General features: G+C 57.9%; 44 protein-coding genes and 2 tRNA genes. 25 read left to right on the top strand and 21 right to left on the bottom strand.

Features of this window, described 5'->3' with window-relative positions:
- Window positions 1-539 precede the first annotated feature (539 nt).
- A complete protein-coding gene (locus tag KR51_RS14940; protein WP_022608928.1) occupies window positions 540-3158 on the bottom strand; it encodes a M1 family metallopeptidase in 2619 nt (872 codons plus the stop codon).
- 414 nt (window positions 3159-3572) lie between these two features.
- Between KR51_RS14940 and KR51_RS14945 the strand changes: the two genes are divergently transcribed.
- The 3 genes from KR51_RS14945 (at window position 3573) to KR51_RS14955 (ending at window position 7539) form a co-directional block, all read left to right on the top strand.
- Window positions 3573-4634, top strand: coding sequence for an Mrp/NBP35 family ATP-binding protein (locus KR51_RS14945; protein WP_022608929.1), 1062 nt, complete (start codon window positions 3573-3575; stop codon window positions 4632-4634).
- A 153-nt stretch (window positions 4635-4787) separates the two neighbouring features.
- Window positions 4788-6653, top strand: a complete 1866-nt coding sequence (locus KR51_RS14950) for an SLC13 family permease (protein WP_198016810.1) — start codon at window positions 4788-4790, stop codon at window positions 6651-6653.
- Between the two features lie 193 nt (window positions 6654-6846).
- Window positions 6847-7539 carry a Bax inhibitor-1/YccA family protein gene (locus KR51_RS14955; protein ID WP_040656486.1) on the top strand — a complete coding sequence of 231 codons (693 nt, stop codon included), beginning with the start codon at window positions 6847-6849 and terminating at the stop codon, window positions 7537-7539.
- Window positions 7540-7571: 32 nt separating this feature from the next.
- Here the strand turns inward: KR51_RS14955 and KR51_RS14960 are convergent, their stop codons facing one another.
- Complete coding sequence (locus KR51_RS14960) at window positions 7572-8207, bottom strand: DedA family protein (protein WP_022608934.1); 636 nt, start codon at window positions 8205-8207, stop codon at window positions 7572-7574.
- A 106-nt stretch (window positions 8208-8313) separates the two neighbouring features.
- Window positions 8314-10359, bottom strand: a complete 2046-nt coding sequence (ligA, locus tag KR51_RS14965) for an NAD-dependent DNA ligase LigA (protein WP_022608935.1) — start codon at window positions 10357-10359, stop codon at window positions 8314-8316.
- A gap of 622 nt (window positions 10360-10981) precedes the next feature.
- Between ligA and KR51_RS17725 the strand changes: the two genes are divergently transcribed.
- The gene (locus KR51_RS17725; RefSeq protein WP_022608937.1) at window positions 10982-11602 is read left to right on the top strand and encodes a COP23 domain-containing protein; all 621 of its coding nucleotides are present in this window, start codon (window positions 10982-10984) and stop codon (window positions 11600-11602) included.
- A 129-nt stretch (window positions 11603-11731) separates the two neighbouring features.
- On the opposite strand, the gene KR51_RS14975 is transcribed toward KR51_RS17725, so the two are convergent.
- Together KR51_RS14975 and KR51_RS14980 are read right to left on the bottom strand one after the other, a co-directional pair.
- The gene (locus KR51_RS14975; RefSeq protein ID WP_022608938.1) at window positions 11732-12796 is read right to left on the bottom strand and encodes an ABC transporter permease; all 1065 of its coding nucleotides are present in this window, start codon (window positions 12794-12796) and stop codon (window positions 11732-11734) included.
- Between the two features lie 62 nt (window positions 12797-12858).
- Entirely contained in the window at window positions 12859-13392 is a 534-nt protein-coding gene (locus tag KR51_RS14980; protein WP_022608939.1) for an adenine phosphoribosyltransferase, read from the bottom strand.
- Between the two features lie 327 nt (window positions 13393-13719).
- Between KR51_RS14980 and KR51_RS14985 the strand changes: the two genes are divergently transcribed.
- From KR51_RS14985 to glmS, 3 genes are all read left to right on the top strand, one after another.
- Window positions 13720-14364, top strand: coding sequence for a DUF3038 domain-containing protein (locus tag KR51_RS14985; RefSeq protein WP_022608940.1), 645 nt, complete (start codon window positions 13720-13722; stop codon window positions 14362-14364).
- A 31-nt stretch (window positions 14365-14395) separates the two neighbouring features.
- Window positions 14396-15427, top strand: a complete 1032-nt coding sequence (locus KR51_RS14990) for a DUF4335 domain-containing protein (RefSeq protein WP_022608941.1) — start codon at window positions 14396-14398, stop codon at window positions 15425-15427.
- Between the two features lie 269 nt (window positions 15428-15696).
- Entirely contained in the window at window positions 15697-17598 is a 1902-nt protein-coding gene (gene glmS, locus KR51_RS14995; protein WP_022608942.1) for a glutamine--fructose-6-phosphate transaminase (isomerizing), read from the top strand.
- Between the two features lie 70 nt (window positions 17599-17668).
- Here glmS and ispD read toward each other — a convergent pair whose 3' ends face one another.
- A complete protein-coding gene (gene ispD, locus KR51_RS15000) occupies window positions 17669-18355 on the bottom strand; it encodes a 2-C-methyl-D-erythritol 4-phosphate cytidylyltransferase (protein WP_022608943.1) in 687 nt (228 codons plus the stop codon).
- 101 nt (window positions 18356-18456) lie between these two features.
- On the opposite strand from ispD, the gene KR51_RS15005 reads away from it, so the two are divergent.
- Both KR51_RS15005 and KR51_RS15010 read left to right on the top strand, forming a co-directional pair.
- Window positions 18457-19413 (top strand): glycosyltransferase family 9 protein, encoded by a 957-nt coding sequence (locus KR51_RS15005; RefSeq protein ID WP_022608944.1) that lies wholly within the window; start codon window positions 18457-18459, stop codon window positions 19411-19413.
- 3 nt (window positions 19414-19416) lie between these two features.
- Window positions 19417-20010: a D-glycero-alpha-D-manno-heptose-1,7-bisphosphate 7-phosphatase gene (locus tag KR51_RS15010; RefSeq protein ID WP_022608945.1), complete on the top strand. Its 594-nt coding sequence runs from the start codon at window positions 19417-19419 to the stop codon at window positions 20008-20010.
- 160 nt (window positions 20011-20170) lie between these two features.
- Here the strand turns inward: KR51_RS15010 and KR51_RS15015 are convergent, their stop codons facing one another.
- The 3 genes from KR51_RS15015 to KR51_RS15025 all read right to left on the bottom strand — a co-directional run bounded on the left by KR51_RS15015 (window position 20171) and on the right by KR51_RS15025 (window position 23258).
- Window positions 20171-20893, bottom strand: coding sequence for a Stp1/IreP family PP2C-type Ser/Thr phosphatase (locus tag KR51_RS15015; RefSeq protein ID WP_022608946.1), 723 nt, complete (start codon window positions 20891-20893; stop codon window positions 20171-20173).
- A 169-nt stretch (window positions 20894-21062) separates the two neighbouring features.
- Window positions 21063-22814 carry an ABC1 kinase family protein gene (locus KR51_RS21435; RefSeq protein ID WP_022608947.1) on the bottom strand — a complete coding sequence of 584 codons (1752 nt, stop codon included), beginning with the start codon at window positions 22812-22814 and terminating at the stop codon, window positions 21063-21065.
- Between the two features lie 105 nt (window positions 22815-22919).
- Window positions 22920-23258, bottom strand: a complete 339-nt coding sequence (locus KR51_RS15025; protein WP_022608948.1) for a DUF6825 family protein — start codon at window positions 23256-23258, stop codon at window positions 22920-22922.
- A 447-nt stretch (window positions 23259-23705) separates the two neighbouring features.
- On the opposite strand from KR51_RS15025, the gene KR51_RS15030 reads away from it, so the two are divergent.
- Window positions 23706-25112 carry a DUF4912 domain-containing protein gene (locus tag KR51_RS15030; RefSeq protein WP_022608949.1) on the top strand — a complete coding sequence of 469 codons (1407 nt, stop codon included), beginning with the start codon at window positions 23706-23708 and terminating at the stop codon, window positions 25110-25112.
- A gap of 288 nt (window positions 25113-25400) precedes the next feature.
- On the opposite strand, the gene KR51_RS15035 is transcribed toward KR51_RS15030, so the two are convergent.
- Window positions 25401-26615, bottom strand: coding sequence for a pentapeptide repeat-containing protein (locus KR51_RS15035; RefSeq protein ID WP_022608951.1), 1215 nt, complete (start codon window positions 26613-26615; stop codon window positions 25401-25403).
- 129 nt (window positions 26616-26744) lie between these two features.
- Here KR51_RS15035 and KR51_RS15040 point away from each other — a divergent pair, with 129 nt between their 5' ends.
- The 3 genes from KR51_RS15040 to KR51_RS15050 all read left to right on the top strand — a co-directional run bounded on the left by KR51_RS15040 (window position 26745) and on the right by KR51_RS15050 (window position 27765).
- On the top strand, window positions 26745-27089 hold the full coding sequence (locus KR51_RS15040; RefSeq protein ID WP_022608952.1) for a hypothetical protein: 345 nt from the start codon (window positions 26745-26747) through the stop codon (window positions 27087-27089).
- A 308-nt stretch (window positions 27090-27397) separates the two neighbouring features.
- Window positions 27398-27471: transfer RNA gene (locus tag KR51_RS15045), tRNA-Pro, on the top strand.
- Window positions 27472-27582: 111 nt separating this feature from the next.
- Window positions 27583-27765 (top strand): chlorophyll a/b-binding protein, encoded by a 183-nt coding sequence (locus KR51_RS15050; protein WP_022608953.1) that lies wholly within the window; start codon window positions 27583-27585, stop codon window positions 27763-27765.
- A gap of 98 nt (window positions 27766-27863) precedes the next feature.
- Here the strand turns inward: KR51_RS15050 and KR51_RS15055 are convergent, their stop codons facing one another.
- Window positions 27864-28814, bottom strand: coding sequence for a DMT family transporter (locus KR51_RS15055; protein ID WP_022608954.1), 951 nt, complete (start codon window positions 28812-28814; stop codon window positions 27864-27866).
- Window positions 28815-29047: 233 nt separating this feature from the next.
- Here KR51_RS15055 and KR51_RS15060 point away from each other — a divergent pair, with 233 nt between their 5' ends.
- Window positions 29048-30484 (top strand): aminotransferase class I/II-fold pyridoxal phosphate-dependent enzyme, encoded by a 1437-nt coding sequence (locus tag KR51_RS15060; protein WP_022608955.1) that lies wholly within the window; start codon window positions 29048-29050, stop codon window positions 30482-30484.
- Window positions 30485-31047: 563 nt separating this feature from the next.
- On the opposite strand, the gene petG is transcribed toward KR51_RS15060, so the two are convergent.
- Entirely contained in the window at window positions 31048-31149 is a 102-nt protein-coding gene (gene petG / locus KR51_RS18460; protein WP_022608956.1) for a cytochrome b6-f complex subunit V, read from the bottom strand.
- Between the two features lie 264 nt (window positions 31150-31413).
- Between petG and KR51_RS15065 the strand changes: the two genes are divergently transcribed.
- Window positions 31414-31788 carry a c-type cytochrome gene (locus KR51_RS15065; RefSeq protein ID WP_040656489.1) on the top strand — a complete coding sequence of 125 codons (375 nt, stop codon included), beginning with the start codon at window positions 31414-31416 and terminating at the stop codon, window positions 31786-31788.
- Window positions 31789-32321: 533 nt separating this feature from the next.
- Here KR51_RS15065 and rsmH read toward each other — a convergent pair.
- Window positions 32322-33254, bottom strand: coding sequence for a 16S rRNA (cytosine(1402)-N(4))-methyltransferase RsmH (gene rsmH, locus KR51_RS15070; RefSeq protein WP_040656520.1), 933 nt, complete (start codon window positions 33252-33254; stop codon window positions 32322-32324).
- A 643-nt stretch (window positions 33255-33897) separates the two neighbouring features.
- Here rsmH and KR51_RS15075 point away from each other — a divergent pair.
- From KR51_RS15075 to KR51_RS15085, 3 genes are all read left to right on the top strand, one after another.
- Window positions 33898-34344 (top strand): lipocalin/fatty-acid binding family protein, encoded by a 447-nt coding sequence (locus KR51_RS15075; protein WP_040656522.1) that lies wholly within the window; start codon window positions 33898-33900, stop codon window positions 34342-34344.
- Window positions 34345-34449: 105 nt separating this feature from the next.
- A complete protein-coding gene (locus KR51_RS15080) occupies window positions 34450-34650 on the top strand; it encodes a DUF433 domain-containing protein (protein ID WP_269634922.1) in 201 nt (66 codons plus the stop codon).
- Between the two features lie 79 nt (window positions 34651-34729).
- Window positions 34730-36685: an ABC-F family ATP-binding cassette domain-containing protein gene (locus KR51_RS15085; RefSeq protein WP_022608964.1), complete on the top strand. Its 1956-nt coding sequence runs from the start codon at window positions 34730-34732 to the stop codon at window positions 36683-36685.
- 38 nt (window positions 36686-36723) lie between these two features.
- On the opposite strand, the gene KR51_RS15090 is transcribed toward KR51_RS15085, so the two are convergent.
- Together KR51_RS15090 and KR51_RS15095 are read right to left on the bottom strand one after the other, a co-directional pair.
- Complete coding sequence (locus KR51_RS15090; protein ID WP_022608965.1) at window positions 36724-37863, bottom strand: geranylgeranyl reductase family protein; 1140 nt, start codon at window positions 37861-37863, stop codon at window positions 36724-36726.
- A 61-nt stretch (window positions 37864-37924) separates the two neighbouring features.
- Complete coding sequence (locus KR51_RS15095) at window positions 37925-38869, bottom strand: Sll0314/Alr1548 family TPR repeat-containing protein (RefSeq protein WP_022608966.1); 945 nt, start codon at window positions 38867-38869, stop codon at window positions 37925-37927.
- Between the two features lie 44 nt (window positions 38870-38913).
- Here KR51_RS15095 and KR51_RS15100 point away from each other — a divergent pair, with 44 nt between their 5' ends.
- Window positions 38914-39582 (top strand): ABC transporter ATP-binding protein, encoded by a 669-nt coding sequence (locus KR51_RS15100; protein WP_022608967.1) that lies wholly within the window; start codon window positions 38914-38916, stop codon window positions 39580-39582.
- An 84-nt stretch (window positions 39583-39666) separates the two neighbouring features.
- A complete protein-coding gene (gcvH, locus tag KR51_RS15105; RefSeq protein ID WP_022608968.1) occupies window positions 39667-40056 on the top strand; it encodes a glycine cleavage system protein GcvH in 390 nt (129 codons plus the stop codon).
- 160 nt (window positions 40057-40216) lie between these two features.
- On the opposite strand, the gene KR51_RS15110 is transcribed toward gcvH, so the two are convergent.
- Both KR51_RS15110 and purU read right to left on the bottom strand, forming a co-directional pair.
- Entirely contained in the window at window positions 40217-41161 is a 945-nt protein-coding gene (locus KR51_RS15110) for a tetratricopeptide repeat protein (RefSeq protein WP_051358242.1), read from the bottom strand.
- An 828-nt stretch (window positions 41162-41989) separates the two neighbouring features.
- On the bottom strand, window positions 41990-42853 hold the full coding sequence (gene purU, locus KR51_RS15120; protein WP_022608969.1) for a formyltetrahydrofolate deformylase: 864 nt from the start codon (window positions 42851-42853) through the stop codon (window positions 41990-41992).
- Window positions 42854-44242: 1389 nt separating this feature from the next.
- On the opposite strand from purU, the gene KR51_RS15125 reads away from it, so the two are divergent.
- A complete protein-coding gene (locus tag KR51_RS15125; protein ID WP_022608970.1) occupies window positions 44243-45643 on the top strand; it encodes a hypothetical protein in 1401 nt (466 codons plus the stop codon).
- Window positions 45644-46433: 790 nt separating this feature from the next.
- On the opposite strand, the gene KR51_RS17730 is transcribed toward KR51_RS15125, so the two are convergent.
- Window positions 46434-47237: an SPOR domain-containing protein gene (locus tag KR51_RS17730; protein ID WP_022608971.1), complete on the bottom strand. Its 804-nt coding sequence runs from the start codon at window positions 47235-47237 to the stop codon at window positions 46434-46436.
- A gap of 303 nt (window positions 47238-47540) precedes the next feature.
- Here KR51_RS17730 and mnmA point away from each other — a divergent pair, with 303 nt between their 5' ends.
- The gene (mnmA, locus tag KR51_RS15140) at window positions 47541-48623 is read left to right on the top strand and encodes a tRNA 2-thiouridine(34) synthase MnmA (RefSeq protein ID WP_269634923.1); all 1083 of its coding nucleotides are present in this window, start codon (window positions 47541-47543) and stop codon (window positions 48621-48623) included.
- 1308 nt (window positions 48624-49931) lie between these two features.
- Here the strand turns inward: mnmA and KR51_RS15150 are convergent.
- A complete protein-coding gene (locus KR51_RS15150; RefSeq protein ID WP_022608975.1) occupies window positions 49932-51233 on the bottom strand; it encodes a glycosyltransferase family 4 protein in 1302 nt (433 codons plus the stop codon).
- A gap of 281 nt (window positions 51234-51514) precedes the next feature.
- Here KR51_RS15150 and KR51_RS15155 point away from each other — a divergent pair.
- Together KR51_RS15155 and KR51_RS15165 are read left to right on the top strand one after the other, a co-directional pair.
- Window positions 51515-51603, top strand: a tRNA-Ser gene (locus KR51_RS15155).
- Window positions 51604-51931: 328 nt separating this feature from the next.
- Window positions 51932-53299 carry an ABC transporter substrate-binding protein gene (locus KR51_RS15165; RefSeq protein WP_022608976.1) on the top strand — a complete coding sequence of 456 codons (1368 nt, stop codon included), beginning with the start codon at window positions 51932-51934 and terminating at the stop codon, window positions 53297-53299.
- A gap of 571 nt (window positions 53300-53870) precedes the next feature.
- Here the strand turns inward: KR51_RS15165 and KR51_RS15170 are convergent.
- Entirely contained in the window at window positions 53871-54515 is a 645-nt protein-coding gene (locus tag KR51_RS15170; protein WP_040656498.1) for a bifunctional 4-hydroxy-2-oxoglutarate aldolase/2-dehydro-3-deoxy-phosphogluconate aldolase, read from the bottom strand.
- Between the two features lie 169 nt (window positions 54516-54684).
- On the opposite strand from KR51_RS15170, the gene KR51_RS17735 reads away from it, so the two are divergent.
- Window positions 54685-56937 (top strand): WD40 repeat domain-containing serine/threonine-protein kinase, encoded by a 2253-nt coding sequence (locus KR51_RS17735; protein WP_022608979.1) that lies wholly within the window; start codon window positions 54685-54687, stop codon window positions 56935-56937.
- 249 nt (window positions 56938-57186) lie between these two features.
- On the opposite strand, the gene ndk is transcribed toward KR51_RS17735, so the two are convergent.
- Window positions 57187-57639, bottom strand: coding sequence for a nucleoside-diphosphate kinase (gene ndk / locus KR51_RS15180; protein ID WP_022608980.1), 453 nt, complete (start codon window positions 57637-57639; stop codon window positions 57187-57189).
- Window positions 57640-57671 lie beyond the last annotated feature (32 nt).

Below are 57671 nucleotides of genomic sequence, written 5' to 3' on the forward strand. Positions count from 1 at the left end.
AATTCTCTCTGTAGAGGGTGACACGCACCCCAGACTTTTTCGCTCAATGACAGTGCGTTTCTATACACGTAGATTGGAGCCTAGTCAGAGCAAGGGTTTGAGGCTTCTTCAAAATCTTCGTGAATAATCCAGGTTAGAGGAGGATGAACGATTTTTACCTCGTACCCAAAGAGTAAAACTACCCTACTTTTCCATGTTCCAGTGGTGGGTGTAAACGGCATCCACCTTGGTGCAGTTTCGCGAAGAAAACAGCAGCAGTGACAGCCTGAGTCGATTAATAGTAATGATGAAATCCTGCTGTGACAGCAGTTTTTTTGTTTGTCCACAATCCTCTAATAGGGAGAAGGACTGCAATATTGACAATCCATCGACTGTCGTATTCGAGATCGAGTTCGACGTTCGGGTGACTAGAGAGTGGACCCAGCATCAGAAGGACTCCTGTACCCACTCTCGCGCTATGGCGATCGCCTCTATTGCTTTAGCTCGAACCAAATTTCTGCTGCAAGTTCGCGAAAGCCGTCTGCAGTAGCACGAGAAGATCAAACTGCGCGATCGCTCTCGCTGCCCGACTGGGCTTCTAATTTCGCTAAGCGGCTGCGCAGGTCGAGGTTGTCTTGCTTGAGTGCGTCGAGCTCCTCGCGCAGCTCCTTCACCACCTTGTCGGTACCCAATTTGCGGCGGACGCTGACGATCGCCTCTTCCGCGCGGCGGCGCACGCGTCCGTCGGGCGTGCGCTCGGCCAAACCGCTCAGGATCGCGATCGCCTTGGGGGTCTGCATATGAGACAGCGCGCCGACGACGGCCACCTGGGTTAGGAAGAACGACTCGCCCGCGATCGCGTCGAGCTGCTCGAGAATCCGTTCCACGCGATCGGGTTCTTGACCGGCCGCCACGGCGCCGAGCGCGCGAATTGCCGCGAGCCGCAGGGCTTGTGGTATGCCGATCTGCACGTACTCCAGAATCGCGTCTGCGGCCTCGGGCGTGGTTTTAAGCTTGCTCAACCCGCCGATCGCGCCGGCTCTGACCACTTCGTTCCAACCCGCCCGCGATCGCAGCACGTCTTTCAGCAGCTCCAGAACCTCTGGCGCCCGCGCCTTAAGCGTCCCCGTTACCATACCGCCGAGGGCGCGCAAGGCAGTTGCCTCGGTGTAGTAGCTCGGGTCGCCGGCCTTGGCAATGCGCGCGATCGCTTCAAAGCTTTTCTCCGTCTTGAGCTTGCCGAGGGCGTCGAGCACGGCACGGCGGACACGCGCGTCGGCGTCGTCCAACCCGGCGATTAGCTCGGCGGCAGCGCGATCGAGTTCGACTTTCCCGAGTTGCTTGGCAACTTCCACGCGGACGCCCCAGAACGGGTCGGTTTGCAGGGCTTTTCCCAACGCTTTAACGGCATCCAGGTTGCCTTGCTTGCCAAGCGCCTCGGCAGCATAGATTCGAGCGATAACATCGCGATCGTGCTGGAGTTGGGCTTTGAGTTCTCGGGCGGGATACGCCAGCTCGACGGTTTTGAGGTGGGCGTTCCCCGCATCGAAGCTCACATATTGCGGCTGGCGATCGAGCGGGAAGTAAAAGCTGTGCTCGGGCTCGTTCACGCGCAGCGTAACGGTTTTGTAGGTCGGCTCGCTGCCGGTCTCGACGTAACCGAATGCTACGGGAATCCGCAGGTCGAAAATTTCGCGTTTGGTCCCGTCTTTGTCGGTTTTGGCTTGCGACTGGGTAACGGTTAGTTGTGCCAAGTTCGAGGCTGCATCCCAGCTATAAGCAACTTTGAAGTCCGGGTGACCGCCACGGAAAACGTACTGGTCGAACAGCGGGGCCAGGTTGCGACCGGTAGCGTTGTCGATCGCCCGCAGCAAGTCGATGGTTTCGACCGTTTTGTGAGCGTTATCGCGGACAAAGGCGTGTATGGCGCGATCGAACTCCGCATCGCCCAATGCAGCACGAATCATGTGGTAGACGCACGCCCCTTTTTCGTAGAGGTGGCGATCGTAAAGTTCGATTGCCTCGCGGTAGACGTTGGTGACGATCGGGCGGCGGTAGCGCGTACTGTCCTCGTCGAGGTAGCTGCGGGCTTCACCCAGCAAATAGTAAGCCGCATCATCGTTCCCGTATTCGTGCTCCGTCCATTGCACTTCGGCGTAGGACGCCATCCCTTCTTTGATCCAGGCATGGGACCAGTGCTTGATGACGACCAAGTCGCCAAACCACTGGTGTGCCAGCTCGTGGGCAACGAGACTTTCGGAGCGCATGTTGTCGATCTCGGCCCGTTCGTCGAGCAGACAGCGATCGGTGAGCAGCGTGCAGGAGGTGTTTTCCATGCCGCCGAAGATGAAGTCATCGACGCATACTTGCGCGTACTTCGGAAACGCATAGCGATAGCCGTACTTTTCGCTAAAAAAGGCAACCATGCGCGGGGTTTTGCCGAGGGTACGGGCAGCTTGTTCCGCGCGGTCGGGAGCAACGTGGTAAGTGATCGGAATGCCGTCCCACTCGTCCCGGGTTTCCACGAACTCGCCCGCGGCCAAGGTCATCAGGTAGGTTGGGTGAACCTGCGCTTGGAACCAGTGAAAGATCCGTTCGTTGCCCAGATCGGTCGTATCAGTTAGCGTGCCGTTAGAAATCGCTGTGTAGGGTTTGGCAACGCGTACGCGCAGCTCAGAGCTAGCAAGCTGGCCGGGATAATCGAAGCACGGGAACCAGAAGCGAGAATCCTCATCTTCGCCTTGGGTCCAGGCTTGGGTGGGTTTGTCGGGGTAGCGGTCGGTCGGACCGACGAAATAGAGTCCGCGTTGGGGCTGCTCGACGCAATAGTCGACCGACAGCTCGATCGCCTCGGTCCCGGTCGGTTGCGCCAGTCGTACGCGCAGTTGCTTGCCGTCGTAGTGGAAGGGTTGCGCGATCGATCCGATCCGCACGGCGTCGATCTGTAAATCTTCTGCATCGAGGACCAGGGTATCGATGCCCGCGCGCACCGGGACGAGGACCGTCGTGCAGGTGCCGCTGAAGCTGCGGTTGTCGAAGTCGATTGCCAGTTCGAGCAGAATGTGTTTGACTCGGCCGGGGCGATCGGGATTGTAGTGAGGCGTCGCGCCGGGTAGTTCGAAGGCTCTGCGGCTGTCGTCTTCGGTATCGAAGTAAAAGCGGTGCAAGTGGTTCGGCATGGCAACGGTGCGCCTTTATCCGGTAGGGTTGCAGCGATCCTCTCTGGTCTAGCAGACGCGCGCGATCGCCGACAACTCCTATCTAGAACTTCTATCAAGAGTCCCAGGTCAATACTCATCCGCTCGATGCGCGAAGGTACGAGTCGGTTGCGGCAGGGATAGGTCGCGGAGCATGCGCTTGCCCGGCATATTGGTTGATTGCCCGCGCGCAAACGGCCGGTTATCAGTCGACCGGGCGATCGCGGTCGCCGGACTGCTGCAGTGAAGGAGCGATCGCGCGGGCTTCCATTCTCAATAGTTTGGTTGGAAAACGGCATTGGTTGAAGCAGTGGAGCGATCCGGCATGCGCCGGGAGACCGCTACTATCGAGATCGAGGAGATCGCCTTTTCAATCTGCGTGCTTGACCCTAAACAATGCTCGATACTCAAACCGTTTTAAATGTGCTGCGTCCGGTCCAAGATCCGGAACTGCAAAAAAGCCTCGTCGAACTGAACATGATCCGCAACGTGCGCGTTGACGGTAGCAAGGTTAGCTTCACCCTCGTGCTGACGACGCCTGCCTGTCCGCTGCGCGAGTTCATCGTCGAGGACTGTCAAAAAGCCGTCAAGCAACTGCCCGGCATCGAAACCGTAGATGTAGACGTTACAGCCGAAACGCCGCAACAAAAATCCCTGCCCGATCGCCAGTCGGTTCCCGGCATCCGCAACATCATCGCCGTGTCTAGCGGTAAAGGCGGCGTCGGCAAAAGCTCGGTTGCCGTCAATCTTGCCGTCGCCCTAGCGCAAGCGGGTTCTCGCGTGGGCTTGCTTGATGCCGATATTTATGGACCCAACGCGCCGGGCATGCTCGGTCTTGACGGTGCCAAGGTCACCGTTCGCAACGGCGCACAGGGCGAGGTACTCGAACCGGCCTTTAACTACGGAGTCAAACTGGTGTCGATGGGATTCCTGATCGACCCCGATCAACCCGTGATCTGGCGCGGACCGATGCTAAACGGCATCATCCGACAATTTCTATACCAGGTCGAGTGGGGCGAGCTCGACTACCTGATTGTCGACATGCCACCGGGGACGGGGGATGCACAGCTTACCCTCGCGCAAGCCGTGCCCATGTCCGGTGCCGTGATCGTGACTACGCCGCAGTCCGTTGCGCTTGCCGACGCGCGCCGGGGGTTGATGATGTTCCGGCAGCTCGGCGCCCAGGTGCTGGGTATCGTCGAGAACATGAGCTATTTCATTCCACCAGACCAGCCGGATCGCCAATACGACCTTTTCGGGTCGGGCGGCGGCGAAAAGACCGCTCGGGAGTTGGACGTTCCGTTGCTCGGCTGCATTCCCCTCGAAATAGCCCTGCGCGAAGGGGGCGATCGCGGCACGCCAATCGTGCTTGCCGACCCCGATTCGGCATCGGCTCAGGCGCTGACAGAAATTGCCGGCCGCGTGGCTGCCCGCGTCTCCGTGGTCGCTCTAACCTAACCGTGCCCCGTCCCCGATCGATCTGTGTCGGTCGGGGACGCGGCGACCCATTGGTCTGCAGGTGAGCGCGTTTACCCCAAACCGAGGTGCGTGCGAGGATGCACTCTCCAGGATCGCTTGCATGCCCTATCTTGTGGCAGTCCCAGACAGAATATCCACATGTCCGTATTTCTTACGCTTGGCGTCATTGCGATCGCGCTAATTTTTTTCGTTGGCGAGTGGTGGCCGGTTGACTTCACCGCGTTAATGGTTGCGATCGCCCTGATGGTATTGGGGTTGGTAACGCCCGAAGAGGGCATCTCCGGTTTCGGCAACACGGCAACGGTGACCGTGATGGCTATGTTCGTCCTCAGTGCCGGGGTGGCGCGGACGGGAGCCTTGCAGACTGCACGGGACTTTTTGATCCGCTGGGGCGGGCGATCGCCGCGCCGTCAAATCGCCGTCATGAGCCTGGTCGTCGGGCCGATTTCCGCCATTATCAACAACACGGCCGTTGTCGCAGTGTTTTTGCCGATCGTCGAAGATTGGTGCAAGAAACAGGGCATGTCGGTCTCGCGGCTGCTGATGCCGCTGTCGTTTGCAGCAATTCTTGGCGGCACGATGACTGTTGTCGGCACGTCCACGAACGTCCTGGCCAGCAACCTCTCGCGACAGTTGGGCTACGGAGAGTTCCACCTCCTGCAGTTTGCCGGAATGGGCGCGCTCACCTTCGTAATTGGAGCAGCCTATCTGACATTTGTAGTGCCGCGCCTGCTCGGCCGGCGTCCAAGCTCGGGCGTGCGAGCGGCGGCCGAGCAGGCAAGTATTTCCAACGTTAGTGAAAACGTGGTTTGGGGCGATCGCGACTACGGACTGAACGATTACGTCAGCGAACTCGTTGTTGCCCAGCGCTCGAACTTGGTGGGGCAGACCCTGCGAGCGAGCGAGCTGCAGCGGAAGTTCGACGTTGACGTGCTGGAGCTAATTCGCGACGGCGTGCATTTCCCTCAGCCCCTAGCCGATAAGGTGCTTAAGGCCGGCGATATTTTGCTCGTGCGCGGGACCAGCGCCGATCTCCTGCAGATTCGCGACGAGCGCGGTCTCGACATTCTCCCCGAGGTTAAGTTTGGCAAAGAGGCGATCGCCGCGCAGCTTGAGACCGGCGAGGAACGCATTGCCGAAGTGCTGATCTTATCGAACTCGCGTCTGATTAGCTCTACGCTCAAAGACTTACGTTTTCGCCAGCGCTACAACGTGACCGTGTTGGCAATCCGGCGCGGTCAGGACGTCCTGCGCGAGCGCTTGGGACGCGTTCCCCTGCGTTTTGGCGACTTGCTGTTAGTGCAGGGACCGCGCGAGAGCATCCTGGGCTTAAAAACCACCCGCGAGCTGCTCGTGATCGACCAAGCCGATCGCGAAAGTTTGCGAACGAACAAGGCTGCGATCGCTGTGGCAATTGTGGCCGGGGTGGTGGGGCTGGCAGCGCTGAATTGGTTGCCGATCGTCGTCGGGTCGCTGTTGGGCGCGGTCTTCATGGTGCTAACCGGTTGTTTGCGTCCGGGCGAAATCTACGGGGCCGTGCGCTGGGACGTAATTTTTTTGCTGGCGGGGCTAATTCCACTGGGGATTGCGATGGAGAAGTCGGGGACGACGCGCTGGCTGGCCGATTGCCTGCTCGCTCTCGGCGGCAACTTGTCTGGATATTGGGTGCTGTTCTTTTTCTACGTGGCGACGGCTCTGCTCACCGCCGTGCTCTCGAATAATGCATCGGTGGTGCTGATGTTACCCGTTGCCGTTAACGTTGCGAACTCGCTACAGCTCAACGCGATCGCCTTCATGTTTGCCGTGGTGTTTGCTGCCTCGCATAGCTACATGACGCCCCTCGGCTACCAGACGAATACGATGGTCTACGGTCCGGGCGGCTATCGGTTTACGGACTTTATTCGCGTCGGCGCACCGCTGAGCCTGTTACTCGCCGCGACGACCCCGCTGCTGACGATTTGGATTTACGGGTTGGAGATGCCTGCACCGCTGCCTTGAACCTGCTCCTAACGCGATCGCGGTCCTCCAAGAGCTGAGGTGGAGGTCGGCTCTCTGGATAGAGGCGCAGTTAATGGCGATTGGGGCTGTAGATCGGCGCGATCGGTTGGGGCGATCGCCCCATAGGCACTGCTTGGAACTGTGGGCTAGACTCGGGGTGCAACACTCTGTTTGCACTAGGGGATTGAAGAACATGGTTATTGCCGCAAGCGCGCGTCCGAGCGAACGCGCCGAGTTTATTCAGAAGACCTACTTGCACCTGGCAGGTGCGGTCGCTGCGTTTATCGTCTTTGAATTCTTGCTGTTTGAAACGGGAATTGCTCAAGGGCTGACGGCACTGCTCTTCGGCAATGGCGGACTCGCTTGGCTGCTCGTTCTGGGAGCGTTCATGCTGATCGGATGGCTGTCGCGCGGTCTGGCTGCGCGTGCCGATGACACGAATCTGCAGTACCTGGGACTCGGGTTGTATGTCTTCATCCAGGGCATCATCTTCGCGCCGATGTTGTTTGTCGCCCACACCTACTTCCAGGGCGAAAACATCATTGCCACTGCCGGCGTGCTGACCGTAGCGATGTTCGGCGGGCTGACGGCGATCGCCTTCACGACAGGCAAGGATTTCACCTTCCTGGGCGGCATTCTCCGGATTGCCGGATTTGTGGCGCTGGGGCTGATCGTCTGCTCGCTGATTTTCGGATTCTCGCTGGGACTGTGGTTCTCGGCTGCGATGATTATCTTCGCGTCGGGTGCCATTTTGTACGACACCTCAAACGTCCTGCATCACTTCCAAACTCATCAGCACGTGGCCGCAGCCCTCGAACTGTTTGCGTCGGTAGCACTGCTCTTTTGGTACATCCTGCGGTTGCTAATGCAGCTTTCGCGGAATTAAACGCGACGAATCGCGCAGGTTTCCGAGTGAGGTTACTGCTCGACCGATTCGCCGACCGGACGCCGATTGCGGCGCGTCTCCCACCACCACGCCAGGAGAATTACCGCGATCGCCAAAACCAGGGCAAGCACTCCGAACTGCGCGACCCAGCTCGCGATTTGCCCCAAAGGTACGACGCGGCCGAGACCGAACGCCAGAGTGACCATTGCTAGAGCCCAAAACGCCGCTCCAGCAGCATTACAGACTAAGAATTCCAGATAGGGCATCCGTGCGATACCGGCCAGCGGTCCGGCAAAAATGCGCAGCAGCGTCACGAATCGCCCGAAGAAGACGGCTTGGCGCGCGCTGCGACCGAAGCGATCGCGGGCAGTTTGCAGTTGCACTTCAGAGATGCGGAACCAGCTGCCGACGCGAACTACGAGCGGCCAGCCACCAGTCCGTCCCAACCAATACCCGCAAGTGTCGCCGAGGATGGCGCCGGCGATCGCACTGCCGAGGACGCGGCCATAGTCCAGTTCGCCATTGCCTGCCAGATAACCGCCGGTGAGTGCAATCGTTTCGCCCGGGAGCGGCAGTCCGGTATTTTCCAGCGCGATGCCGAGGAAAACTGCCCCGTAGCCGTAACTGCGGGCGAGTTCTTGCCAGGTCTCGAGCGATAACCAATCCATTGTGTACCTTGTCGGATGCAGAGAGCGTCGCTCGCCCGTCGATCTTGCGGATGTTTGAGGATAAGGGCGATGCGATCGGCAGCAATCCTAACGTACCTCCGCGGGCTTAATCCCCGCTGAGCAGGTCCTGAAGTTGAGCTTCGTCGAGGACGGCAACGCCGAGCTTTTGAGCTTTGTCGAGTTTGGATCCGGCGTTGGCACCGCAGACGAGGTAGCTAGTTTTGGAGCTAATGGAGTTGGTAACTTTACCCCCTGCTGCTTCGATCGCGGCTTTGGCATCGTTGCGCTTGAGGGTTGGCAGCGTGCCGGTGATAACGAAGGTGGTGCCGGCTAGCGGACCGCCATCGCTATCGTCTCTGGCTGGGCGCGGGACGCCGACGAACTGCACGCCCGCCTTCCCGAGCTGGTCGACGAGGCCGCGGTTGGCGTCGATGCGGAACCATTGATGGACCGATCGCGCAATTTCCCCGCCGATGCCGAAGACAGCTTCCAGGTCTTCAACCGGGGCAGTCGCGAGGTCGTTGACGTTGGGAAAATGCTCCGCGAGGATTTTGGCATTAACGCTGCCGACGAAGCGGATGCCCAACGCGTAAAGCACGCGCGACCAAGGCTGAGTTTTGGAACGAGCGATCGCAGCTGCCAAGTTCTCGGCAGATTTCTTGCCCATGCGCTCCAGCTCGGCGATCGTCTCGGGCCGCAAGGTATAGAGGTCGGCTACCGAGCGCGCGAGCTGGCTGCGGGTCAATTGCTCGACGATTTTCTCGCCGAGTCCGTCGATATCCATCGCATCGCGCGATGCCCAGTGCACGATCGCGCCTTTGACGATCGCGGGACAGGAGACATTGAGGCAGCGGGTAACGGCTTCGCCTTCGGGTCGCACGAGTGCCGTGCCGCATTCGGGGCAGTGGGTTGGCATCGTGAAGGGCTGGGTGCCATCCGGACGCAAAGACGGCAGCACGCGCAGCACTTCCGGAATGATCTCCCCGGCTTTGCGGACGATCGCGGTATCGCCAACGCGCACGTCCAGTTCGGCCACGCGGTCGCCATTGTGTAAGGTGGCGCGCTGCACGGTGGTGCCGGCTAATTGCACGGGTTCCAGTATCGCCAGCGGTGTAACAGCCCCAGTCCGCCCGACGTTCACGGCGATGTCCTTGACGCGAGTGGGAACTTCTTCAGCAGGGTATTTCAGCGCGATCGCCCAGCGAGGGAATTTCTGGGTGAAGCCAAGTTGTTGCTGGAGCGCGCGACTGTCGAGTTTGACGACGACGCCATCGGTCAGATACGGCAAGTCTTGCCGCCGCTCTGCCCAGTATTCAAAGTAGTCGCCCACATCCTGCAGCGACGGGCAGCGGCGGCGGTTCGGGTTGACTTTGAAGCCGAGTTTCTGCAGCAGTTCCAGGGATTCCCATTGCGAAGCGGGCGAGGCGATCGCGGTACGTTCGTCATCCTCAGCATCGGCAATAAGAAGGGTGTAGGCAAAGAAATCCAATCGCCGTCGGGCTACCACGTTGGGGTCGAGCTGGCGCAGGGTGCCGGCAGCAGCATTGCGAGGGTTGGCGAAACGGTCGAGTGCTTGGCGATCGCGTTCTCGATTAATGTCGGCAAAGACATCAAGGGGCAGGAAAGCTTCGCCGCGAATCTCTAAGCGCTCGGGCGGGTTTTCGATTCGCAACCGCAGCGGAATCGCGCGAATGGTTTTGACGTTGGGCGTGATGTCTTCGCCCGTGATGCCGTCGCCGCGAGTAGTGCCGCGCGTGAGGACGCCTTGCTCGTAAGTTAGCGCGAGAGCGGAGCCGTCGATTTTGAGTTCGCAAGTGTAGGCAAAGTCGGCGATGTTGGCAGTGTGGCGCCGCCAGCGCTCTTCCCACTTGGCAAGCTCGGCCATTCCGAAGGCGTTTTCGAGGCTGTAGAGCGGGATATTGTGCTTGACGGACGTAAATTTCTCTGCCGCCCGGCCGCCGATGCGCAGGGTAGGACTGTCGGCGGTGGCGAGGTCGGGGTGCTCGGCTTCGAGGGATTGCAGTTCGCGCAGGAGGCGATCGTAGACAGTGTCTTCTAGAGTTGGAGCGTCGAGGACAAAGTATTCATAGTTTGCCTGCCGGAGTTGCTGGCGCAACTGCTCGACGCGCTTGACGATCGCTGTTTCTACCATCCCTGCATCCCCTCGCTCGACCCTCAGGATAGTTGACTTTCCGGGCAGGCGGTAGCGGCAGAACGCCCGAGGCGAGTCAGTCTCGCCGGCGCTGCCCCAAGCTCTTGCCCGGCAATGGAATAACGGCTGCGAGCGGTCGGGCAGCAAACCAACCTAGAGCCCCCCCGCTTCGACAAGTCCGGGGCAACGATTTACAAGCCAAGCGCGATCTCCGAACCCATTTTTCGCCTAGCGAACGAACTCGACCGGTTCGGTGGGATATTCGAGTATCCGTGCGGGTACCCTAGCATTTATGACGACTTGAGTTTCTATACGAATCGGGACATTTGAACACGGTCACTCAAACTGCGATTGCCGTCTGGATGCCCAGCGTGTCGAGCCAATTCAGTCGCTCCATCCTCGATAGTTCTGGACTGCTGAAGTTCTCGCCCGCCTGGTTTGCTCAAAGCTTCTCTCCGAGTCATTGCCAATACGAGCGGGTGACATGCCCCAGCTCGGGGCCGTATTGCATCATTGCTCGAGGCAAAGTAGAAATTCCACACTGATCGAAGAAAACTCGCTTACCCAAGCCAAACAGGTCGCCTTCCATTTAATTTAAACAATTGACTCGGAGCATCTGGCTATGCCCGCCTATATAAATCGACTCTCGCTCATCCCGATCGCCGGCTTGACTGCGATCGCGATCGCGCCGGCCGCTGCGGAACCTCCAAGCAGGTCAGGAATTCAGTTCCGCTGCACCTTCGATGCAGGGCTGCCAACGACGGTCGCCCACAACCCTTCCATCAGTCGCGCGATGCCCATCATCCGCTGGCAATCTCAGTACTTCGCCGAGTCAGGGTTCGACAATCTCACGCGCTGCCAGCAAGTGACCGCTCGTTTTCAGCAGGCCTACGCTCGCGGGGACCTGAATTACATCACGGCCGGCGTTGTGAACGGCTTACCTGTTATCTGCGCGACCCACCAACGCGGCACGTGTAATCACAGTAACGTGCTGTTCACGCTCGAACCCGACCGGAATGCCGCGACGACCCTGAAGGAGTTGTTTGCCGTTCGCCATCAAAGTGGCGGTCCGCTCGTCCGCGGCGGAGAGCCGACGTATCCGTATATCGACGTGCGCGAAGCCCTCGCGCCGCTGGCAACCGAATTGGGAACCCAAAGCGAGCCGACACCGGATTCCTGGCGTGAGGAAACCCTCGACGAGTCTGCTGACGTGCCCGAAGCCAAGCCGGAGCAGCTGTTTTAGCAGCGATGTTGTGGATTCGAACAAACTCGACTCTGCTGCGGGCTGCGGTCTCGCCGCTCGCCTGCGCCCTACCCGTTGTGCTGCCGAACGTCAACCATCCTGCTCGATCGATGAGCTGGCCCGGATGCGTTAGTTGATATTCTCTAAGCGAATGCGTGGGTCCGCAAACTTAAGGGCGAGATCCGCTAAGAAGTTGCCGACAATCAACATCAACGCGCCCATCAATAAGCTTGCCATTACCAGGTAGATGTCCTGAGCGAATACGGCTTGCAAGATTAATCGGCCCAACCCCGGCCAGCTAAAGAAATACTCGGCAATAAACGCTCCGCCAAGCAGACTCGCAAACTCGAAGCCGAGCAACGTAATCAGCGGGTTAATGGCGTTGCGGAGTGCGTGAACGTAGAGCACTCGATTTTCGGGCAAGCCCTTGGCGCGAGCAGTTTGGATGTAATCCTGACGCAAGACGTCGAGCAACTCGCCGCGGGCGATCCGCTGAAGGCCGGCAAAGCTAGTGATGCTCAATGCGACGGTGGGCAGGAGAGCGTGCCAGGCAACATCCAAAACTTTCTGCGGCAGCGAAAGCGAATCGAAATCAAGACTCGTCATGCCGCCAACCGGGAATAGCGGCGACGTATTCTGAGCCAGGATTAACAGCAGCAATGCCGTGATAAAACTCGGGAAGCCCTGCCCCAAATAACTCAGCGTGCGGAGGACGCGATCGCTGAATTGGTTTTGCTGCACCGCGCCGACAATTCCCAAGGGAATCGCGATCGCCCAGGTCGCGATCGTCGACGTCACGGCTAGTAAAAGCGTTGCCGGCACCCGCTCGGCAATCAGTGCCGTTACGGAACGGTTATAAATGAAGCTTTCCCCGAAGTCGCCGCGCAGAATGACGTTGCGCAGCCATAAACCGTACTGAACGATCGCGGGTTTGTCCAAGCCAAAGCGGGCGGTCAGGTCCGCAATCGTTTCCGGCGAAATTTGCGGATTTTGCCGCAGCGTATCGAGATAGTTGCCCGGTGCTAATTGAATGATGGCAAAACTAAGCAACGACGCCAGCAGTAGCGTTAGCAGGGCCTGTCCCACTCGCTTGAGCGCATAGAGCGCGGTGTCATTACTGGCAATTGCGTCGACTCGCGATTGCCAGCGACTGACGCGCTGCGACCGATTGGGTTGAGGAGTTGAGTCCGTCATGATGCGCTCCTAGCTCGAGCGAACAACCGCAAGACCGAACCGGGCCCGGAACGTTGCCCGGTTCAATATTCTAAAAGCGTAACGATCGGGACATCGGGCAGCTGCGATCGCCCGCCGAGGTCGCGGAGCTCGATAACGAAAGCAAAGCCAACGACGTAACAGCCGATGTTGTCGATCAAGTTTGCCGTTGCCCGTGCCGTCCCGCCAGTGGCGATCAAGTCATCTACGACCAACGCCTTGCTTCCGGCAGGCATTGCATCTTGGTGAACTTCGAGGCGATCGGTGCCGTATTCTAGGTCGTACTCGATCGTGTGGACGGCCGCTGGGAGTTTACCCGGCTTGCGGACGGGGACGAACCCAGCGCCGAGGGCGCAAGCCAGCGTGGGCGCGAACATAAAGCCGCGCGACTCGATGCCGATGACGTAGTTGGGCGCGATACCGGAGTTCTGGATGCGCTCGACTAGGAGGTCGAACGTTATCTGCAAAGCATCGGGGTTGTGCAGCAGTGTCGTGATGTCGCGAAACTGAATGCCGGGCTTGGGAAAGTCCGGAACGGTTCGGACCGACGCCTTGAGGATTTCTAACTTAGACTCCATCACATCCACCAGTAACAAGTCGGGTTGCGATCTCGCGCGATCGCACCGCACGGAGATCTTCGGCTGCGCGATCGCGTCGCTCGATCGTCATCTCAACGGATACGCCTCAATGCGCATCTGAAAAAGTGTAAACTATGGCGTTGCTAGCCGCTGTCGGTTGACTACCAACGCGTTAGCGTTGGGCGACCCGCTAGAGTGGAACTGTTTATGCTGTAATTGCACTCCTGCCGTATCAGCTGCCTATAGCCGCGATCGCCTCGGTGGAGCCATCTGCCGTTCGACAGTCACTTGCATACGTCACGCGCCCGGTTTCACGTACTCGGTTTCATGAGTCAATCAGCGAGCGTTACTTCCGAACAACAACCCGACTGGCACAGCCCGCCCGCGCCCACGGTGCCGTCTATTCTGGAGAGCTTACCGGACTTCGCGCTCGCCGACGATCGCTGCTCGCCTCACGTGCAACAGCGGATCGATTTGTTTTTGCTGGCTCTCGAAGCCCTCGAACTCGGTGGCTCCGAGCGAATGCTTGTTGCGGCACGAGATCTGCAACTGCAATCTCTAGTCAGCAACCGCGTCGTCCTCTGGCGCTTGCGCTGCACCAATCCCTGGCGTCGCTCCTATGCGCGGCGATCGCTGACGCAGGCCGAGGCAAAAGCGCTGACGCTGGTTGCCACGCGCCGCGCCAAACAGCTCACCGTCGCGATCCGGCAACTTGTCATGGTGCAGACGCAGCTGCGAGACAAAAAATTGACCATAAATAGCCACGTGCGTCTGACGCAGTATCTCGATCGCTTCAGCGCGCATTTTCGCGGACGCATGAACCCGCGACGCGCGAAGGTCGCCATGTATCTGGGCGATCGCGCTCAGCTCGACGCGCTGGCATTGTTGCTACTGTCCCGGTTGCTGTTTTTGACCGGTACGACGGGCGCCCAGCGGCTGTGGAGCAGCCTGTTTGACGGAGAGATTCGGTAGACACGTTTGCGAACTTTGACGGAGAGAGCGGATGAGCATCCGGCGTCAGTACAGCTTGCCCAACTGCACCCTCACTCTTGACGGATGGAGCCATGAAGCCGACGCGCTTGAGTTGCGTCCGCCCCTATCGATCTTGACCGGTGTCGAGTGCCGTTTCCTCGGTCGAGACGAGCATCTCAGCGGCGATCGCGACTTCCTCACCAACTTGGTTGCGGCAGCCAATGCTTACGCTCAAGCGCTGCTCAGCGGCATCGCGCCCAATCAACCCGATCGCGGCGATCGCGCAATTTCCTTCACCGCCGGCGACGATGAGGGTACCCACCTCCTGCTCGTGCACGCACCCGATGCGCGTATGCCCGACGACACCAGCAAGGACGATGGCGACCGGGGCCCGGGCGAGCTGCTGCAAGTCGAGTTAACGACGGTGCAGTTGTTCGATCTCGTCGAGGCGATCGACCAATTCTTGACCGATCGCGCGACACTTCCGGATATGTCCCTTGAGCTGACGCCGCTGCCGAAGCACCTGCGCAAACCGGACAAACCCCTCGCCGAGCGTGCGAAACCGGCCGCGATCGGTGCTGCGGGCTTTGTGGCTGCGGCTCTCGCCTTCTACATGCTCCCCGTTCCCGAGACACGAGCGCCCGAATCGACCGAGCCCCAACAAGAGTCGGCTCTTGACCCGAGCGAATTCGGCGCGGTCGGCGCAACGTTCCCCGACGATATCGAAACCGTCCTCGCCACGGCACTGACCGTCTCCGATGCCGCAGAGCAAAGCGCATTGGGCGCGCGCCTCCGCGACGAGATTGAAGCCGCCTGGGACAGCAACGCGAATGCGCTCGATACACCGTTGGAATATCGTATCTGGGCGGACGCCACCGGCAACCTATTGGGCTATCAGGCACTCGAACGAAGCAATCGCCCGCTTGCTGCCGCTCCCGTACTGCCACGCCTCGTCACGCCACCGGATGTTAGCGGTACCGAGCCGTTGCACGTGGCTCAGTTTCAGCTCACCTTCAACCCCGATGGCAGCGTCGCGATCGCGCCGCAGTCTGTTGAACCGTAACGGACGAAATTAACCTTACGGGAGGGATCGGTCGTGCTCGTGCCCGACACGGGATCTGTTCGGGCAGTCAGGATGAGGCGATCGTCCGATCGCGCTCGGAGGCCGTTCCCGGAACTATTGGGAATTCCTTTGTTCTGAAATAACTACTCTGCTCGGAGCCGCAGCAGTCAGTCTGGAGACTACCCGGTCGCAAGTTGACGATCCCCAGCTCGACCAGTAGCGTATATCCATCGCATCGACCAAACGCGTTAGAGGAGCGACCGGACCCTATGTGCGGAATCGTCGGTTACATTGGCACGCGCCCGGCAACGGAGATCCTGCTGTCTGGGCTAGAGAGCCTCGAATATCGCGGTTATGACTCGGCTGGTGTCGCGCTCGTCGAATCCGGCAAGCTGCACTACGTCCGAGCGAAGGGCAAGCTGCACAATCTCCGCACCAAGCTCGAAATGCTCCCCGTCACGGCGCAAATCGGCATCGGGCATACGCGTTGGGCAACCCATGGCAAGCCCGAAGAGCACAACGCCCACCCGCACGTCGATATGGCCGGGCGCGTTGCCGTCGTCCAGAATGGCATCATCGAGAACTACCGCGAGCTGCGCGCCGAACTGAAGGCTCGAGGCCACGAGTTCTCCTCCGACACCGATACCGAAGTCATCCCGCATCTCATCGCCAGCTACCTAGCAAACGCCGAGGAAAACGCGACATCGGGCTCGCCCTCGTTCTTCTTGGATGCCGTCCGCAAAGCAGTACAGCGCCTAGAAGGTGCCTTTGCGATCGCCGTCCTTTGTGCCGACTACCCGGACGAGCTGATCGTCGCGCGCGAGCAGGCACCGCTAGTGTTGGGCTTCGGACCAGGAGAGTTTTTCTGCGCTTCGGATACGCCCGCGATCGTGCCCCACACCCGCGCCGTGTTGACCTTAGCCAACGGCGAACTCGCGCGACTGACGCCTCTGAGTGTTGAAGTTTACAACCTGGCTGGCGATCGCCTCAAGAAAGCGCCGCGCACGCTTGACTGGAACCCAATTCAAGTGGAAAAGCAAGGCTACCGCCACTTCATGCTCAAGGAGATCTACGAGCAGCCGGGCGTGGTGAGAACCTGTTTGGAAGCCTATCTCAATAGCGATTGGCAGCCCGACGATCCGGCGTCGCGACCGGTGGACTTAGGTCTGCCGGTCGCATTGCTTGACAATTTAGAGCACGTGCAAATTCTTGCCTGCGGGACGAGTTGGCACGCGAGCCTGGTCGGCAAATATCTCTTGGAGCAACTGGCGGGAATCCCAACCGTTGTGCAGTATGCCTCGGAAGCACGCTATGCCCCCACACCGCTGACGCCCAATACGCTAACCATCGGCGTGACGCAATCGGGCGAGACCGCCGACACCCTCGCCGCCCTAGACCTCGAGCGGGAACGCCGCAGGGATCTTGCCCCAACCCTACAGGCACGCTTGCTCGGCATCACCAACCGTCCGGAAAGCTCTCTTGCCCAGCTCGTCGATACCATCATCGATACTCGCGCGGGGATCGAGATCGGCGTTGCCGCTACAAAAACGTTCGTAGCGCAACTCGTCGGGTTTTACTGCCTCGCCCTAGACCTCGCCTGGCAACGCCAGGCACTGTCTGGCGATCGCATCGCTCGGATCTTGGCTGGTTTGCGACACTTACCCGGCCAAATCGAACTCGTTTTGGAATGCCAGGAACGCTACATCGAAGACTTCGCCCACGGATTCAACAAGACACAGGACTTCATCTTCCTCGGACGCGGCATCAACTTTCCCATTGCCCTCGAAGGTGCCCTCAAGCTTAAAGAAATTAGCTATATCCATGCCGAAGGTTACCCTGCCGGCGAAATGAAGCACGGGCCGATCGCCCTCCTCGACGAGCGCGTGCCTGTTGTAGCCATTGCCATGCCAGGCGTGGTGTACGAAAAAGTTCTCTCGAATGCTCAGGAGGCAAAAGCGCGGGACGCGCGGTTGATCGGTGTCACTGTTGCCAACGACAGCCATGCTGCCGAAATCTTTGACGACCTGCTGCCGGTTCCCGAACTCGAGGAACTGCTCTCGCCAATCTTGACCGTCGTCCCGCTGCAGTTGCTGGCTTATCACATTGCCGCCCGTCGCGGTCTCGACGTGGATCAACCGCGCAATCTCGCCAAGTCGGTGACGGTCGAGTAGCGTCCGATTGTCTCGAAAGTTTGATTTTGTTGGATAGTGTCGGGCGAACGACGGCTGGATTTACCTATCCTCAAGTCGCCCCGCGTTTCCGCAAAATCACTTCCGCGATCGCCAGATCGACTGGCGTCGTCACCTTCAGATTCGTCTCCTCCCCTTCCACCACCTGCACTGGCAACTCGCAGCGCTCGAACAACGCTGCATCGTCCGTGACTTGCCAGCCGCGCGCGCGTCCTTCCCGGTGGCAGCGCAACAGCTCCGGAACCGCAAATCCCTGCGGGGTCTGTGCTGCCCACATGCGCGTGCGATCGGGCGTTGCGCAAATCATCCGCTGCTCGTTCACCAACTTGAGTGTATCCTTGACCGGTACCGCCGCGATCGCCCCCAGGTGCTCCGCCAGCGACTCGCTCAGGCGATCGAATAACGCTGGCGTCGCCAAACAACGCGCCCCATCGTGAATCGCCACCTGCGTCGCCCCTGCCGGTAACGCCTGCAATCCTGCGAACACCGACTCCTGGCGCGTTGCCCCGCCGATCGCGAATTGCACCGGCACCGCAAGCGTTAACTCCGCCAAGATCGCTTCAAATGCCGGAAAATCCTCTGGCTGACCGATCAACCCGATCCAGCTTACCGACGATGCTGCTGCGACAGCCTCTAGGGTCCAGCTCATCAGCGGACGGTCCATCAGCGGCAAGAGCAGCTTGTTCTTCTTCGCGCCCATGCGCCGGCCGCGACCGGCAGCGGGGATCAGTAAATGCATAGCAGGAGTTAGCTCTAGGTGCAAGGAATCGCGTGCGCGCGCATTCCATACACCATGTTTCTATAAAATTGAGCTGAATCTATCCCGCAGGCTCCGAAAAGATGCGTATTTTAGCCCTCGTCCCCGGCGGTATCGGCGATCAAATTCTATTCTTCCCCACCCTCGCCGACCTCCATCAAAAGTACCCCGATGCCTCCATCGACGTTATCGCCGAGCCGCGCGCGATCGCTGCCTACCGCGTGTGCCCCTACGTCCGTGCCGTGCCCTTTGACTTTAAGGGTCGCAACAGCCTTGCCGACTTTGTCAATCTCCTCGGCATCATCCGCGATCGCGAATACGAAGTTGCCCTTGCCCTGGGGCAACGCTGGACTGTCGGGCTGCTGCTATGGCTCAACGGCATCCCCAATCGCATCGGTTACGCCACGAATCCATCTTGGTTCCTCACCAACCCCGTTCCGCTCAAAAACGAGCAATACGCCGCCTACATGTACCACGACCTGCTGCGCGGGCTCGACATCGCAACGCCGTGCAAGCCGCCGGAGCTCGTTCTGGCCAAAACTGACATCACCTGGGCCGAAAACGAACAACAACGCCTCGGTCTCGGCGACGGGTACATCCTCGTCCACGGCGGCTCCAGCCGGCTTGCGATCGCTAAGGGCATCGACAAGATCTACCCCGTTGAAAAATGGCAACAGGTGCTGGCCGATATCCGCACCAAACAACCCGACCTGCCGATCGTCGTCCTGCAGGGTCCGGAAGACACCGAGTTCGTTGCCGAGATCGCTCAAACCGTTCCGAACTTGAAAGTGACCTCGCCCCCGGACATCGGCAAGCTCGCTGCCTTCATAGGCGGCGCCAACCTCATGCTTTGCACGGACAGCGCGCCCATGCACCTCGCCGTTGCCGTCGGCACCTATACCATTGCTTTGTTCGGACCCACCCAAGCAGCGAAGCTACTGCCGCCCGAAAGCAAAACGTGCGTCGGCATCCAATCGCCCAGCGATCGCATCGCCGACATTCCCGTGGATGCCATTCTTAAAGCAATTTGGGGAAACTAGCCCGTGTCTGCAGCCGTCTTTCTCGACCGCGATGGCGTTCTCAATATTGAAGCCGGGTACATCCACGATGTTGCCGATCTCCAGCTCGTACCCGGTGCTGCCGCTGCCGTGCGCCAGCTCAACGAGCGCGGCTACTTCTGCTGTCTGGTATCCAATCAATCCGGACCCGCCCGCGGCTATTACCCCGTTGCCCACGTCGAAGCCCTCCACACCCGCTTGTGCAACTTGCTCTATGCCGACGCCGGAGCCAGGCTCGACGCCCTGTATTTCTGCCCGTACCTGAGTCCGCCTGCCGGGGGCAGCAATCCCGAGCTTGCCTGCTGGAGTACGTGGCGCAAGCCCAATACCGGCATGCTTGTTGCTGCCGCCTGGCAACACGAGCTTGACTTATCCCGGAGTATTGTCATCGGCGATAAAGCGACCGATGTCGATCTAGCGCATAATGCTGGCGCAACCGGCATCCTTGTTCGAACGGGCTACGGGGCACAAGTCCTCGGCGGGCGTTACCAACACGCCACGCGCCCGGACTACATCGCCGACGACCTCAGTGCCGCCGTGGCTTGGATTCTGGGAAACCGAGCGATCGCCCCGCTCTAAGAGCGAGCAACTCGCGCTCTAAGGTTCGTTATTCGACCTCAATAACTGCTTGCGGTTGCTGCGGACGTATCCCTATCCAGCTCGCCATCGTCGAGATGCCAGCATCCACCTCTGTCATAATTATCGACGCCGCCGAGATCTTCAGCCGCCAGCACCACCGTTATTCAGCCACCAAAACCACCGTAATATTATCCGAACCGCCTTTATCCTTAGCTGCTTCCACTAGTCGGTAAGCGGCTTCTTGACACGATGGACTGGTCTCGATGTACGAACAGATGAGATCTTCAGACAACTCGCCGGTCAAACCGTCGCTGCAAAGCAACAGGCGATCGCCGGAGGCGATGTCGAGCTGTTGAATCTCAATGTTGTCTAACTCTTGACGTCCCAAACACTGCGACAGCACGTGCCGCCAGGGATGCACGCTGGCTTCCTCAGGGGTAATCGTCCCTGCCCGCAGCGCCCAGCTCACCCAAGTGTGGTCCTCAGTCACAAGCTCCAGTTTGGAATCGCGCAACACGTAGAGGCGCGAATCGCCCACGTGCGCGCACCAAGCTTCGTTATCCCGGAACAGGGCCAAGACTACCGTCGTTCCCATTTCTGCCCGCTCGGGATTGACTTGTTGGTCCTCAAGAATTGCTTGGTTAGCCTGAATGATGGCATTGCGGAGCAGCAAGTCCGAAACCGCTCCCGAGTCGGTCCAGTATTGGTCAATGTAGGCACTAATGCACTCGGTTGCCAGCTTACTGGCTTCCTGACCGCCGGCATGCCCGCCCATGCCGTCTGCGACGATGAAAAAACGGCCGTCAGGATCGGCATAGTAGCTGTCTTGGTTGACAGCTCGTACGAGTCCCGTATCGGTGAGCCCTACGAAGCAACGTCCCATAACTTGCGAAGATAACGCAACACACAACGAGGAAAATTGATATCTTGCTCTTTAGTCTATAAGTTAAGCCTATTGAGCCAGCCCGTTACAGCTGCTAAAAACAGCAGATTGTCGGAGCAATTCCGCCAACTCTAGCACGTCCGGAAGCGTCTGAAGCACCAGGGAACAGCTACGGCATGCGATCCCAACGGTCGAGTCGCTTGAGCAAGCGAATGTAGCTAAACCCGATTGCAGCCGCGGCACCGACAACGATGAGCGCAAGCAGAATCTGCTCGTGGACAATGAGAATCGTCGCGGACAGGGCAAATGCCGCAATCAGGATTGCGTAATGCGTGCCTAATTGGACCCCGCTAATCCGGCGCAGGATACGCTCGGTTTCAATCGAGCGCACCCGCACGCGCAGGTCGCCCCGCTCGAGCTTGTCGATCGCTTCTTCCAGACGACGGGGCAAACCGAGGGCGGTCGAACTCACCTGAGCAGCTTGCCGTCCAAGCTCATCGAGAATGGTGTTGCCGTTGTTGCCGTTTCCAGTAGTCATAAGCTCTAGTGCAAAAGGTTGCGCGACTTCCATAAAGTTAAAATGCGGATCGAGCCCTTTACCGACGCCCTCAAGCGTAGAAAAAGCTCGCATCACGAAGGTAAAGGTTGCTGGGAAGCGAAAAGGTTGGTTGTAAGCAATTTCGTACAGATCCTCGCTGATAGCAGCCACGGACTGCTCCTCAAATGGCTCGTCCATAAAGTGATCGAGCATGTACTGCACCGATCGTCGAACGGGACCCATGTCTTCAGCCGGCTCGATCGCGCCCAGCTCGACTAAAGAGTCGATGACGCGGTTGGCGTTGCGCTCGGCAATCCCGAAGAGGGTATCCATTAGCTGCTCGCGCACGTTCGCTTCGATACGCCCCATCATCCCGAAGTCGTAGAAGATGAGTTCGCCAGCAGGGGTCACGGCCAGATTGCCGGGATGGGGATCGGCATGAAAGAAGCCGTCATAAAGTAATTGCTGCAGGTAGGTTTCGGCCCCCAAGCGCGCGACTTCGGAGCGATCCACGCCCGCTGCCTCTAGAGCGTCGTAATGACTGACCTTAATACCGGGTACATACTCCAGAGTCAGAACCCGCAGCGAGGTGAAGCGCCAGTACACGCGAGGTACCCGCACGTGGGAGTGACGGCGGAAGTTTCGGCGAAACGTATCGGCATTGCGCCCTTCGTTAAGGTAGTCGGCTTCTTGCCAGAGAATGCGACAGCATTCGTCGTAGATGCCAAGCCAGTCGCGCCCCTCTCCCCATCGCGGATGGTTCTGAAAGTAATGTGCGATGTATTTGAGGATGGCTAGGTCGATCGAGAACAGCTGCTTGAGTCCGGGCCGCTGGACCTTGACAACCACCTCCTCACCCGTATGCAACTGCGCTCGGTGGACCTGTCCGAGGCTGGCTGCAGCGAGCGGCATCGGGTCGAAGCTGCGAAATAAGCCTTCCACCGGCTTGCCGAGTTCCTCGGCAACAATTGTGGTAGCCTGCTCGCGCTCGAAAGCCGGGACGCGATCCTGTAACTTCGCTAACTCGTCGACGTATTCGCTCGGGAAGATGTCGGCACGCGTTGAGAACAGCTGCCCAACTTTGATGAACGTCGGACCGAGTTCGAGTAAGCTCTCGCGAATCCAGGCAGCACGCGCGCGTCGGCGCGCCAGTTTTTTGTCGTCGCTATAACCGCCGAGATAGCTCCATTGCTTATCTTCGAGCTGCAAGCTAACGATCAGCGCGATCGCGAACGTCCAAATGTCGGTCCGCCGCCGCCAGCGCGAGTAGTGCTTGCGGTTCCAACGATAGGAGCGCTTGGCCGGCGGCAGTGCGGGGGCCGACTGTGTCGGCTCGGGAGGGCTAGCGAGAGCGGCTTGAGAGTCTTGAGAAAGTGCAGACACGCTGGTTCCAGGCTCGATGAGTGCCTCAGAGGCAGGATGCGATCGCGGGGAGCGGGCTTGGAAGGCGCGAGACGCACTTGGTCGCAGACGCCAGACCCCTTGGGATTACCCCTTGGATTTCTGGACTTTGTAAGCATTGAGCTCGGCACGCGCGCTGGCAATCGAAGCACGCAGGTCGTCGATCGCGGCTTGCGTATCGGCTGGGGTATTAGCAGCCATAGGAGTCCCGCTTCCCATAGGATCGTTTTCGGCAATCGTGCTGCCGGCAACGCGATCGGCACGGGCGAGCACGTCGGCACTAAACTGCCGTAAACGTTCGCGCTGCTCGGCGTCGAACTTCCCGAGTTCGCTGAGCGCTTCCGTGACGGTGCGCTCGACCTGCTCGAACATCATCTCAGCCAAAGCACGACCGATATAGAAGGCGCGATGGGTGGGATTGGTCATAAGAAGAAGAGGATTCGTGCATTTCGTAACAAATTATATCTTGGTTCTTAATCTTCCTTCTTGAAAATCCGCCAATCGTGTAGAATCCCGACCCACAAAACTGCAGTTGACCGCTCTGCCCAGACGTGAATCCGATGGCTCTCTACTGTCCAATTTTCAGGTCAGAATTTCTTGACATAGGCGCGAGATCGAAATGTCGAGATTCCTTGACTTTTCGATCCCCGCAGGCTTGAGATTCCGTTAAATGGCAGGAAATCATAGGATTGCCCCCTCGACCTCCACGGGAAGGGTTTGCTATAAATCGGTAACAGGACGGTCCCCAGCGATCCCAAAAACATATGGACAGCCTCCGGACGCACCACCAGTGCGGATTGGGATCGGGCCCGGACGACCAGTCCGGGCGGTCCAAGCTAGAACGTCATCCCCTTATGCGGAGACCTCAGTCTCATGGCTAAAGAACGCCCGCTTCTCGAAGAAATGACCCTGCGCCAACTCCGCAAGGTAGCAAGCGAGTGCAACATCTCGCGTTACAGCCGCATGCGTAAGGCACAGCTCCTAGCTGCCATTCAAGCTGTCGAACGCGATCGCCGTCGCGCCCCATCCCCCAGTCCATCTCCCTTATCGGAGGCACAAGAAGTTATGGAAGCATCCAAGTTCGAACTCGGCTCAATCGATCGCGCTGAAGAGACTCTCGCCTCGGTCGATGAAGGACTACCCGAGCTGCCCGAAGGATATGGCGAGAGTCGCATCGTCTTATTGCCCCGCGACCCGCAGTGGTCTTACACCTATTGGGATATTCCCAACGAGCACAAGGAAGAACTCCGCCGTCAAGGCGGCCAGCAACTGGCATTACGTCTTTACGATGTGACCGATGTCAGTCTGGATTTCCAGTCCCCCCATAGCGTTCAAGAATATCTAGTCGACGAGCTGGCGCGGGAGTGGTATTTGCCAATTCCGGTTAGCGATCGCGACTATGTCGTCGAGATTGGCTATCGCTGCGCAGATGGTCGCTGGTTGGTGTTGGCGCGATCCACCCCGGTTCATACACCGCCGGTTTACCCCTCTGATTGGGTCGAGGACACCTTTATCACTGTTGACTGGGAGCAAGACTTGCGCGGTCAGACGCTCTACGGGCTGGTTCCACCTCGCCAACGAGCGGGCAACGCCTACGGTCGGGTTCACGACGAGATTTTCGAGATGACAGAGTCGGTCGAAGCCCAGCGAGTGGCCGGCTCCCTCTACGGCTCGATGCAGCAAGCCCCGAGTTCTGCGGTCAGCTCTTATGTCTTCCCCTCAGGGGTTGGCATGTGGGCGTCGGGTGCTGGTGCAGTTGGCGTGCCGACCATGTCAGGTTTGAGCGGCATGACTATGTCCGGAGTCGGTGCAGTTGGCGTGCCGACCATGTCGGGCGTGAGCGGCGTGATGTCGGGTGTTGGGATGAGCGGTATGACTCTTTCCGGTGTCGGTATGGGTTTAGCCGGCATGACCATGTCGGGCGCGAGCGGCATGACCATGTCCGGTGTCGGCATGATGTCGGGTGTCGGCATGTTCTCTGCATCGGCAGCCCCCGTGCGTCCGCGTCAGTTCTGGTTAGTTGCAGATGCAGAGCTTATCGTCTATGGTGCAACGGAGCCAGATGCAACGGTCACGATCGGCGGTCGCCCGATCAAGCTCAATCCAGACGGCACGTTCCGCTTCCAGATGTCTTTCCAGGACGGTCTCATTGACTATCCGATCATGGCGGTGGCGGCTGACGGCGAGCAGACGCGCTCTATTCATATGAAGTTCGAGCGCGAAACACCGTCGCGCAACACCAATACGAAGGAAGACGCCGTGCTGGAGTGGATGGGTTGATCGTCCCCTGAAAAGTTCTCGCTACGTTCTCTAAAAAAAACACCCCTGGCTTCAGCCAGGGGTGTTTTTTTAGATGTAATACGTAAACGGCTTACCATGACACAAACTCCAGAGATTTTTACAAAATGTATGGTCAAATCGAGGTTCCCACAGGCTTGGAGCAAATTGTTTTCGATAAATTTCGAGAAGTTGTCTCACTCTCTTCTGTCGCTCCTGGTGTTTAAAACGTGAATGTCCTGACCGTTAAGCAACTGGAATGCGAGCTCGCCGCCAAGACATTTGCTAGCATCAGCGTCCGAGTCGGTTTGGAACCCCCTCGCAGCCACCAGGAACAGTCGCGCGCGATCGCTCTCCACACCAGGCACAGCAGTAGTAACGCTGTTCCTCACTCAGTCCCTGCGCGCCGGTAAAGTCAGCATTTTCGACCACGGCACCCGTAAACTCACCGGAATGATAGTCCGGCAGGAGGGCGCGGCTGCGCGGGGTCGCGTCCTCCAAGCGTCCGTAGAACAGACGCGCGCTCCGTAAGTTGGCATCGGCCAAGCATGCTTCAAACAGCACGGACCGCGACAGATTCGCCCGATAGAGGTCGCATCCGCGGAGATTCGCTCGAACGGCATTCGCCTCGCTTAACTCTACCCAGCGCAAATCCGAGCCGGCCAAATCCGAACCGGCAAGCATCACGCCCAAATCAACGACGCGCACTCCACCTTCGCGATCCTCAGCGTAGCCGCCGCGACCGTCGAGAATCGGACGTCCGAGATGGCCGTCTCGCCGGAGTGGCGTTAGCAGCTTCGACTGCGAAAGAAACCGCAACACCTTTGCCTTGCCCCGAGCATCCACACTACTTAAAATTGCGGCCGTACGGCCCTCTGCAAACACCCGCTCCTGCGGCCAGTCTTCGAGCAAACCCTCATCACTTAATGCCAGATCGGATATGCCTTGGAAGTAGGAATCGATGGTTTGCTGTTGCGTAATGAGATTTTGCTGAATGGTGAGGTCGCGCGAAATCACGTATTGCCGCCAGGCTACATATACTGCCAGCACCGCGATCGCGATCTGCCCGAACGCTCCTACCCAGTCTGCCCAGGAACCGAACTCGTCCCACGCCACCCGGTCGAGCCATCGATCGGTTGCCAAGAGCGCGCCCGAATACTTCAGCAGGCCCGCAAGTGCCGCTATTGCAGCAATCCACGCAAGCACCACGTTGCGTGCATTAGGTGCCAGCGATTGCTGCAGCCACTGCCGCCCGATCGGCACCAGTGTTCTCGAGGCGATCGTTGTTAGCAACAGCGTACCGACCACACCTAGCCACGGCCAATTCAAACACCATCCCAATACGAGGACGCCCGTACTACCGAGTAGTCGCTGGACCGGCGACAAGCGCGATGCAGAAGAGATCGGCGCGCTCTCGGGGGGCTTGCCATCATCTGGATCGTCCGGTAGGTGTTGAAGAGGTACCGCTGGCGGTGGACTCGATTCAGATTGTTCGCTAGTACTCATGACCATTCCACGTGTAGCTGCTTATTCGCGAGGCAATCGCTTTAATGCCATCGGATAAATCTCACTGGAGTCGTCTCGCAAGCAGACTAGAATAGAGCCTAACGCGCTCGCGTATGAGGTTTGTGAACCGTGCTTCTACTGCAACGCTTTCTTACGGTTGGCTGTGCCCTTGGGGTCGGTACATCGGTTTGGCTGATCGACAGCGTTCGTTCTGCTAGCGCCCAATTGACTGACGGAACCCTGACCGGTCAACAGGATAGTGAGTTCGGTTCTTTAGACGGTCCTGAAGGTCTCAATCCTATAGACCTTCTTCACCGTTCCCGCCTCAGTAATGGTCGGTCGCTCCAAGATTTCTCCAATGACAGCGAACGCAGTCTCAACAACGCGAGCTCCGATTTCCGCCAGCAGCAGCAGCAGCAACTGCGCCAGACCGAACAATCTGCTAGCGACACCGAGCCAGATGTGGGGCTTTAACCGATAAACTGCCTTCCGAGCAAGTCGTTAGTGAGTCGGCTGGTTGCGGTTCTGGGGTAGGTATCGGTTGTGTCGTCTATCCCAGAGAGAAGTTTGCCCTTGACTGAGGGCTGGCATAAATCAACCGCATAATTTTGTGCATTGACTCTAACTTTGATGAATTTCGCGGTGCCTTCCCTTCGGCAGGACTATGCCGGGTTTCGGGAGCGGTCGCTCCATGCGAAGGGCTCACAACCGAGGCACCTAGCAACACGGGTAAACTGCAATCCCGGTGCAGCAGATCTTAGGTTAAACTGGATGGGCGAAATCGGGATGTAGCGCAGCTTGGTAGCGCGCCTGCTTTGGGAGCAGGATGCCGCAGGTTCAAATCCTGTCATCCCGACTCGATCCCTCGCTCTGGAAACCTCAGTCCCGCCAGGCGATCGTGCCACAGTTTTCACGGTACTGCTTGCAGCTACGTTTGGCTCAACTATCCACCTAGGTTTACCCGTACATGAGCTCCGAGCCTGCTTCACCACTGCCGAGCATGACATCTGCCCCAGAAGAGCCGGGGTTCGGCTTGACGGCATATGCCGAGCGCCTGAACGGTCGTTTTGCGATGGTGGGGTTTGTCGCCTTACTAGTTATTGAGGTGCTGACCGGACAGGGTTTACTGCACTGGATGGGCGTGTTTTAAGAGTCAGAGCTGCGAACGATGCCCGCGCGGTTAGTTCGCGATCGTTCAGGTCGATGTAGGAGTTTATTCCCGAACGTTTTAGAATCGCGAGCGATTGCTTAGCTTCGAAACAAGCAAAAAATACCCGCGAGTGCGACACCCGCTCCGAGGACCGCCCGCAAGCTAAGTTTGTCGCCAAGGGCAAACGCGATCGGCAACACGAACAGGGGGCTGGTGGCACTGAGGGTTTGCGCAATGCCGGCAGGGGCGTGTTTAAGAGCGGTTTGCTGCAGCCAAATGCCCAGGTAGGTCCCGAGAAAAGCGGCAAGGGTAACGGTGGCGAGCAAGCGCGGCGATCGCACCAGCGAGGGGTGTTTTGCGGTTCGTTCCTGTGGGTCTTTATCTATGAGGACTGCCGATGTTCGTGGGGTGCCAGACCGAAACGACATCAGTGGCACCAAGCAAACCGTACCGGCTATAAGACGCAGAAGTGCGCTCCAAAGTGGCGAAATCTCCGTATCGACTAGGGCGGCGCGCGATAGCGATGCTCCGCCGGCTTGGGAGCCGGCAGCAAGCAATCCCCAGGCAATGCCGCGGGCAGTTTGGCGTCGGACCCGTGAAGACTCCACCCGTCGTTCGCCGATGGTCCAAGCAACACCGATCGCAGTTAGAGCAATCCCGAACCACGCACCGGGAGAGAGCACTTCGCCGAGACAGGTCAGGGCGAGGAGTGCGGTCAGGGGGGGAGCGAGGGTTTCGAAAAGTAATGCGCGGCGCGCGCCCAACGCATCGATCGAGTTAAAGAATGCTGTGTCGCCGATCCCAATGCCGACAGCCCCGCTTACCAACAGCAAGCCAACTGGTTGCCTGTCGATATCTGGAAACTCCGCCCCTGCGATCGGCAGGGTTGCGGCCAGGAACCCGATCGCAATGACGCCCTTGAGAAAGTTGAGTTGCAGGGGTGGCAGACGCTGCCCCAGACGTTCGTAAATTGCTGAGGCGATCGCCCAACACAATGCGGCCAGCAATGCCGCCAATTCTCCGCGATAGTTGACGTTCGAGTCGGTCATGGAAGGGATTGTCAATGTCTCGCGGGCGTTCGCATTAGCATATGGATTGGGCAATTGTGCGTCCAAACTGTCGAGCCGGCTCGCGCGATCGCCACCTGCAGCTTGTGAGCCCGTCCAACTGCGGACACATTGTAGATCTTGCAAGTCGGCTGCAGTTGAATATTGCGAGTGTTTTCGCTCCGCGGTCGAGTAATTGCGGCACAATCGGGACGACGTGTTTGTCTGCTGCCGGGATGTCCGACCAATCTCGCACTCCCTTGCTAGACGCCCTGCGATCGCGTGCCGAGCGTTCCCACGCGGCATTTTACCTACCGGGACACAAACAAGGCTGCGGTAGCTCACCTGCTTTGCGCGCCCTGCTCGGGAAATTGGCCTTGCAGGCCGACCTGCCCGAACTGCCGGAATTCGGCAACTTATTTCCACCAGACGGCCCGATACAGGATGCGCAGGAGCTAGCAGCTGCAGCGTTTGGGGCCGATCGCACTTGGTTTTCGGTAAATGGCTCGACGGCAGGAGTCATCGCGGCGATCGCGGCGGTTTGCGGACCTGATGACAAACTAGTGCTGCCGCGCAACGCCCATCGCTGCGCCCTCGCCGGGCTGATGCTGTCTGGGGCGCACCCGATTTTCGTGATGCCGGAACGCGATCGGACGAGAGATTTTCTGTTACCCGTGACGCCTGAAGCAATTGGGGCGGCACTGGACGCTCATCCCGACGCGCGGGCAGTGTTAGTGGTTTCGCCCACCTACCGCGGGGCAAGTGCAGATCTTAAGGCGATCGCGTCCTTGACCCACGCGCGGGATTTACCGTTGGTCGTCGACGAAGCGCACGGCGCGCATTTCGGGTTTCATCCAGCATTTCCGTCGCCAGCGCTGGCAGCAGGTGCCGATGCAGCGGTGCAATCTTGGCATAAAACTTTGGGCGCGCTCGTGCAAGCGGCCGCGGTGCACGTGCGGGGGACGCGGATCGATCGCGATCGCTTGAGCAATGCTCTGCAGATGGTGCACTCCAGCAGCCCCAGTCATTTGCTGCTGGCATCGCTGGATGCAGCCCGCCAACAGATTGCTGTGGGCGGACGAGATTTGCTGGATGGGGCTTTGCACCTGGCGGCAGAAGCCCGTGTGCGTCTGCAGTCGGTACCTGGGGTGTTACTGGCGGAAAGTGTTGACCCCTGCGATCCGCTTAGGCTGACGGTTGACCTTACCGGCGTGGGGCTGAGCGGCTACGAAGCGGATGAGTTGCTACATGCGGACTTTGATGTAACGGCCGAACTGCCAACGCTACAGGCACTAACGTTTGTGGTGACGTTTGGGAACGCGATCGCCGATATCGATCGCCTGGGGGGAGCACTGCAGGCGCTCGCTCGGACGCCGCGTTCCGCTCGGACGTTTCCTCACCTGCCGCTGCCACCCGGTGCTGTCGCCATGCGATCGCCTCGGGTTGCCTTCTTTACTCCCTCAGAAAGGGTGTTTTCAGGAGAGGCAATCGGGCGAGCAAGCGCGGAATCGATTTGCCTCTATCCACCGGGGATCCCGGTTTTGATTCCGGGGGAGGCGATCTCCGCGGAGAGCTTGAATTATCTAAAATCTGCGCGCGCGCTTGGTCATAGCGTCGCGATCGACGGCTGCAGCGACCCGAGCTTGGAAACGCTGCGCGTGCTGAGGGATTAGAGAGCACTTTTTGCGATTAACCGTTGCCGCATTACCGGCGATCGCCAAGCAGATAAAGGTTCATAGTGCATGCGTCCATCAAAGGCTTTCCTTGTCACTTCTCTAAGATCGGGCAGTAAGATCGCCAGTCCCCCGACGATCTTGCAAGTCCCTAACGACAAGGTGCGCCTATACGCCAAACCGCGTGCGACTCGGTTGCAGGCAATCGCCTCAGCCGCGCCCAAGACTCGGTAGCGGTAGTGTAAAACCACGACAAGCTCTCTTAGTAAAGTAAATGCCCAGAAGTTGAATGGACGAAAGCAACTCGCGATCGACGATAGTAGCTGCAGTCACCACCCCGTCACTCCCGAAAAAATCTCAGGAGCAATACGGCCGTGCTGGAACGAAAGCAAGTCCAGATCCGAGAGTTGCTGTAGAGATTTACCAAGATTCGCGTTACTGAAAGTACCCACTGCCCCTACCCTATACTCCGGACAAGGGGCAATGAAAGCACTCCACAACCAGCTAGCGTCCGTCGCGAGCGACTACATATCACTAAAAACCGAGATCCCATTGAGGACAGCTCAGTTACTGCGGCGGTACTGCATGTAAGCTGCCCAGTACAAGCCTGCAAGCGTTATTGCAACCAGTCCGAGGACGATGCCGAGCAATAGCGGTTCGATCATGTCATGTCTCCCTTGTTATACTTTTGTTGCGGGTACCGAGCGCCGACACGGATGGTATTACGCCCCCTGAGGTAGCCATTTTTACCTAACTTGCCGACAGGGTCAATAAATTTTAAGATATGTATATGGAGTTCGTTAAGATGCGGGCTCCTAGGTAAATATAACTACTGACAATAAATGAGTGCGATTGCCTCATCGCGTAAGTCGACCTCCCACCCGACTTCCAAGCAGGCCACCCTAAATAATGCGATACGGCAAAACACTGTGGACGAACCGCTCGCACAACCGTCGGATTTAGCGAGACGCCTCGCAGCGGTATTGGTGGTCGTGGTTCTTGCCCTTGTAGTTGCTTTTGTCGGTACTAATCTTTACCGCCTATCGGATCCCTACGTTCGGGAAGTCTTGGCGCTGACGAGTAACCCGGAGCGTGGTGAGGCAATCTTTCAGATTAATTGTGCGGGCTGCCACGGGCGTGGTGCCGACGGAAATGTCGGACCGAGTCTGCATAACCTTTCGCAACGAAAGTCAGAATTCGACATTATTCATCAAGTTACGAGTGGCAAAACGCCTCCGATGCCTGAGTTTCAGCCAACGTCTCAAGAGATGGCGGACTTACTGGGGTACTTAGAGACTCTATAGGGCAGTTGGGAGCGATGATAAAGCGATGTCAAAACTACGATGCTTGCTTTCCGACTAGCCTGGATTATTTATGAACTCCTATGCGGAGACCCTAAACCTTTTGCCGAGCAAGACTTACAGACTTTTTCTTACAATGACAGTGCGTTTCTGTACACGTAGATTGGAGCCTTGTCAGAGCAAGGTTTTGAGGCTTCGTCAAAATCTTCGTGAATTATCCAGGTTAGGTCAGTCGGGCAGATGTCAATAAGGCGGATCGATTAATTCGCTCTAGACCTTAGGTTGGCACGGCAGAAAGAACCCTTCAGCCGCCGTTACGCCACAATCCCGTAATTCTTCGCTGTACCCAATGGTTAGAGGACTATGGGCGCACAGATTGGCGAATGGCCAGTAAATGGTCTGAATGAATAATATGAGTCGAGAAGCTGGTTCGAGCATCTCAGGGCTAAAATATCGGTCCATCGGGACTTCCAACCCGGAGACAGTAAGGACGCTCCCTCTTGTCGACACTTCTTTTGAAATATCTACTGGAATATCTACTGCTCGCGCGCATCAGTTTCAACTCGCATCGCAATGCGCAATTTGGCCGAGCGCGCTCGCGAATTGGTCGCCAGCTCATCTTCGGCTGCAATCAGCGGCTTTTTAGTAAGTACGGTTAGTTCGGGGCAGTTGCGAAAGCAAAGTTTGACACGGCGATCCTCAAGACTGTGAAAGCTGATAATCCCGATCTTGCCGCCGGGAACAAGCCACTGCCACGCTCGTGCAAGTAACGTATCTAGGGCATCGAGTTCGCCGTTAACGGCGATGCGTAGTGCCTGGAACGCACGGGTAGCAGGATGAATGCGACCGTAGCGGTATTTGCGTGGGACGCTGCGGGCGATCGCCTCGGCCAAAGCAGTAGTACTCGCAAAAGGTCGCTGCGCGACGACAGCGCGGGCGATACGGCGCGAGAGACGCTCCTCCCCGAGGTGATAGAAAACATCCGCAAGGGCGTCGGCATCCCAATGATTGACAATATCGGCAGCTGTTAGTGACTGGGTGCGGTCCATGCGCATATCGAGCGGTGCCTCGTGCTGAAAGCTAAAGCCGCGTTCGGGGCGATCGAGTTGCGGCGAACTGACGCCGAGATCGGCAACGATGCCGTCAAAGCGGGTAGCTCCGGGGTCGAAATCGGCGAAATTTCCGTGCCATAAGACGACTCGATTCTCCCACGCACTCAGACGCGAGCGCGCGGCTGCTAGGGCTTGTTCGTCACGATCGATGCCCCACAAGCATACGTCAGCAGCTGCAGCGAGGATGGACCTGGAATGTCCGCCACCACCGACTGTCACGTCGAGATAAGATCCGCCAGCCCGAACGTCGAGTCCGCCGATCAATTCACGACAGAGGACGGAGACGTGTGCGAAATCGGTCTCGCGATTGGCAGCGGTGTTGGAATCATGCGGAACACCACTGCCGACGTTAGATATATCCACGTAAAACTCGGCTTTGGACTGATGCAAACATTGTCGCCGAACCGCTTGCACGACTGCCCGGTCATGGTGTTGCGATCGGGTAGAGGACCGAAGCTGGAGAGGCATTGTCAACTTAACGGTGTGCTTTAGAAAATCGACAGTATTTTTCGGATGGATGCCTCGGTCCGTTGGGTACACAGCGGCGTTCATTCCTGTCAAATCTTCCAGCTTTCACATCATTAGCTCGTGACCTCGATATTCTCCTGCGGTCGGTTGGTGCCGGTCTGACTTTTTCGCAAAGTTCGTAGCTAGCGGCCGGCAGGTTTCAAGCCTTTAGGGATTCCCAACAAGCAGAGGCTACTGAGATCGCACAACAGGAATCTTAGGCTTTCGATCGCTCCGAAGACCCACCAATTTTACCCACCAAAAGAAAATAGGAAATGTCATGACGACTGAGCCTACAGAGGAGTGTGCTGCTGCCTGGAGTTCCATAACCAACACCACGGCCAATAGCAATATCGGATATCAACGTGGCTCAGTGCGGATAATTTCTGTGGGCGCGCTTCAAACGCACGCTCAAGATCGTAGGCATCCTCATCGAGCCGAGTTCCAAACTGGCTAGACTGGGACCAGTAATGCTCCGGTTCTGATGCGGGCGATGCGAAAATGGTTTCGACGGTGGCCGATTAGCGCAATTGCGATCGTTCTGGCTCTGATGCTGGTTGCCTGTGGGAGCGGAACGCCACCGCTGGGTTTCGCGCCAGGTAAAGGGTTGGTCCGACAGGCGATTGCGTTGCAGCTACAACTTACAGGAGATCGCCTTGCCCGACAGCTCGATGCAGAACGTCCCGCAGCGATCGTGCGACGCGTCCGCATCCGAGACATGGAGCCAGTTTACGTGGCCAGTCTCCCGACGTACCACGTGCGCGGAACTTTTGCGTTGAAGCTCGACCTGCCGCAGCAACCGGTCGAACAAACCAATAATGACTTCGACCTCTATCTGCAGCGCCAGAGCGAAGGAAAAACCTGGCTCTTGCTAAGCCGTCAAACCGCTGACAGTGAGAACGAGGCGCAATGGACGAGCTATTTGCTTAAGCCGTTTTAAGCCGTTCTAGGTTTGGTTCGAGAGCTTTGAAGGTCTAAAGAAGGTTTAAAGTCTTTCTGGGACCGAACGTGGGAGGACGGCGCGATCGCTACCTGGAGAGACCATATCGTCAGCACGCCCGAGGTTCTGCGCGGCCGGCCGCGCATTGACGGCACGCGCATTCCCGTTAGTTTGATTTTGGGTTACTTTGCGGCTGGTAAGACCCTGGACGATATTATTTGGGAATTTCCCAACCTGAAGCCCGAGCAAGTCTTGGCATGTCTGGACTACGCGCGCGCGCTTGCCGAGTTCGACATCATTAGTTGAGCGATCGCCACACTTGGGAGTTGGTCCCCGCTGAGCGCTCGCACTCGCGTCCGGAAACCTCGAGGAATAGGCAGACGAGATGAGTATCTTTACCCTGCAAGATGTCAAGAAAGACTTCGGCACAAAGGAAATCTTGCGCGGGGCCTGCTTAAGTCTGGATGCAACGGACAAAATTGGTTTGATCGGCGTTAACGGTTCGGGAAAGTCGACGCTGTTGAAAATCCTGGCTGGTATCGAGCCCATTGACGGGGGCGAGCTCAACGTTAATGCCAATACCCGTCGCATCTACTTGCCGCAGCAGCCAGAAATCGACGGCGATCGCACCGCGATCGAGCAAGTTCTGGCCGACAGCGGCGAGCAAATCCAGCTGCTGCGCGAGTACGAAAGCGTATCGCGTCAGCTCGCTCAAACACCGGACGACGCGTTGTTAATGGCCCGATTCTCGGCGATTTCGCAGCGCCTCGATGCTGCTAGTGCGTGGGAGCTTGAAACCAAAGCCAAAATTATCCTCGGTCAGCTCGGGTTGTTCGACCTCGACATACCTGTCGGGCAACTGTCCGGGGGCGAACGCAAGCGTTTGGCGATCGCAGCAGCGCTGATCGCCGAACCCGACATGCTGCTGATGGACGAGCCAACCAACCACCTGGATGCCGATTCAGTGGAATGGCTGCAGGCTTACCTCAGCAGCTTTCGAGGCGCAATTTTGCTGGTCACGCACGATCGCTACTTTCTCGATCGCGTCACCAATCGCATCCTCGAAGTCGATCGCGGCGACGTGTACAGCTATGCAGGGAACTACGGCTACTACTTGGAGAAGAAAGCCCTGGCTGAAGACGCTGCGGCGAGCGCACAGCGCAAGCACCAAGGCGTCCTGCGCCGCGAGTTGGAATGGCTCAAACGCGGGCCGAAAGCACGCAGTACCAAACAAAAAGCTCGCATCGACAGCATCCGCGAACTCCAAGATACCGAGTTCAAGAGCGCACAGGGTAAGGTCGAGCTTTCCGCCCCCAGCCGGCGCTTAGGCAAGAAGGTCATCGAAGTTACGGGCATTGCCAAAACCTACGGCGATCGCGCGCTCGTGACCGACTTCAGCTACCAATTCGGACCGGGCGATCGCGTGGGCATCATCGGCGGCAATGGCGTCGGTAAGTCGACCCTGCTGGATATCGTGACGGGTCGGTTGGAACCGGATGCAGGGGCAGTCGATATCGGTGCGACGGTCCACATCGGTTACTTCGACCAGCATTCCGACCAACTGTGGGAACCGCAACGCGAAAATCAACGGGTTATTGAATATTTGAAGGAAGTAGGTGCGTCCGTGCGGACGGCAGACGGAACGCAAATTTCGGTCTCGCAAATGCTGGAGCGTTTTTTGTTCCCGCCCAATCAACAGTATTTGCCGATCCACAAACTTTCGGGAGGCGAGCGGCGGCGATTGTTTCTGCTGCGCGTGCTGATGGGCGCGCCGAATGTTTTGATCCTCGACGAGCCGACGAACGACCTCGACGTGCAAACGCTCTCCGTTCTCGAAGACTACCTCGAAGAATTCGGCGGCTGCGTCATTACGGTGTCGCACGATCGCTATTTTCTCGATCGCGTCGTCGGGTGCATATTTGCCTTTCGGGGAGACGGCGACATCCTTACGTATCCAGGCAACTATTCGGACTACTTGCAGCGTAAAGCCATCGAGGATGCCGAAGCAAAGGCACGCCAGGAAACTCCAGCTCCAGCGCCAGTTGCCGCCCAACCGAGTCCCCCGGGATCGCGGGGCGATAACGGAGATCGCGCCGCGACTAAACGGCGCCGCCTTTCGAATTGGGAACGCCGCGAGTTCGAGCAACTGGAAAACAAAATTGCCCAGCTCGAAACCGAAAAGACCGACACAGAATGCAAACTCAACTCGACGCCGCCCGCTCAATACGAGCGCATCCAAACCCTGTACGAAAAGCTTTCGACCCTCGACACGGCGATCGACACGGCAACCGAGCGTTGGATGGAACTTTCCGAACGCGACAGCGCGACAGCCGCCACTTGAAACAAGTCGCTTCGCCTCACGCCCGAGTAACCGACCGCTCACGCTCCAGGTAACAGAGCGGTTTTGAGACGGTCGAGGCCGCGTTGGGCAAGTTCGGAGTACCGAGCCTCGCCGCTGAGGATTCTGCCGATCGCGCGGGTCGCTCCTGCGCGTTTGACCCCCATTTGATAGCCCAGGCGCGGAAAGCGATAAAACAGGTCTGCTAAACGCCGCGCCCAAATCATCTCCGTCCCCCACTCGGTCGAGATCGTCTGCGAGTATCCGGCGATCGCGTCGAGATCGCCCGCCAAAGCGCGATCGACAGCTTCGGCCGCTTTTATACCGCTGAACATGGACGGACGGATGCCTTCAGCCGTGAGCGGATCGACGACACAGGCTGCTTCGCCTGCCAGCAAAGCGTTTTTCACGTGTAGGGTTTGGTTGCCGTTCCAAACGGAAATCGGGTGCGGGGCCTGGCTGGCCGTTGCCAGATCGACGCCAAAGGACTGCGCATAACGGGCGAGGGTTTGGCGCAAGTTTTGCGAGCCGCGATCGCCAAAGGCAGCGATGCCGATTGAGTACCCGTCGGCTTTCGGAAAGTTCCACAGATAGCCCTTGCGGACCATGCCAAATTCGAAGAACGCGCGCCGCTCGCACTGATCGGGGATTGCGAACTCGGCTTCTAGGGCACCCGCGATCGCGCGCTGGCGGTGGGCGAATCCCAGCCAGCGGGCCAGCGGTCCGCGACCGCCGTCGGCGGCAATCAGGTAGCGGCCGGCGAACTCGCCGATTTTGGTTTTAACGATCGCACCATCGCCGCCCAATTCGACGCCGGTTACGAGCGTGCCATCGCGCAGTTCGGCCCCTTGGCGTTGCGCTTGCTGCACGAGGAAATGGTCGAAGATGTCACGGCGCACCATCCAAATCGGCTCGCGGGTTTGCAACTCGACTTCCACGGGATCGCCGTTATTCCAGGTGTGGTGCGTAACGTCGATTTTGAGGGAAATGGCCGGACTGAAGTCGAAGTCGAACCACTCTTGAACGATCGGCGCGACGCCGCCGCCGCAGGGCTTGTAGCGCGGGAGCGTGGCTTTGTCCAACACGAGTGTCGAACGCCCGCGTTTGGCCAGATGATAGGCAGCGCTCCCGCCACTCGGGCCGGCGCCGACGATGATGCAATCAAATACGCGATCGGTCACGATGGGGTCGTCCTATAAAGCGCAACGGAGCGCGCGCTGCGGTTATCCGGGTCGAGGGACGCTAACCGGCAAATCTAGCTCGCGTGCGTGCGTGCAAATAGGCGCGCGCCCGGCGCCCTTCCCGCGCGATCGCCTCGACGATCGGCTCTGGCAGCCCATTTGCGAGTTCGGCAGCACGCTCGAAATGGACAATCGCTTGCCGCACTAGTCGGACATCCTCGCGTTCTTTGCCCAGGTTATACAGAATCTGCGCGTTTAGGTAATGAATTTCGGGGTTTTGCGGGGTCGCGCGCAGAGCCGCTGCGGCGTAGATCTCCGCTTTGGCAAAGGCATCGCGATCGCGGTGCGCCAGGGCAATGCCGCGATCGACCAGATACTGCGGTGCGGCGTACCGCTCGAAGCGGGCAATCGCGCCGGCCGGCTCGAACAAGGGCAAGTTTGAAGCCAGCAGCAACTCCAAGTAGCCGCGCATCAAGTTTAACTCCGGATCCGCGGGCGCTCTTTGCCGGGCGCGCTCGAAGCCATCGAGCACCGCCGGCAGGTGTTGCACCGCGGCAAATGTCCCCTCGCGTTCGAGCGCATGGGCACCGGCTAGCAGATTCCCAACGGCCTTGTACAAATCCGCGCGTAACGGATCGCGATCGCGTAAATTTGCGGCCGCTTGCAAGGTGCGTTCGGAATTGGCAAGCAGAGCATCCCAGTCTTCGGCTGTGTAGGCGATCGCGCCTTGCAACGCGTAAGTTAGTGGGTCGGTATCGGCGGCCGACACGAGTAATTCTTCGGCGCGAGTGTAGTCGCCGTCAACAAAGAGTGCGGCAAATGCGGCTTCAGTTTGGGCGCCGATCGCGCGGGCATTCAGGGTACGGAACGGATCGGCGATCGCGTTGGTGATGCCGGTCAGCCACAACACCCCGCAGGCGAGACCCGCCCACAGTATCCGACCAAACTGATTGTCCGGGCAACTACAATAGCCCAAGGCTCGCATGCGCGAGCGAATTGTCGTCACTGGGCGCGCTCTCTCCTGTCCGGAGGTTGTCTCTGGGTTCGTCAATGCTAAAGCTCCAAAATCTGGTTTACCATCCCCCGGCAACCTCCGAGCCGATCTTGCGCGACATTAATATGCAGCTCCCTGCAAAGCAGTTCGGTTTGGTGGTCGGACCGAGCGGTTCCGGGAAAACAACGCTGCTGGAAATCCTCGCCGGGCTGGCCGAGCACTCTAGCGGACACATTTTTTGGGGCGAGCAGCCGCTGACGTTCCTGCACCTGCAGCAGCTTGCCGGACTCGTCTTCCAGTTTCCCGAACGCCATTTTTGCGGCGACACGATCCTCGAAGAACTGCGCCTCGGCCACCCGGAACTCGGCATGTCGCAAGTTCGTAAAGTATTACAGGAAGTCGGGCTGGCCGAGGCGCGCCTGGCGACAGCCCCCCACGCTCTTAGCGGCGGGCAGCAACGCCGCTTGGCACTGGCCGTGCAACTCATCAGGCAACCCAGCATTCTTTTATTAGACGAGCCGACAGCCGGCCTCGATTGGTCGATGCGCCGCCAGCTGGCTGGGTTGCTCGGTCGCCTCAAGCAGCACTGGACGTTGTTGGCCGTGACTCACGATCCGGGAGACTTGCTGGCGATCGCCGACTGCTGTTGGTCGATTAACCAAGGCGAGCTCCGCTCGGTTGCGCCGGCAGAGGTTGCCCGGCCGCTCGCGCGATCGCTTACTTAATCGATGTTGAGAAACAAGCGAATACCAGTATGCTATGGGACATTCGCAAATTACGATTTCCTTAGAGCGCATAAGGTCTGGACGATGGCACTGGAATATCCCGAGTCGTTGAAGTACGCCGATAGCCACGAGTACGCAAGCATTGAGGGCGATGTCGCCACGGTCGGACTCAGCGCCTATGCGGTCGACCAGCTAGGCGACATCGTTTTTGTCGAACTTCCGGAACCGGGAGACACGTTTGAGGCTGGCGAAGAAGTTAGCTCGGTAGAGTCGGTTAAGGCCGTTGGTACGGTGTACGCGCCGGTATCGGGCGAGGTTGTGGACGTGAACGAAGCACTCGTCGATACACCCGAACTGCTCAACAAGGAGCCCTATGAGGGAGCATGGCTGATCAAAATTCGCATGAGCAACCCATCCGAACTGGACAAGTTGCTGCCTGTCGATCGCTACCGCCCCCTGGTAGAAGGCGAATAATTGCGTAGACGAGACAACCGCAGGCGCGATCGCGGCACCAATGATGACCGACGTCCCGACCGATCCATGTCCTTCAACTGTTTTTTAGTTAATAACTACTTGTCTGTGAACGGGGAATCTCCAGCTATACACAAAGCTTTAGCTGGATGAGCGTGAACCTCTAACCTACTGCTACCCAGTGGTTCGCGAGCTCGAGCTGGCGGATCAGTTCCAAAACGCGATCGCTTGCTTCTTGGCGACCGCTGTCGCGATAGGCGATCGCGCCACGCTGTAGGTCCCCGAGCGCGGCCTCGTCGTCACCGAGGCGGTGGCGGGCAAGTCCGCGTGCGACGTAGATTGGGGCACGATCGGAGGCGTGGGGTATGGCGCGAGTTAAGTCGGAAACCGCTGCCCGATAGTCGGCAAGCAAATGACAAATGCAGCCGCGGTTGTAAAGCGCGCGGGAACTCCCGCGGTCGAGAGCGATCGCGTTGGTGAAGTCTTGCCGGGCTTGCTCGTAGCGCCCGAGTTGCCAGTAAACGATGCCGCGATCGGTCAAAATTGCCGCGCGCTCTCCGCGACTTGGCATACTGTTGCGCGCGGCGAAGTCTAGGGCCTGCGACAAATCGAATAGAGCCCGATCGCTGTCGCCCAAAGCCGAGTAAGCCAACCCCCGGTTGTAAAGGGCTGGCAAGCGGTGAGCTGCGCTGGCGCTCGCGATCTCAAAGTCCGCGATCGCCTCTTGATGGTCGCTCAACCGATAACGAGCCAAGCCGCGATGTAAACGCGCGGCGGCGTCGTCGGGGGCAATCGCAATGACGGCAGTACAGTCAGAGATCGCTTCGCGGTAGTTTCCGGCCTCCAACTGCTGCAGGCAAAGGTGATTGCGCGCGGCAATCTCGCCTGCAGCTGGAGGAACAACTGCCTCAGTTGCTAGCCACGGGGGTGCGATCGCAACATCGATTGTTAAGGTTAGCGCTAGTAAGCAAGTAGCGAAAATCAAGCGCAACAATTGCTTTATTCCTGGTAGGCGTTCGCCAATGGTGACCGAACGTTCGCGAGGCTCTACTTCCACAAGCACCTTGCTGACACGTTCTTCAATAACCCCAAAGGGTGCGGAACGCAAGGCGATCGCCTCGAAAGTAGCGCGATCGCCTTGCGGTAAAGTAGCTCTGCAATATGGTTAGGAACGCGGCCAGCCTTTTTCGGCTGGGTAGAGAACGTACCCAGCGACCGTCTCGGTCTGAGCGTCGGTCAGGCGTCCCTGAAATCGCGGCATTGCATTTTTCCATAGGTTACTTGCTTGACGATTGCTTCTTGCGAATACATACCGAACTGCTCCAAAGCATCCATCTTCAAGGTCTTGTTTGCCATGATGTGGTTGATTCACGAAGCGTGGCAAGCTGCGCAGTTCGACTGAAAGAGTTGTGCGCCGTTCGGTTCCGCCAATGCCGGACGCGTCCAGATCCAGGTCAAACAGGGCGCAAGCAGACAGGTAGAAACAACAATTTGTTTCAGGGCTATCAAGTCTCTCCAACGGGAAGCAAGTGTAAGCCGGTCACAACGTTAAAGGCGGACAGCCATTACAGTCAACAGACAGCTCGTCATAGTAAACATGAAAAGATGTCCTAAACCGTGATTCGTCTGATGACATCTTGGCTCCAAGCCGCCGCTTTTTGGGGGACGTGGGAGTGTTGTCTCGACCGTCAATTGCGGTCGCCGAAAGATGCGAAGCATGTTTTGAATAGTTCTGACCTCGAGTCAATGCCGACACTTTGCCTGTCAAAAAAGTCTCAGCATGTAATTAGTTTTCATATTAAGAAGATATGACTCGGCATAGCTTGACTACCACCCCGAGCAGTGATTGGCTCGATATTAGGTGGATCGAGCGTTGCTATGCTTTGCGTGAAGTCGATAGCCTTTTTTGTATTGAATCCTCGCCTGTTGCAGGATATCAGTCGAAAACAACTGTACGATTGTTATATTCAAGTACGCGATTCTGTAGGTGAAGCCAAACTGCCTTAGATAAAACAATCCGCTCTACATCTTTACCTTTTCTGATCAGGTCGATTTCCGAGTCGCGGTGGCTTACTCTTATCACTTCTTGATCGATGATAGGACCACCATCAAGTTCCTCGGTAACGTAATGGGCGGTTGCACCGACAATTTTGACGCCGCGTTGATAAGCTCGCCGATAAGGGTGTGCGCCGGGGAAAGCCGGGAGGAATGAGTGGTGAATATTAATGACTCTAGAAAACTTAGCAAGGAATGCAGGACTGAGGATCTGCATGTATTTAGCAAGTACCACTAAGTCAATGTCATATTTATGGAGCAGCTCGAGCTGTTGTCTCTCTCGATCGCCCCTGTTTGTTTTATCGATGGGTATGTAATGGAAGTCAATTTCAAACTGTTTGGCAATTGGTTCTAATTTTCGATGGTTGCTGATGATTAAAGGGATGGTAGCTCGCAGTTCACCAGATTGATGTCGCCATAACAAATCAAGTAGACAATGCTCTTGTTTGCTAACCCAGATAGCCAGTCGAGGAATGCTATCTGAAAAATGTAGTTGCCAACTAGCTTCTAGCTCTGAAGCCAGCTTGGAAAACTCATATTCGATCGCTTTGCGCTCGAGCTCGAACCCATCCATGCTCCATTCTAGACGGGTGAGAAATACTCCTTGAACCCGATCGGTATGGTGGTCGGCATGAATGATATTACCGTTGTTGGCATGAATAAAACCTGAAAGAGTGGCAACCAGTCCGCGTCTGTCCGGACAGGAAACTAATATTGTTGCTGTTGGCGGGAGTGTGCTAGACATCTTGGGAGAGCTATGGTGCAACTATGACTTCCTCGATTAGCGAAACGCAACGAGGAATTTCTACACTTGCATACCGGCACTAGCAGCCATGTGCAGCGATCGCGAGAAAACTGGTTCCAGAAGTTCCCTTAAACCGCGGTGCATAGTAAACAAGCAAGGACTATTGCACGAATAATAGCTGGCATCGTTCCCAGGAAGCCAAACGTTGAAACAAACCTTTAATCAAAAAGCTATTGGGCACCTCGATTAATTCGCTCAAGATCGAAGTTCAGCACAGCAGCCTAGGCATTTCAGTAGCCAATACACTAAATTCCCGCAATCTATAGAGGTCCCTTATTAGAACAGCAGGAGTTCCTGGAGCTTCGATCTTACTGACTCAGCTCCATTGTCTGGTGGCATCGAATTGGGTTTGCATGCTGTCGTCGATTATGGCTTGCTCCTCATGCGAAAAAGCGTATTTGTGATATCCTCTGGGCAGAGCCCTGACACTTCAATTATTCCTCCAGATTGAGAAGACACCCAAGACTATCATTGCCGTAACTGGTCTTTCGCTGACTGCACAGAACGGGCGGGCCATAGCTATACAAAATAGCTGGAGCGGAAAACAGCCGGAACGACTGGTTTTGCCTCCAGAAAACATGCCGTGCTCTCCCGCAGTAGTCGGAGATTATATAAAACACACGCAGTTTGCCGAAGAGATAGCAACGTCCGTCCGATTCAATTGTGGTCGCGCCTCCGCTTGCCCCAACCGACTGTCTCCTAACTTGCTCGCAGGAGATCGGGGGCCGTGGTTCGTTGCTGGCTAACGTCGATGCCGCAAAATGGCAGAACAACGAGCAAATTGTTGGAGTCGATGCCACCGTGACCGATCTTTCCATAACGTCTGTCCACGGGGGCTGCTGTGAAAACTGAACTTTGACGCGATCGCCGGGGTTGCATTCCACCGATGTCTGCGACAACACGATGTATTCGCGAGATTGTCTAGCCTGGATTATTCATGAACTCTTATGCGGAGACCCTAAACCTTTTGCCGTGCAAGGCTTGCAGACTTTTTCGCTCAATGACAGTGCGTTTCTATACACGTAGATTGGAGCCTAGTCAGAGCAAGGGTTTGAGGCTTCTTCAAAATCTTCGTGAATAATCCAGGCTAGGTCGCCATTGGTTGCTGCCTACCCTCAGAGATGGGGGTATACTGTCCGTTTTAGATGTTGGTGCTGGAGGGCTAAGCTATGTCACCGCATTTTCTGCATCGCCCCCCCCGGACGGAAGTTTTTTAGATACCGACCGGAGTGACAAACTCATCTGCGAGCGAGTAGACTTCCGCCTCGTGCTGTCCGGTTAGATTTATTGCGAGCAGGATTAAGCATGAAGTGTCTTTAGTGTGGTGCGATGAATACCAAAGAAGAGCGAACCGAGCCTCAAGGTCAATACCATCAACGCAAGCAGCGCTTGACCGTTTTCAATCCTCGTGAACGCGATCCCGGACGCGGACAGTTTAGCGATCGCTTCTTCGCCAGTAGCCTGACGTTACTCTCGGACGGCGATCGGTTTTTCTTCACGCGCGAGCAACTCGCCTATGTCCTCGAAAAACGCCTCAAATCCAGGCAATTCCCAGTCTTTGCTGGCACGAGCATCTTGGCTTCGGTCGGCACGCTGGCGGTTGGTGCGGCTGGCTTGTTGTTAGCATTTGGCATCTTCATCTTTACAGTCGATCGCTTGTTTTGGTTCGCGATCGCGATCGCGATCGCCAGTTGCATTCTTTTGAACGTTTTTTATCGCATTCTGCGCGTTGGCATTCGCCTCAGCTTTTCTCCCGAGCGGACCAACCATGCCGTCCGACAAGGCGGGGCGGCTGCTCTTTTGCTCTCAGGCAGTGCGCTCTTGCTAGTTGCCCTTCTTGCTCCTGCTCTCCTTATCAAAATTACCTGTGGGATTATCGGTGCGATCGGGCTCGGATCGGGGATCTGGAACCTGCGGCGAGCGCGCTTGTTTCATCAGTCACCGGACGTGGATGCAACCAACCTTGCCGAGTGGCTCGAACGCTGGCAAGAAGCCGGCTACGGTTGCGAAAAGCTCCTACCCCCAGGCGGAAACGAGGCGATCGTTAACCTGCCCGTACATTGCACTCGCGTCGTCATTTGCGATTCTCCAGATACCGCCCATTTGTTGATTGCTAACGGCATCTGCCGTGATTTTAATTGCGCGGTTATTGGTCTTTCTGCGGAGGAACTCTTGCAACCTCCTGCGTCGGTGAAAGAGGCGATTCTCGATCTTAAATGCATGTCGGAACTAAGCGTTTTCGTTTTGCACGATGCTAGCGGTAATGGAGTTAAGTACGTTCCAAGTCTTTGCAGCAACCTAACGTGGTTTTCCGATACCTCCTTCATCATTTATGACTTGGGATTGCTGCCCAGGCAGATATTCAAACGCGGTCACTTCACGATCCGCAAATCATCTGCTGCTGCAGAATCGGCGCAGCGCTTGACGGAAACGGTTCGTAAAGAGCTTGCTAATAGCGAACTAGCTTGGCTCGATGCCGGATATCATGTAGAGCTGGCATCTCTGATGCCGAGACGTCTCCTCCAGATCGTCTCGCAAGGTATCAAAAACAGTGCGGTTCCTAGCGGAATCGCTGCGCCTATCCGCGGAGGTGAAGTTCGCTCGAACCAAAGTTCGGGTAACCTCTCTGCGGATGCCTTCGAAATGAACGATTCAGTCAGATGCGATCGCCCGGAAGCGAGCGACGGGGTGCAGTCGGAAGCTCCTGCAACGGATGAATTGGGCACGTAGCCGTGGAACGGCGGGCTTGTCCATAGCAGTAGCTAGCCCAAGCGCAGGGATCTCTGCTGCTCAATAATCCTTTCTATACGACTCTAGCCTTCTACCCCAACAAGTCCTCCACTGTAAAAATGTAACGTTTGCCAAGACCCGCGCAAGGCAAGTGATGTAGATCGCTTTACCCGGACTGCGTCCCGATTGCATCACGTCGTATTGGAAGGCTGCGCGCCGGTAACTCGTCGAACTCAAACCCTTCGGACCGCACCGCACCGCACCCCTTAGTCAGCTTTAGGCGGGCTCTCTCGCCGCCAGCTGTGGGATCTCACGGGCGATGAGGACAGCTCAGCAGATCGCTCATACACCGACTTTATCCGTAGGGCACCTCGATTAATTCGCTCAAGACCCAAGATCGTCACGGCAGCACGGGCTTTCAACCGCCGGTACGCCACATTCCGGCAATTTTTCTGGTGCCCTGTAGCGCTCTCGGCGCGACTGTCTCTAATTCTTTTACGTCCGAATCATTTGGTTGACGTTTCGGAGCGCCGCAATCGGATGCGCGATCGCTAGCATCTTACTCAACCTTTAATCCCGCTAGATTGCTACGAGCTCGTGTTTGCTAAAAGCAGTTGAGAATCTCATTCGGACACTTCAAGTCTGCAATGACGATACATAGACTTCCATTCTGGAGATCGTCCCGACCAACCTTTCCGTTGCTATTGCTAATAGACTTCCATTCTGGAGATCGTCCCGACCAACCTTTCCGTTGCTATTGCTAGCCGTTGCAGGACGCGCAGTCGTCACGCTAAATGTCGATTTTATCGATCTCGGCGTCCAAACCGGCATCGCGTAATTCTCCCCGCCAGGCACGTGCCACCGACCGCGATGGAAACGGACCCACAGTCACTACCTTTTCGCCATCGAGTTCCCGCGACTGCACCGTACAGGGAAATGCACCGGCTGCTTGCACGGCGGCGGCAACAGTCTCCACTTCTTCAGGCGATGCGGAAACGGTCACAAAGAACATGCGGCCTTCAATAGGATTGAACCGGGCGGTTTCTTCAGGCGCGATGGCAACCGGCGAGGTGCCGGGCTGGGATGGTACTGGCGGAGCCGGTAACTGACCGGGGGGCGTCAAGCCCGACTCGAAGGGGGTGCTGGCAATCGGCGGCGCACCGTTTAGCGGCACGATCTGTGCGGCTACGCCCATAACGCTGAGATCTTGAGCGAGCTGCAGCGCGTTCACGGACTCGGAAAACAATCCGGCTTGAATAATTCCTTCCCCTTTGCGCACGAAGGCATTGGGGACGACTGCCTGGACGCGCCACAGCATTTGCGAGTCGTTGGCCGGCACCTGCACTCGGTAAATCCCTGCTCGCGTCGTCGGTGCTGGTGCCGGAGTTGGCGTGCCATAACTTGGGGTACCCGGCGAAGCGGGCGGCGGCTCGAAGGTGAACCCGCCATCGGGTGGCGGCGGTGGCGGGAGCTGTGCGCCGGCAGGGGAGGCCGATGTCAGGATGCTACCGACGACAGCGATCGCGCAGGCGAGCACCGCTGTCGGGCTTGGGAACAGGAAACGAGCCGGCTGCAAACGAGGGTGACGGGTCATTGTTCTTGGTCTGCGTAATAGATGGGTTTTCGGCAAACGGGCAGGTGTTTTACCTGCGAATGGACGGTGCGGGTTGAGTCGGTTGCTGCGATCCATCCAATCAAACCAGCGGAACCATTAGGGGGCGAACTGGCAATGGATATGCGAGAAGTGCAACCCGGAAGCGGGCGCGACAGCGGGAGGCGACCGGAGAACCCGAGGCGGTCAGGGGGGCAGGGGCTGAGCTCCCGAATGCTAGCCTGAGGGAAGTAAACACTTCGCACGGGCGTCCAGAAAGACATTGCGAGATGGTTATCGAGACGAATAGAAACGCGCACGCGATCCATGAGCAGTAAGAAAATCGTCGTCGGACTGTCGGGCGGCGTAGACAGCTCCACCGCCGCTGCTGTCCTTCATCACCAGGGCTACGACGCGATCGGACTCACGCTTTGGTTGATGAAGGGCAAGGGTCAGTGCTGCTCGGAAGGCATGGTGGATGCTGCCTCTATCTGCGAACAGTTAGGCATTCCCCATCACATCGTCGACAGCCGCGACCTCTTTCAGAACGCAATCATTGATTACCTCGTTTCAGGATACGGAAGCGGGACGACCCCGCTACCCTGCTCGCGATGCAATAAGACGGTAAAATTTGGTCCGATGTTGCATTACGCTCGCGAGCATTTTGGGGTAGATCGCATTGCCACGGGCCATTACGCGCGCATTCTCTACGATGCCGATCGCGAGCGCTACCAACTCCTCCGGGCTCGCGATCGGCGTAAGGATCAGTCGTATTTCCTGTACGACCTGTCCCAGGAGATGCTTGCGGGTTCGCTGTTCCCGCTCGGCGAGCATGATAAGGATGCAACGCGGCGCCTGGCGCGGCAGTACGGTCTCAGCACGGCCGATAAGCCCGAAAGCCAGGATCTGTGTTTGATCGAAGCTCATGGCTCCATGCAGCAGTTTCTCGATCGCTACATAGGCCAGCAGGAAGGCGAAATTGTCGATCTCGACGGTAAGGTGCTCGGCCGTCACACCGGCATCCATCACTACACCGTCGGCCAGCGCAAGGGGTTGGGCATCGCGGCGCCCGAACCGCTTTACGTGGTTGCGCTCGACCCACCGCGAAATCGCGTGATCGTGGGCGATCGCAGCAGTGCTAGCCGCCCGGACTGCACTATGGGCTATTTGAACTGGGTGTCGATTCCAGAACCATCGACCCCGCTGCGAGCGCAGGTCCAGGTCCGCTACCGCACGCCACCTGTGGAAGCGGTATTGGTGCCGCTGGAAGGTGGTCGCATCAAGCTGGTGTTTGACGAACCGCAGTTTGGCATCACACCCGGTCAAGCGGCCGTTGCCTATGATGGCGACGTGCTACTCGGCGGCGGACTCATCGAGCGGCCGAACTGAGGCTCGTCAATCCAGCAAGACATGTTGGTCGAGCTGCAAGGAAGCTGTTTTGAGCGCTCGCCGCTGGCAAAATCTCGACGTACCTGGGGCTTTAAGAGCCGGCATATAGTGTCGAGCTGGGAGCAGCCTAGAAATCTATAATTAGTGGTGGGCTGCAGCTAGGTCATGACATGGCTTACAGGAAATTTTGGCTGAACGATCGCCGGGTAATTTACACCCCCATATTGGTTTAGTAGTCATGAACAAAGATGGAACTGCGCACGGATTTCACTGTTGTATTGGTGGATGAAATGCCAGAATGCTCCACTGTGATTCTCCAGCTTGAAGGAAACGCTGGAATTTTGCAATCCAATTGTGAAACACAATGGCGAAGGGATTATCAAGATTTTTGTGTAATCGAGTAAACCTAATTCCAAATACAAATCTGGATTCTCCATAGCAAATCGAGCCTGGTCTGCCTACCAATAGTGAATCGGCACTGCCTAGCTCCTGAAGCTGGGCTTAGGTATCCCGCGTCGGGTTGCTGGTGTGCAGACGGAGAGCATCTTTTCGTCTAGTCAGGCTAGCCTGGATTATTCATGAACTCTTATGCGGAGACCCTAAACCTATTGCCTTGCAAGGCTTGCAGACTTTTTCGCTCAATGACAGTGCGTTTCTATACACGCAGATTGGAGCTTAGTCAGAGCAAGGGTTTGAGGCTTCGAAAAATCTTCGTGAATAATCCAGGCTAGGCAGGTCGCGGTTTTCTTTGCTGGGTTCTTCATCGTCGTGCACCGCTTACCACAAGAATCTTGAGACTCGGGTGCTGGAAACGACTGGTGATGGACCAAGCGGTGTTGAGTATGGGTGCTGACCGGGCAACCAGCGAGTAGTTCGATGTCCGCCGCCACCGCCTGGAAGGAAACAGAGCGCTCACGCCCAGGCAACAGCGCCCGAGCAGCGGGCTCAGTTGGCTGCGGGGCTTGAGTTGCAGGCCTTGGGCTGGCTCGATGGTGAGGGTCAAAGATCTAAAGATGCCTATCACCTGTCCGGGGTAGCCGGCGGTTGCCTGCGGAGTTGCCGCGAGAAAAAATCTCAGTTGGGGAAGAACAGTCTGTTGGTCTTTGGCGGGCACAGGCTGCTCGTTCCCTTCGAGGGTCTGGAGCTGGTCTGCGGTGTGTTGCGATAGGAGGAAGCGATTGCTGCCAATGTAAATGGAGTTGAGCGTGGTTCGCAGGGGTTAAGAGGCACTCCGAGCATTGGGTCACTTGCAGCTTGATTTTCTTCTCCAGAAGGTTGCCCGCACCCGTAGCCACCTTATCTGAGGCTTTACATTCGACCGGCCGATGCCGGGGAAACCGTCAGGTCGGAAGCCGATGACTCGGCGATAACCCGCTCGTACAAAGCGCTCAACCGATCGGCGACCCCATCCCAACTGAACTCCGCTTGCACTCGCTGCCGTCCGGCTGCTCCCAAGCGATCGCGCCAATCAGGATTGCCCAGCACACGATCGAGCGCGATCGCAAACCCGGTCGCGTCTTGAGGCGGGACTAGCAGCCCGGTTTCTTCGTGAGCGACAGTGAACTTTAGACCGCCCACGTTGCTGGCAATGACCGGCGTCCCACATGCCATGGCTTCGATCGCGACCAACCCGAACGGTTCGTAATGACTTGGCACGACGCAAACATCGGCTGCTGCGTAGTAAGCCGGTAGATCGGCGTCGGAGATGCGGCCGGAAAATTCTAGGGTGTCCTCCAACCCCAGCTCGCAAGCAAGTGCTCCCAGACGCTCGCGCTCGCGGCCGTCCGCCTGACCCGGATGGAACCCGCCGCCGATAATTGCCCGCAGCGGAATGTGCCCGAAAGACTCCGAGGCTCGGACCGCCCGCACCAAGGTCTCGATCCCCTTACGCCGATCAAAGCGCCCGACATAAAATATCACCTTCGCAGCCGGGTCGATGCCGAGGTGCGCGCGCGCATCCAGGCGGGAAATCGAACCGAAACGGCGCACATCCGTGCCGCAAGGAACGATCTCGATGCGACCGCGCTCCGAGACCAGCGATCGCAAGTCGTCGCGCTCTTGCGGACTCGTAGCGATCGCGCAATTTGACTGTTCCAAGCAATCGCGCTCGATCTCCAAGCGCTGCTGGGTCGTATGCGGCGGTTCGCTCACAGACCGATACTTCACCGCACCGAGCGAATGGTAAGTATGCACCAGCGGCATGCGGTCGGCGTGCTTAAGCTGCAAGCCGACCCAACCGGAAATCCAATAGTTGGAGTGGAGTAGGGCGTAGCGGCGGCCTTCGCGCCGGGCGTATTGCTGCAGCGCTGCCACAAACTCGCCGGCGTGGGTGAAGATTTCCTGGCGCGGAATAAAGCAAGGCGGTCCGGCCGGCAGTCGGATCGTTCGACAGCTCGGGCCGTGCTCGACAACTGCTTTGGCATCCTGCGTCGCGCGTCGCGTGAACAGATCGACTTGCCAGCCGCGGGCCGCTAGTGACTCGCCGACTTGGCGGACGTAAACGTTTTGACCGCCCGCTTCCTCACCACCAATCGCCGCAGCAGGATCGCCGTGTACCGAAATCAGTGCGACATGGGGGGCAATGGGAGGTCGAGTCGATGCAATCGTCATGGAACTTGGGAATTGGCTCTCTCAACGTGTCGACGACGCGGCAGCGGCAGTTGATTGAACTTTAGACCCGCAAGCGTATCCGCAGCGACTGTACCCAAACTGAATCGAGCTTGCCCGGTCGACCCGCCGCTCTTCAGACCGGAGGTTTAATGCCGCGATCGGTTACTGCACGATGCACGAATTATTGTAGGGCAGAATTGTAGGGCAAATTTTTGCCACGCTCGCGTTTTCCGCTCGACGGTCGAGGCAGATTTGAGTACAATACGATTCTACGACTCTGTGGAGAGGTGGCTGAGCGGTTGAAAGCGGCTCCCTGCTAAGGAGTTATGGGGTTTAAACTCCATCGAGGGTTCGAATCCCTCCCTCTCCGTTCTTCTGCCTGGTTCTCAAACTCAGATTGCCCGATCGGAATTTCCCGCGCGCGCTTCCCTGCCGCGCGCTTTTTTTAGTGCGCCTGCGCGATCGACAAGGATGCTTTTGACGAACAGAAACACTCTGTCGCAGCAATTTAAAAGATTCAGGTAGAATTCGGGTAGTTCTGCACAGTTCGGGTGGCGTAGGTGCAGAAACCGCAAGTGTCCTGCTCCTTCCAAACCCTGCAAGAGCACCACGCTTAAGGACTACCAAATTCGATTTCTAGTCGAGCTTGCGAGTACTTTGAAAAACAATAAACGCTTATTTAGGGAGCAAACCAACCTATGACTCGATTTTTCCTCTCGTCAAAGCCCCCAGCTGCCTTCTCTGCAGCTGCGATCGCGCTGTCGGCAGGGCTCTTGGCAGCAGCCTGCCAGACCAATACTCCAACGGATAGCGAGCCCGAAGCAGGTAGCACCGAAACCCCTGAAGCAAATGCTTCTGCCGACGAGGGAGGCGACAGCTCAGACAGCGAGCCGCTCAAGCTCGGTTCGCTGCTCCCGACTACGGGCGATTTGGCATCCATCGGGCAAAACATGCCGATCGCGGTCGACCTTGCAGTCAAAACGATCAATGCCTGTGGTGGCGTCAACGGTCAGGAAGTCATCCTCATCCAGGAAGACAGCCAGACGGACCCAAACGCCGGTGCGGCAGCCATGTCCAAACTCGTCGAAGTCGATAAGGTGGCCGGTGTCGTCGGAGCATTTGCTAGCAGCGTCTCCAGTGCCGCAGTAGATACGGCCGTGCGGAACGAAGTCCTGTTTATTTCACCCGGCAGCACCAGCCCGGTCTTCAGCCAGCGCGCGGAAGCTGGCGAATTCAATGGCTATTGGGCGCGTACCGCCCCGCCGGATACCTATCAAGCAGCAGCACTAGCAAAATTGGCCAGCGAGCGCGGTTTCGAAACGGCAGCCACGGTCGCGATCAACAACGACTACGGTGTCGGCTTCGAGCAGGTGTTCGTCGAGTCCTTCCAGGAAGCTGGTGGCGAAGTGGTCAACAGCGACAGCCCCGTTCGCTACGATCCGAAAGCAACGACCTTCGATACGGAAGCAGCGGCGGCCTTCGGCGAAGCGCCAGAAGCAGTTCTGGGCGTGTTATACGCAGAGACTGGCAGCCTGTTGCTGAAGTCAGCCTTCGAGCAAGGTTTGACTAAAGACATTACAGTCTTGTTGACGGATGGCGTATATTCTCCGGATTTTGTGAAATCAGTCGGAAAGGGGGCGGGCGGCTCATCTGTGCTCGGGGGCGACATCGAGGTGTTGGGAACGGTACCCGGAGCCGACGGTCAAGCGCTGGAGAGCCTGACGACACTCTGGGCCGAGGATACGGGTAAGGAGCTAACGGCATTTGTCCCGCACTCCTGGGATGCTGCAATACTATTGATGCTGGCTGCACAAGCCGCAGGTGAGAACACGGGTCCGGGTATCCAAGCCAACCTGCAGGCCGTGGCAAATGAGCCGGGTCAAGAGGTGAGCGACGTCTGCGAGGCTATGGAGCTACTGCGTAATGGCGAAGAGATTAACTATCAAGGTGCCAGTGGCGACATCGAACTCGACGATAACGGCGACACAGTCGGCGCGTATGATGTCTGGACGGTGAGCGAAGACGGCTCCCTGGAGACGATTGGCACTGTGAACCCGGGTAGCTAGCCAGCACTCAGAACTGGAGCGATGGAGCAATCGCCCTTGCCCCTTTGCGAACAGCCGTCCGACGCCATATCGTGTGGCTGTTCGCAAGCAGTTAGTTAGTTGTTCTCAAACTCGGTCTGTCGATCTGTGACGGGAGAAGCACTAGCGAGTCGCGAACGCCCTCCAAGTCGGTATCGGCTTGCCAATCATCGGGCGAACATCGCCTGGCGTTCAAAAAAGTAGTCCTGAAGTGTGATGCTCTTGCTGGTTAAGGCGCAAGGCACGTTGTACCTTCTGCACCTGCACCACTATGTCCGTGCGGCACACCCAAAAAAATCGGCGCATTGCGCCGATTCAGAAGTCCCATGTTGTCGTCTAACGTCAAGAAAATCCCCTATGTCAGGCCTAACAGACCTTCTTAAGATTTCTTAACAATCCGATTGTAGCAGAAAGTACAGAAGCGCGGTGGGGCGTGGCTTGACGCATCGCGTATCCGCCGTCCGGTGGCAGTGCCAACAATCGTAGGAGTCGGGTGCGGTAAATCGTTTGCCCTCTAGGTAGGCAGTTAGCTGCCATTTCGCGTTGCAGCCCTTCATGCAAGCCAGGGTCTCAAGTTGTGCTGCAGGGCAGCCGCCCGCGTAGCGATTGCGTCCCAGTCGCGGGCGGCAACGGCGGCTGGTGAAAATAACTGCCCGGACAGGCCGATCGCGATCGCGCCGGCAGCGAGAAATGCTCGGGCATTATCAAGGGTGATACCTCCGGTCGGGATTAGTGGGATGTAACCGAGCGGACCTTGTAGGCTGCTCACGTACTGACTGCCACCCACTGCTTGCACCGGAAATACCTTCACACAGCTAGCACCTGCTTGCCAGGCGGCCACGATTTCCGTCGGCGTCAGTGCGCCTGGCACAATCGGAATCTCGGCAGCAAGGGCAGCCGCAATCATATCCGGGTCCGCGTGGGGAGCAAACGCAAATTCTGCCCCAGCCGAGATCGCAGCGTCGAGTTGGGCGGTTGTCATAATCGTGCCGGTGCCCACGATGCAATCGGGCAATTCCGCACGCAGGCAGGCGATCGACTCGGCAGTCTCCGCACCCGTCCAGGCAATTTCCAGGAGGCGCAGTCCGCCACGGGCGGCCGCCCGCGCTTGCTGGCAGCACAGTGCTACGTCGGCCGTTCGCACGACCGCGATCGCGCGCCGCGCGCGGAGGGTGTTCAGCCAGCAGGATTCGGTCATGGCGGTGACGAGCAGGAGCCTTGAGAGAGCGACGTTCTTCATGCGGTTGGCACCGACGTGGCAAATCACACGCTTGTCGGCTTACAGCATGCTTTCACTGTTGAGCTGTTGCTTATACTACGGGTTATATAAACGGGATATATAGGAAACGCCTTCCTTCGAGCTAACGATGGGCCATTGCATCAATCCGCAATGCTTGCAGCCGGACAATCCGACCGAGCAGTCGTTGTGCCTGACCTGCCGCGCGTCGCTGCTGTTGACAGGGCGCGATCGCCTCCAACGCTTGCTCGGTCGTGCCGGCTGCGGCTCGGTGTATGCGATTGGCCACCGTGGCACCGCACGCGTTCTGAAAGTCCTGCATGATAGGACGCCTATAGCCTTGCAGCTATTCGAGCAGGAAGCACGCGTCCTGCAGCAACTGCAGCATCCTGGCTTACCGCGTCTCGACCCCGACGGTTACTTCATTTATGCTCACGGCAACGACTTGCCCGATATGCATTGTTTAGAGATGGAGAAAATCGAGGGCGCCGAACTTGAGTGCTATGCAATCCGGCACATTATGAGACCGAGCTCGCAACGCTCCGCCCAACGGTGGCTGCAACAGTCGACAGCAATTCTCCACGCCGCTCCCTCCAAGCAATATTTACATCGCGGCATCAAACCGCCCAATATTATCCTGCTTCCAACCGCTCAGCATGTCTCGATCGGCTTCGGCACTGACCGCGAGCTTACTCAGACCTATTTGGGCAAAGCCGCTGGACGGCGCATAACGGGGATTCTTACGCCCGGTTACACGCCGACCGAAAAAGCTAACGTCAGAGCCGTTCCCCAATCCGACTATTTCCTGCTCGGGCGGACGATCATCTTTTTGTTCGCCGGCCAACCGCCTGACGTACTGCCTGAAGCCCGACGCAGGAGCCTCCGCTGGCGCGATTGCGTCCCGCAGTTGGATGCTGCTGCTTTTGCCAATCCGATCGACGACGCGATCGCGCCGTTTCCAGAGGACCGGCCGCAACACGCGATCGAGCTACTAGAACGCCCCAACGGCATCGAGCCGGATACGCTGCCTGCTCATGAGATCGATCTCGACCGCCCGCCTGCTCGCGATGCTGTCAATGGGGGAGCTTCTGACCCAACATGGCCCGAGCGGGATCGCCGCAACACCCGTCTCCTGCAAATGCTCTTGACTGCAGTCGGCTCGGCCGGCAAACCTTTGTCAGCGTGCTCAAAAAATCTCCGCGGTGCTGCCCTCGCTCCATATAGTGCCCCTGATATTCCTCCCGATATTGCCTCTGGTGCTGTTGCTGCCTGCGACAACCTTGCCGCGCGGCTGGCCGTCCAACTACGCCGGCTGCGCTGGCTGACTGCCGGCGCGCTCGCGCTGACCGCAACGCTAGTAGCTCTGATCGGCACGCTAGCTTGGGAGCGTCGAACCGCGAGCGCACCCGTTGCAGATGCTACACCGGCAATTCCTACTGTTTCCCAAGGTGAATTCGCGCGGACCTTTGCAATCGAGCAAGCCTTTAGCGCCCATGACGATCTTGTAAGTGCTTTGGCGTTCGTGCCGGATAGCGAACTGCTGGTAAGCGGGAGTTGGGACGGCACGGTGCGCTTGTGGGACCTCGAGAGCGGCCGGCACCGCGCCGTGCTAACCGCGCCCGGACGGGATATCAATACGGTCGCGATCGCCCCGGACGGCCGGATCGTTGCCAGCGGCGGGCAAAATTTGCAGGTGTGGGAGCGCGCCTCCGGTCGGCTGCGTTACGGCAGTGCGGAGCACCGCCAATGGGTGCGTGCCTTAGCCTTCGACCCCTCCGGCACGCGCCTGCTGAGCGCGGGCGACGACAACCGAGCGTTCGTGTGGGACGTGCTCGGCGGCGAACGCCTGGCGACGCGCGAACTGCACGCATTTGATGTTAACGCCCTCTCGATCGCCTCACAGTGCCGTTGTTTTGCCAGTGCTAGCGACGACAATAGCGTGCGCGTGTGGGACTGGCACGATTGGGAACGAGACCGCCTGTTTCAGTTCGACCACGGCGATGATGTCAGCACGATCGCGATCGCGCCGGACGGACGCTGGTTGGTCAGCGGCAGCCGCGACGATACAGTGGCAGTTTGGGACTTGCGGACGGGCGAACGGCGCTGGTCTCGACGAGCACATGCCGACGACGTTACGGCCCTCGCGATCGCCCCGGACGGGACTTGGTTTGTAACTAGCGGCGACGATGGAGCGCTGCGCGTCTGGGATCTGGCAACAGGAATGTTACTAGCCGTTCCGAGCAGCGGTGCTGTTGAGAGTAAAGGGAGCAACCGCGCGCTCGGCAGCAATGCTTGGGTTCGAGCCGTTGCCCTGAGTGCTGATGGCACGCGCCTAGCCAGCGGCAGCGCCGATGGCACTATTCGCGTCTGGCGCATCCGGTAAGCTCCCCGATCGGTTGCAAATACGCTTGCCGCTCCGAGGCGAGCGCGGTGCCCGGAGCGGCAAGCATCATTCGGGCATAAGAGCCACTGGTAGCTTCCTATAGCAACGGAAAGGTTGGTCAGGACGATCTCCAGAATTGAAGTCCAAATCCACTGCCGTTGCAGGCTTGAAGTGACCGAATAAGCTACTCACTGCTATATGAGTAGCCTCTGCTATTTGTGTACCCTCTATTGGGTAGCCTCGCGCGGGCTAATCTTCGTAGATCCAAGGGGTAATGCTTGGCTTCCAGCTAGACAGTTCGCCGTCCTCGAACCAGAGGGCAACTTCGCTTTGGGCGGTTTCGATGGCATCGGAGCCGTGAATGAGATTGCGCCCGATGCTTACACCGAAGTCGCCGCGAATCGTGCCTGGTTCGGCGGTCAGAGGGTTCGTCGCGCCGATAAGCTTGCGAGCAGAGGCAACGACACCGTCTCCTTCCCAAACGCTCGCGACGACCGGACCGGACGTGATAAATTCGACCAAACTTTTGAAGAAAGGCCGCTCTTTATGGACGGCGTAGTGGGACTCGGCAAGCTCGCGCGAGACCGTCAATTGCTTGAGACCGACGAGGGTGAAGCCTTTGCACTCCAGACGCTGGATGACTTCGCCGACCAGTCCGCGCTGGACTCCATCGGGCTTGACCATAATAAACGTGCGTTCCAAAAGTCGCTCCTTGCTGCCAATTCGCTACTCGA

The organism is Rubidibacter lacunae KORDI 51-2, assembly GCF_000473895.1.
Taxonomy (GTDB): Bacteria; Cyanobacteriota; Cyanobacteriia; order Cyanobacteriales; family Rubidibacteraceae; genus Rubidibacter; species Rubidibacter lacunae.

What these genes read in the sequence shown, in the direction of transcription:
- KR51_RS14940 (WP_022608928.1), bottom strand. Translation starts at nt 3,158, where the DNA reads ATGCCGAACCACTTGCACCGCTTTTACTTCGATACCGAAGACGACAGC.
- KR51_RS14945 (WP_022608929.1), top strand. Translation starts at nt 3,573, where the DNA reads ATGCTCGATACTCAAACCGTTTTAAATGTGCTGCGTCCGGTCCAAGAT.
- KR51_RS14955 (WP_040656486.1), top strand. Translation starts at nt 6,847, where the DNA reads ATGGTTATTGCCGCAAGCGCGCGTCCGAGCGAACGCGCCGAGTTTATT.
- KR51_RS14960 (WP_022608934.1), bottom strand. Translation starts at nt 8,207, where the DNA reads ATGGATTGGTTATCGCTCGAGACCTGGCAAGAACTCGCCCGCAGTTAC.
- ligA (WP_022608935.1), bottom strand. Translation starts at nt 10,359, where the DNA reads ATGGTAGAAACAGCGATCGTCAAGCGCGTCGAGCAGTTGCGCCAGCAA.
- KR51_RS17725 (WP_022608937.1), top strand. Translation starts at nt 10,982, where the DNA reads ATGCCCGCCTATATAAATCGACTCTCGCTCATCCCGATCGCCGGCTTG.
- KR51_RS14975 (WP_022608938.1), bottom strand. Translation starts at nt 12,796, where the DNA reads ATGACGGACTCAACTCCTCAACCCAATCGGTCGCAGCGCGTCAGTCGC.
- KR51_RS14980 (WP_022608939.1), bottom strand. Translation starts at nt 13,392, where the DNA reads ATGGAGTCTAAGTTAGAAATCCTCAAGGCGTCGGTCCGAACCGTTCCG.
- KR51_RS14985 (WP_022608940.1), top strand. Translation starts at nt 13,720, where the DNA reads ATGAGTCAATCAGCGAGCGTTACTTCCGAACAACAACCCGACTGGCAC.
- KR51_RS14990 (WP_022608941.1), top strand. Translation starts at nt 14,396, where the DNA reads ATGAGCATCCGGCGTCAGTACAGCTTGCCCAACTGCACCCTCACTCTT.
- glmS (WP_022608942.1), top strand. Translation starts at nt 15,697, where the DNA reads ATGTGCGGAATCGTCGGTTACATTGGCACGCGCCCGGCAACGGAGATC.
- ispD (WP_022608943.1), bottom strand. Translation starts at nt 18,355, where the DNA reads ATGCATTTACTGATCCCCGCTGCCGGTCGCGGCCGGCGCATGGGCGCG.
- KR51_RS15005 (WP_022608944.1), top strand. Translation starts at nt 18,457, where the DNA reads ATGCGTATTTTAGCCCTCGTCCCCGGCGGTATCGGCGATCAAATTCTA.
- KR51_RS15015 (WP_022608946.1), bottom strand. Translation starts at nt 20,893, where the DNA reads ATGGGACGTTGCTTCGTAGGGCTCACCGATACGGGACTCGTACGAGCT.
- KR51_RS15025 (WP_022608948.1), bottom strand. Translation starts at nt 23,258, where the DNA reads ATGACCAATCCCACCCATCGCGCCTTCTATATCGGTCGTGCTTTGGCT.
- KR51_RS15030 (WP_022608949.1), top strand. Translation starts at nt 23,706, where the DNA reads ATGGCTAAAGAACGCCCGCTTCTCGAAGAAATGACCCTGCGCCAACTC.
- KR51_RS15035 (WP_022608951.1), bottom strand. Translation starts at nt 26,615, where the DNA reads ATGAGTACTAGCGAACAATCTGAATCGAGTCCACCGCCAGCGGTACCT.
- KR51_RS15050 (WP_022608953.1), top strand. Translation starts at nt 27,583, where the DNA reads ATGAGCTCCGAGCCTGCTTCACCACTGCCGAGCATGACATCTGCCCCA.
- KR51_RS15055 (WP_022608954.1), bottom strand. Translation starts at nt 28,814, where the DNA reads ATGACCGACTCGAACGTCAACTATCGCGGAGAATTGGCGGCATTGCTG.
- KR51_RS15060 (WP_022608955.1), top strand. Translation starts at nt 29,048, where the DNA reads ATGTCCGACCAATCTCGCACTCCCTTGCTAGACGCCCTGCGATCGCGT.
- petG (WP_022608956.1), bottom strand. Translation starts at nt 31,149, where the DNA reads ATGATCGAACCGCTATTGCTCGGCATCGTCCTCGGACTGGTTGCAATA.
- KR51_RS15075 (WP_040656522.1), top strand. Translation starts at nt 33,898, where the DNA reads ATGCGAAAATGGTTTCGACGGTGGCCGATTAGCGCAATTGCGATCGTT.
- KR51_RS15085 (WP_022608964.1), top strand. Translation starts at nt 34,730, where the DNA reads ATGAGTATCTTTACCCTGCAAGATGTCAAGAAAGACTTCGGCACAAAG.
- KR51_RS15100 (WP_022608967.1), top strand. Translation starts at nt 38,914, where the DNA reads ATGCTAAAGCTCCAAAATCTGGTTTACCATCCCCCGGCAACCTCCGAG.
- gcvH (WP_022608968.1), top strand. Translation starts at nt 39,667, where the DNA reads ATGGCACTGGAATATCCCGAGTCGTTGAAGTACGCCGATAGCCACGAG.
- purU (WP_022608969.1), bottom strand. Translation starts at nt 42,853, where the DNA reads ATGTCTAGCACACTCCCGCCAACAGCAACAATATTAGTTTCCTGTCCG.
- KR51_RS15125 (WP_022608970.1), top strand. Translation starts at nt 44,243, where the DNA reads ATGAATACCAAAGAAGAGCGAACCGAGCCTCAAGGTCAATACCATCAA.
- KR51_RS17730 (WP_022608971.1), bottom strand. Translation starts at nt 47,237, where the DNA reads ATGACCCGTCACCCTCGTTTGCAGCCGGCTCGTTTCCTGTTCCCAAGC.
- KR51_RS15150 (WP_022608975.1), bottom strand. Translation starts at nt 51,233, where the DNA reads ATGACGATTGCATCGACTCGACCTCCCATTGCCCCCCATGTCGCACTG.
- KR51_RS15165 (WP_022608976.1), top strand. Translation starts at nt 51,932, where the DNA reads ATGACTCGATTTTTCCTCTCGTCAAAGCCCCCAGCTGCCTTCTCTGCA.
- KR51_RS15170 (WP_040656498.1), bottom strand. Translation starts at nt 54,515, where the DNA reads ATGACCGAATCCTGCTGGCTGAACACCCTCCGCGCGCGGCGCGCGATC.
- KR51_RS17735 (WP_022608979.1), top strand. Translation starts at nt 54,685, where the DNA reads ATGGGCCATTGCATCAATCCGCAATGCTTGCAGCCGGACAATCCGACC.